Annotated in this window: 44 protein-coding genes and 1 rRNA gene (1 of these 45 cut by a window edge); 31 read left to right on the forward strand and 14 right to left on the reverse strand. The window is 64.3% G+C overall.

Annotated features, from left to right (window positions below; all coding sequences use genetic code 11):
* Together GJ695_RS20705 and GJ695_RS20710 are read left to right on the forward strand one after the other, a co-directional pair.
* Positions 1 to 1,201 carry the 3' portion of an L-cystine transporter gene (locus GJ695_RS20705; protein WP_154368057.1) on the forward strand. It extends 200 nt beyond the left edge of the window, so 1,201 of the gene's 1,401 nt are visible here — the last part of the coding sequence; the start codon falls outside the window, past its left edge; the stop codon is at positions 1,199 to 1,201.
* 64 nt (positions 1,202 to 1,265) lie between these two features.
* Entirely contained in the window at positions 1,266 to 1,478 is a 213-nt protein-coding gene (locus GJ695_RS20710) for a hypothetical protein (protein WP_154368059.1), read from the forward strand.
* Positions 1,479 to 1,530: 52 nt separating this feature from the next.
* On the opposite strand, the gene GJ695_RS20715 is transcribed toward GJ695_RS20710, so the two are convergent.
* From GJ695_RS20715 to GJ695_RS20730, 4 genes are all read right to left on the reverse strand, one after another.
* Positions 1,531 to 2,952: an OmpP1/FadL family transporter gene (locus GJ695_RS20715; RefSeq protein WP_154368061.1), complete on the reverse strand. Its 1,422-nt coding sequence runs from the start codon at positions 2,950 to 2,952 to the stop codon at positions 1,531 to 1,533.
* Positions 2,953 to 3,158: 206 nt separating this feature from the next.
* Positions 3,159 to 6,386 (reverse strand): efflux RND transporter permease subunit, encoded by a 3,228-nt coding sequence (locus tag GJ695_RS20720; RefSeq protein WP_154368063.1) that lies wholly within the window; start codon positions 6,384 to 6,386, stop codon positions 3,159 to 3,161.
* A gap of 12 nt (positions 6,387 to 6,398) precedes the next feature.
* A complete protein-coding gene (locus GJ695_RS20725; RefSeq protein WP_154368065.1) occupies positions 6,399 to 7,568 on the reverse strand; it encodes an efflux RND transporter periplasmic adaptor subunit in 1,170 nt (389 codons plus the stop codon).
* A gap of 210 nt (positions 7,569 to 7,778) precedes the next feature.
* Entirely contained in the window at positions 7,779 to 8,201 is a 423-nt protein-coding gene (locus GJ695_RS20730; RefSeq protein WP_154360612.1) for a divergent PAP2 family protein, read from the reverse strand.
* Between the two features lie 107 nt (positions 8,202 to 8,308).
* On the opposite strand from GJ695_RS20730, the gene GJ695_RS20735 reads away from it, so the two are divergent.
* From GJ695_RS20735 to GJ695_RS20745, 3 genes are all read left to right on the forward strand, one after another.
* Entirely contained in the window at positions 8,309 to 9,367 is a 1,059-nt protein-coding gene (locus GJ695_RS20735) for a DUF475 domain-containing protein (protein WP_154368067.1), read from the forward strand.
* Positions 9,368 to 9,401: 34 nt separating this feature from the next.
* Positions 9,402 to 9,773: a DUF8785 domain-containing protein gene (locus tag GJ695_RS20740; protein WP_154368069.1), complete on the forward strand. Its 372-nt coding sequence runs from the start codon at positions 9,402 to 9,404 to the stop codon at positions 9,771 to 9,773.
* 92 nt (positions 9,774 to 9,865) lie between these two features.
* Positions 9,866 to 10,819: a hypothetical protein gene (locus tag GJ695_RS20745; RefSeq protein ID WP_154368071.1), complete on the forward strand. Its 954-nt coding sequence runs from the start codon at positions 9,866 to 9,868 to the stop codon at positions 10,817 to 10,819.
* Positions 10,820 to 10,916: 97 nt separating this feature from the next.
* Here GJ695_RS20745 and GJ695_RS20750 read toward each other — a convergent pair whose 3' ends face one another.
* Positions 10,917 to 13,211 carry a coiled-coil domain-containing protein gene (locus GJ695_RS20750; RefSeq protein WP_154368073.1) on the reverse strand — a complete coding sequence of 765 codons (2,295 nt, stop codon included), beginning with the start codon at positions 13,209 to 13,211 and terminating at the stop codon, positions 10,917 to 10,919.
* A gap of 104 nt (positions 13,212 to 13,315) precedes the next feature.
* On the reverse strand, positions 13,316 to 14,314 hold the full coding sequence (locus GJ695_RS20755) for a serine/threonine protein kinase (protein WP_154368075.1): 999 nt from the start codon (positions 14,312 to 14,314) through the stop codon (positions 13,316 to 13,318).
* A 55-nt stretch (positions 14,315 to 14,369) separates the two neighbouring features.
* Here GJ695_RS20755 and GJ695_RS20760 point away from each other — a divergent pair, with 55 nt between their 5' ends.
* Together GJ695_RS20760 and GJ695_RS20765 are read left to right on the forward strand one after the other, a co-directional pair.
* On the forward strand, positions 14,370 to 15,065 hold the full coding sequence (locus tag GJ695_RS20760) for a UPF0149 family protein (protein ID WP_154368077.1): 696 nt from the start codon (positions 14,370 to 14,372) through the stop codon (positions 15,063 to 15,065).
* Positions 15,066 to 15,135: 70 nt separating this feature from the next.
* Positions 15,136 to 16,464: an Nramp family divalent metal transporter gene (locus tag GJ695_RS20765; protein ID WP_154368078.1), complete on the forward strand. Its 1,329-nt coding sequence runs from the start codon at positions 15,136 to 15,138 to the stop codon at positions 16,462 to 16,464.
* Positions 16,465 to 16,468: 4 nt separating this feature from the next.
* Here GJ695_RS20765 and GJ695_RS29680 read toward each other — a convergent pair whose 3' ends face one another.
* Positions 16,469 to 16,918 (reverse strand): CPBP family glutamic-type intramembrane protease, encoded by a 450-nt coding sequence (locus GJ695_RS29680; RefSeq protein WP_166455292.1) that lies wholly within the window; start codon positions 16,916 to 16,918, stop codon positions 16,469 to 16,471.
* 89 nt (positions 16,919 to 17,007) lie between these two features.
* Between GJ695_RS29680 and GJ695_RS20775 the strand changes: the two genes are divergently transcribed.
* A complete protein-coding gene (locus GJ695_RS20775; protein WP_166455291.1) occupies positions 17,008 to 17,430 on the forward strand; it encodes an STY0301 family protein in 423 nt (140 codons plus the stop codon).
* A gap of 6 nt (positions 17,431 to 17,436) precedes the next feature.
* On the opposite strand, the gene GJ695_RS20780 is transcribed toward GJ695_RS20775, so the two are convergent.
* Positions 17,437 to 18,378 carry an aldo/keto reductase gene (locus tag GJ695_RS20780; protein WP_154368083.1) on the reverse strand — a complete coding sequence of 314 codons (942 nt, stop codon included), beginning with the start codon at positions 18,376 to 18,378 and terminating at the stop codon, positions 17,437 to 17,439.
* A 61-nt stretch (positions 18,379 to 18,439) separates the two neighbouring features.
* On the opposite strand from GJ695_RS20780, the gene GJ695_RS20785 reads away from it, so the two are divergent.
* The gene (locus GJ695_RS20785) at positions 18,440 to 18,835 is read left to right on the forward strand and encodes a MerR family transcriptional regulator (protein WP_154368085.1); all 396 of its coding nucleotides are present in this window, start codon (positions 18,440 to 18,442) and stop codon (positions 18,833 to 18,835) included.
* Positions 18,836 to 18,847: 12 nt separating this feature from the next.
* A complete protein-coding gene (locus GJ695_RS20790; protein ID WP_154368086.1) occupies positions 18,848 to 19,765 on the forward strand; it encodes a cupin-like domain-containing protein in 918 nt (305 codons plus the stop codon).
* Here GJ695_RS20790 and GJ695_RS20795 read toward each other — a convergent pair.
* From GJ695_RS20795 to orn, 3 genes are all read right to left on the reverse strand, one after another.
* A complete protein-coding gene (locus GJ695_RS20795) occupies positions 19,754 to 19,999 on the reverse strand; it encodes a hypothetical protein (protein ID WP_154368088.1) in 246 nt (81 codons plus the stop codon). The two genes, GJ695_RS20790 and GJ695_RS20795, sit on opposite strands and share 12 nt — an antisense overlap.
* A 16-nt stretch (positions 20,000 to 20,015) precedes the next feature.
* Positions 20,016 to 20,882 carry an alpha/beta hydrolase gene (locus GJ695_RS20800; protein ID WP_154368090.1) on the reverse strand — a complete coding sequence of 289 codons (867 nt, stop codon included), beginning with the start codon at positions 20,880 to 20,882 and terminating at the stop codon, positions 20,016 to 20,018.
* Positions 20,883 to 20,969: 87 nt separating this feature from the next.
* Positions 20,970 to 21,563: an oligoribonuclease gene (gene orn / locus GJ695_RS20805; RefSeq protein ID WP_208023443.1), complete on the reverse strand. Its 594-nt coding sequence runs from the start codon at positions 21,561 to 21,563 to the stop codon at positions 20,970 to 20,972.
* 56 nt (positions 21,564 to 21,619) lie between these two features.
* Here orn and GJ695_RS20810 point away from each other — a divergent pair, with 56 nt between their 5' ends.
* The 17 genes from GJ695_RS20810 to GJ695_RS20885 all read left to right on the forward strand — a co-directional run bounded on the left by GJ695_RS20810 (position 21,620) and on the right by GJ695_RS20885 (position 41,204).
* Positions 21,620 to 22,888 (forward strand): M48 family metallopeptidase, encoded by a 1,269-nt coding sequence (locus tag GJ695_RS20810; RefSeq protein ID WP_154368092.1) that lies wholly within the window; start codon positions 21,620 to 21,622, stop codon positions 22,886 to 22,888.
* A complete protein-coding gene (locus GJ695_RS20815) occupies positions 22,885 to 23,232 on the forward strand; it encodes a 4a-hydroxytetrahydrobiopterin dehydratase (RefSeq protein ID WP_154368094.1) in 348 nt (115 codons plus the stop codon). Before GJ695_RS20810 ends, GJ695_RS20815 begins: the two co-directional genes overlap by 4 nt.
* A complete protein-coding gene (gene rsgA / locus GJ695_RS20820) occupies positions 23,229 to 24,140 on the forward strand; it encodes a ribosome small subunit-dependent GTPase A (protein ID WP_154368095.1) in 912 nt (303 codons plus the stop codon). Before GJ695_RS20815 ends, rsgA begins: the two co-directional genes overlap by 4 nt.
* 53 nt (positions 24,141 to 24,193) lie before the next feature.
* Positions 24,194 to 27,025, forward strand: coding sequence for an ATP-binding protein (locus GJ695_RS20825; protein ID WP_154368097.1), 2,832 nt, complete (start codon positions 24,194 to 24,196; stop codon positions 27,023 to 27,025).
* A 126-nt stretch (positions 27,026 to 27,151) separates the two neighbouring features.
* Positions 27,152 to 28,078 carry an ornithine carbamoyltransferase gene (gene argF, locus GJ695_RS20830; protein WP_154368099.1) on the forward strand — a complete coding sequence of 309 codons (927 nt, stop codon included), beginning with the start codon at positions 27,152 to 27,154 and terminating at the stop codon, positions 28,076 to 28,078.
* A gap of 25 nt (positions 28,079 to 28,103) precedes the next feature.
* The gene (locus tag GJ695_RS20835; RefSeq protein WP_154368101.1) at positions 28,104 to 29,336 is read left to right on the forward strand and encodes an argininosuccinate synthase; all 1,233 of its coding nucleotides are present in this window, start codon (positions 28,104 to 28,106) and stop codon (positions 29,334 to 29,336) included.
* Positions 29,337 to 29,429: 93 nt separating this feature from the next.
* Positions 29,430 to 31,244 (forward strand): methyl-accepting chemotaxis protein, encoded by a 1,815-nt coding sequence (locus tag GJ695_RS20840; protein ID WP_154368103.1) that lies wholly within the window; start codon positions 29,430 to 29,432, stop codon positions 31,242 to 31,244.
* Between the two features lie 68 nt (positions 31,245 to 31,312).
* Positions 31,313 to 33,130, forward strand: a complete 1,818-nt coding sequence (locus tag GJ695_RS20845) for a methyl-accepting chemotaxis protein (RefSeq protein WP_154368105.1) — start codon at positions 31,313 to 31,315, stop codon at positions 33,128 to 33,130.
* A 12-nt stretch (positions 33,131 to 33,142) separates the two neighbouring features.
* Positions 33,143 to 33,601 carry a chemotaxis protein CheW gene (locus tag GJ695_RS20850; protein WP_154368107.1) on the forward strand — a complete coding sequence of 153 codons (459 nt, stop codon included), beginning with the start codon at positions 33,143 to 33,145 and terminating at the stop codon, positions 33,599 to 33,601.
* Positions 33,598 to 34,596, forward strand: a complete 999-nt coding sequence (locus GJ695_RS20855; RefSeq protein ID WP_229261297.1) for a CheR family methyltransferase — start codon at positions 33,598 to 33,600, stop codon at positions 34,594 to 34,596. Before GJ695_RS20850 ends, GJ695_RS20855 begins: the two co-directional genes overlap by 4 nt.
* Positions 34,597 to 34,619: 23 nt before the next feature.
* Positions 34,620 to 34,781 carry a hypothetical protein gene (locus GJ695_RS30230; protein ID WP_229261298.1) on the forward strand — a complete coding sequence of 54 codons (162 nt, stop codon included), beginning with the start codon at positions 34,620 to 34,622 and terminating at the stop codon, positions 34,779 to 34,781.
* Between the two features lie 12 nt (positions 34,782 to 34,793).
* The gene (locus GJ695_RS20860) at positions 34,794 to 35,480 is read left to right on the forward strand and encodes a chemotaxis protein CheW (RefSeq protein ID WP_154368109.1); all 687 of its coding nucleotides are present in this window, start codon (positions 34,794 to 34,796) and stop codon (positions 35,478 to 35,480) included.
* Positions 35,477 to 37,786, forward strand: a complete 2,310-nt coding sequence (locus GJ695_RS20865) for a hybrid sensor histidine kinase/response regulator (RefSeq protein ID WP_154368112.1) — start codon at positions 35,477 to 35,479, stop codon at positions 37,784 to 37,786. Before GJ695_RS20860 ends, GJ695_RS20865 begins: the two co-directional genes overlap by 4 nt.
* Complete coding sequence (gene cheB / locus GJ695_RS20870) at positions 37,783 to 38,820, forward strand: chemotaxis-specific protein-glutamate methyltransferase CheB (RefSeq protein WP_154361472.1); 1,038 nt, start codon at positions 37,783 to 37,785, stop codon at positions 38,818 to 38,820. Before GJ695_RS20865 ends, cheB begins: the two co-directional genes overlap by 4 nt.
* Before the next feature lie 32 nt (positions 38,821 to 38,852).
* The gene (locus tag GJ695_RS20875; RefSeq protein ID WP_154368114.1) at positions 38,853 to 39,899 is read left to right on the forward strand and encodes a diguanylate cyclase; all 1,047 of its coding nucleotides are present in this window, start codon (positions 38,853 to 38,855) and stop codon (positions 39,897 to 39,899) included.
* A gap of 14 nt (positions 39,900 to 39,913) precedes the next feature.
* Positions 39,914 to 40,228, forward strand: a complete 315-nt coding sequence (gene ppnP / locus GJ695_RS20880) for a pyrimidine/purine nucleoside phosphorylase (RefSeq protein ID WP_154368116.1) — start codon at positions 39,914 to 39,916, stop codon at positions 40,226 to 40,228.
* A gap of 46 nt (positions 40,229 to 40,274) precedes the next feature.
* A complete protein-coding gene (locus tag GJ695_RS20885; protein WP_154368118.1) occupies positions 40,275 to 41,204 on the forward strand; it encodes a sensor domain-containing diguanylate cyclase in 930 nt (309 codons plus the stop codon).
* Positions 41,205 to 41,273: 69 nt separating this feature from the next.
* On the opposite strand, the gene murB is transcribed toward GJ695_RS20885, so the two are convergent.
* Complete coding sequence (murB, locus tag GJ695_RS20890; protein WP_154368120.1) at positions 41,274 to 42,299, reverse strand: UDP-N-acetylmuramate dehydrogenase; 1,026 nt, start codon at positions 42,297 to 42,299, stop codon at positions 41,274 to 41,276.
* A gap of 154 nt (positions 42,300 to 42,453) precedes the next feature.
* On the opposite strand from murB, the gene GJ695_RS20895 reads away from it, so the two are divergent.
* Positions 42,454 to 42,939 carry a YajQ family cyclic di-GMP-binding protein gene (locus GJ695_RS20895; RefSeq protein WP_154361477.1) on the forward strand — a complete coding sequence of 162 codons (486 nt, stop codon included), beginning with the start codon at positions 42,454 to 42,456 and terminating at the stop codon, positions 42,937 to 42,939.
* Positions 42,940 to 43,084: 145 nt separating this feature from the next.
* Entirely contained in the window at positions 43,085 to 44,341 is a 1,257-nt protein-coding gene (locus GJ695_RS20900; protein ID WP_154368123.1) for a nitronate monooxygenase, read from the forward strand.
* Positions 44,342 to 44,379: 38 nt separating this feature from the next.
* Here the strand turns inward: GJ695_RS20900 and GJ695_RS20905 are convergent, their stop codons facing one another.
* Positions 44,380 to 45,315 (reverse strand): DHH family phosphoesterase, encoded by a 936-nt coding sequence (locus tag GJ695_RS20905; RefSeq protein ID WP_154368125.1) that lies wholly within the window; start codon positions 45,313 to 45,315, stop codon positions 44,380 to 44,382.
* 152 nt (positions 45,316 to 45,467) lie between these two features.
* Between GJ695_RS20905 and GJ695_RS20910 the strand changes: the two genes are divergently transcribed.
* On the forward strand, positions 45,468 to 46,412 hold the full coding sequence (locus GJ695_RS20910) for a DUF2157 domain-containing protein (RefSeq protein WP_154368127.1): 945 nt from the start codon (positions 45,468 to 45,470) through the stop codon (positions 46,410 to 46,412).
* A complete protein-coding gene (locus GJ695_RS20915) occupies positions 46,409 to 47,962 on the forward strand; it encodes a GDYXXLXY domain-containing protein (RefSeq protein ID WP_154368129.1) in 1,554 nt (517 codons plus the stop codon). The genes GJ695_RS20910 and GJ695_RS20915 overlap by 4 nt, the downstream gene beginning before the upstream one ends.
* A 47-nt stretch (positions 47,963 to 48,009) precedes the next feature.
* On the opposite strand, the gene rrf is transcribed toward GJ695_RS20915, so the two are convergent.
* Positions 48,010 to 48,122 (reverse strand): 5S ribosomal RNA (gene rrf, locus GJ695_RS20920).
* Positions 48,123 to 48,129 lie beyond the last annotated feature (7 nt).

A 48,129-nucleotide genomic window follows, 5' to 3' on the forward strand; every position in this document is an offset into this window, starting at 1 on the left:
CGTCGGCTCCGGCTACGTCAAGCTGCTGCAGATGATCATCATGCCGCTGATTATGGTGTCGATCATTTCCGCCATCCTCAAGCTGAAGGGTATCAATTCGCTGGGCAAGATCAGCGCGCTGACCATCGGCACGCTGATGGTCACCACGCTGGTCGCGGCCGCCATCGGCATCGTGATGGCCAAGGTGTTCCACCTGACCGCCGTCGGCCTGACCGCGTCGGCCGCCGACATCGCGCGCGGCGTCTACCTGCAAGGCAAGGTTGAAACGGCACAAGCCATTTCGCTGCCGAGCATGCTGTTGAGTTTTATTCCGGCCAATCCCTTCCTCGACCTGACGGGCGGCCGCAAGACCTCCACCATCGCGGTGGTGATCTTCTCGGTGTTCATCGGCATCGCCGCCACCGGCATCCATGACAAGAAGCCGGAGATCTTCGCCTCGTTCGAACACTTCATCCAGGTGGCGCACGCCATCGTGATGCGCATCGTCACGCTGGTGCTGCGCCTGACGCCGTATGGCGTGTTCGCACTGATGGCGCAGGTGGTCTCGACCTCCAGCTACACCGACATCCTGCACCTGATCGACTTCGTGCTGGCCTCGTACAGCGCGCTGTTCCTGATGTTCCTGGTGCACCTGCTGATCGTTTCCGGCCTCGGCCTCAATCCGCTGCGCTGGACCAAAAAAATCCTGCCGGTGCTGACCTTCGCCTTCACCTCGCGCAGCAGCGCCGGCGCCATTCCGATGAGCGTGCAGACGCAGAGCCAGCGCCTCGGCACGCCGGAAGGCATCGCCAACTTCGCCGCCTCGTTCGGCGCCACCATCGGCCAGAACGGCTGCGCCGGCATCTACCCGGCCATGCTGGCGGTGATGATCGCGCCCACCGTCGGCATCGATCCGTTCACCCTCAGCTTCATCGCCCCGCTGCTGGCCATCATCACCGTCGGTTCGGTGGGCGTGGCCGGCGTCGGCGGCGGCGCCACCTTTGCCGCGCTGATCGTGCTGTCGTCGATGAACCTGCCGGTGGCGCTGGCCGGCCTGCTGATCTCGATCGAACCGCTGATCGACATGGGCCGCACCGCGCTCAACGTCAGCGGCTCGATCACCGCCGGCGCGATCGCCAGCCGCGTGCTGGGCGAGACCGACCTGGCGGTGTTCAACAGCGACGCCGAACCCGCCATCGACAGCGAGCGCAAAGCCGCCTGACCTGAACGGAACCGCCGGCGCGCCGGCGCGGTCTAATCAATTCCATTGAATTGAAAGGACCATCATGACCACACTCCCCCTCCGTATCGCCCTGGGCGCGGCCGCGCTGGCCGCGCTGCTCGGCGGCTGCAACAAGCGCCCCACCGACCAGCCGGTCACGCCGGAAGCCACCACGCCGGCGCCGGCCACCACCCCCGCCACGCCAACGCCGGCCGACACGCCGCCACCGGCCACGCCGCCCAACCAGGCCGACAATCCGCCGCCGGCCAAAAAATAGGCATGAAAAAAGGGCCCGAAGGCCCTTTCTTTGTCTGCTGCGTGCGGCTGAATCAGAACTTGTAGTTATACGACAGGCCGACCAGCGACAGGTGGGTCTGGTACACGCCGCGGGTGGTTTCGCCGTTGCCGGTGCAGCTGGTCGCCAGCGGGTTGCACTGGTTGGTGTAGTTGATGTTGGCGTCCTTGAAGTCCAGGAAGCTGTACGCGAAGTCGATCGACGAACGTGGGCTCAGCTTCCAGTTGGCGCCGACCGAATACTGCATGCGGTCGCTGTCCGGCAACGCCGGGTGGGTCAGCTCGGCGCTTTTCACCGGCGACTGGTCATGCGCGATACCGGCGCGCAGGGTCAGGTTTTCGCTGTAGGCGTAGTTGCCGCCCACCGACACGCGCACGGTGTTTTTCCACTGCTGGCGGATCACTTCGTTGCCTTCGCTGGTGCCCGGGAACTGGATGTCCAGGTCGCCCATGCGGTTGTTGCGGGTGAAGGTCACGTCCGCCATGCCGGCCCATTTCGAATCGAACTGGTGGAACACGTTGGCCGACAGGGTTTCCGGCGTGCGCAGGGCCACCAGTGCCGCCGAGTTGGCCTTGTGCGAGGCGGTTGCCAGCACCTGGTTGACGATCGGGTCGGTGGTCACTTTCGAGAAGTCCCACACGGTGCTGCCGCGCAGCTGGTGCGAGATCGACGAGCGGTACGCCAGGCCGAAACGGGTGTTCTCGTCCAGCGTGAACAGATAGCCCAGGTTGAAGCCCCAGCCCCAGTCCTTGCCGTCGTTGGAACCGTGGGCGTCGCCCGCGGTGCGCAGCAGCGCAGGATTGCCGCCCAGCGCGGCGATCTGCTTGATCAGGAGCGCGCCTTGCGCCGCACCGGCGCCCGACGACAGCGCGGCGATCGAGCCCGGCACATCGACGGCCTGGCCCAATTCCGCCTTCATGTACTCGGCGTCGATGCCGAAACCGAAGGAATGGTGTTCGTTCAGCTTCCACGCCACCGACGGATTCAGGTTAACCGCTTCCAGCTTGATGTTCGACAGCGCGTAACGGCCGGTCCAGGTGTTACCGTAGTCCAGTTTCGCGCCGTATGGCACGAACAGGCCGAAACCGACCGCCCACTGGTCGTTCAGCTTCTTGCTGAAGTACAGTGATGGCGCGGTGACCGAATTCGGCGCGTAGTCGTTGGCGGCGGTGCCGCCGGCTGGCGCGCCGGTGAAGTGGGTCGAACCGGTGTCGTTGAAGGTCGAGTGCGGCACCACCACGGTGGCGCCGGCGCTGATCTGGGTGCCGTCCAGGCGGCTCAGACCGGCCGGATTGTAGAAGATGGTCGATGCATCGGCAGCTTCGGCGCCATTGGCGTCAGCCGTACCCTGACCGGAAATACTTTGCGAACCGAAACGGTAACCGGACGCCTGGGCGCTCACGGACAGGGCGCTCAGGGCGGCAGCAATGATCAGGGGGAGGTATTTTTGTTGCATGGCAGTCTCGCTTTATGAATGGTTTTTTTGTCCCATAGCCAAATGGTACGGGAAGGCCAGCAGCTTACTACACAAATAAAACAACTCAAAAGGCAAGACGTTAGAGGGAAAGCACTAATTAAAGCCTTGAAACCGAGCACCTGCTCTGCATTCAGGCGAAAAGAAAGGGCCCGCAGACCCTTTCTTTTAACTAAACAATATTTATTTTAAGCAATCTTCCGCTCTTCCTCCACCGGTGGCGCCGGCGGCGTTTTGTTGCGGTTACGGAACACCACCCACAGGATGGCGCGGAACACGAAACGCACCAGCAGCAGGAACAATATCGCTTCGACCACGATCGAGAGCACCGCCGGCACCATGCCGAAGCGCGCCGCGCGTGCATGCAGCTTGGCGATCGCGCTGTCCTTCTTGATCTCGATGCTGTCGTAGAAGGTCGGCACCATCAGCAAGGTCAGCAGCGTGGAGGTGATGGTGCCGCCGATGATGGCGATCGCCATCGGCCGGTAGAACTCACCGCCCTCGCCCAGTCCCAGCGCCACTGGGAACATGCCGGCGATCAGCGCAAAGGTGGTCATCAGGATCGGACGCAGGCGCATGCGGCCGGCGTACATCAGCGAATCCTCGCGGCTGAAGCCCTCTTCCTGGCGTTTGCGCGCGGCGTCCAGCAGCAGAATCGCGTTCTTCGCCACCAGGCCCATCAGCATGATCACGCCGATCAGGCTCATCAGGTTAATGGTGCTGTTGGTGGCCAGCAGGCCCAGCACCACGCCGATCAGCGACAGCGGCAGCGACAGCATCACCGCGATCGGCGCCGTGAACGAACCGAACTGCATCACCAGGATCAGGTACATCAGGCCGACGCCGGCCACCAGCGCGATGCCCATGGCGCCGAACACTTCCTGCATGTCCTTGCCGGCGCCGCCCAGCGCCAGGCCGTAGCCCGGCGGGAAGTCGATGTCTTTCACCAGCTTCATGGCGTCGGTGGTCACTTCGCCGGGCGAGCGGCCTTCGACGTTGGCGGTGACGGTGATCACCCGCTTGCCGTCCTTGTGCTTGATGGTCGACGGGCCTTTGCCCATGGTCACTTCAGCGATCTGGTCCAGCGGCACCATCTGGTTGGTGCCGGTGACGGCGATCGGCAGGCGCTCGATGTTCTCGGCGCTGGTGCGGTCTTCCGGCGCCAGGCGCACGGCGACGTCACGCGATTCGCCGGTCGGGTCGACCCAGTCGCCCACTTCCAGGCCGGCGAAGGCCACGCGCAGCGCTTGCGCCGCGTCGCCGGCAGCGATGCCCATCGAGTTGGCCAGGCCACGGTTCAGCACGATTTGCAGCTCATCCTTCGGATCCATCTCCGACAGGCCGACGTCCACCGCGCCCGGCACGCGGCGCAGGCGGTCCATGAAGCCGTTGGTGATTTCCATCAGCTTGCGCGAATCGGTGCCGGTGAATTCGATCTGCACCGGCTTGCGGGCGCCATTGCTCAGGTCATCCAGCACGGTGTACTCGGCGCCGACCAGGCCGGCCAGCTTCTCGCGCAGTTCCTTGGCGACCTCGATGGCGCCGCGCTTGCGCTCGGTTTTCTTGCCGATGTCGACGTAGATGCGGCCGCCGCTGAGGTTGACGTAGCTATTGGTTTCCTTGGTTTCCTTGATGCCGCGGGCGATCACGGCGGCCTTTTCCAGTTTCAGGCGCGAGTATTCCAGCGACGACGACGACGGCGTGCGCACATCGATGGCGATGGTGCCCCAGTCGGAGGCCGGCACGAAGCTGGCGCCGCCGAACTGCACCTGCAGGTAGATCGCGCCGACAAAGGTGGCCAGGGCGATCACGCCCATCGAACGGCGGTGATGCAGCGCCCATTCGATGACGTGACCGTAGCGGTCGGCCTGATGGTCGAACCAGTGGTTGAACTTGGCGAAATACTTCTCGATGCCGCGGCGTGGCGCGTCATGGTGATCCGGCGGATCGCCCCAGAAGGCCGACAGCATCGGATCGAGCGTGAACGAAATCACCAGCGACACCGCCACCGAGCAGGTCACGGTCAGCGCGAACGGACGGAACCATTCGCCGGTGATGCCCGGCATGAAGGCCACCGGAATGAACACCGCCATGATCGAGAAGGTGGTGGCGGCCACCGCCATGCCGATCTCGGCCGTGCCTTTCAGCGCGGCGGTGCGGCGGTCGGCGCCCAGCTGCATGTGGCGCACGATGTTTTCCCGCACCACGATGGCGTCATCGATCAGCACGCCGATCGCCAGCGACAGGCCCAGCAAGGTCATGAAGTTCAGCGTGAAGCCGCACAGCCAGACGCCGATGAAGGCCGCCAGCACCGAGGTCGGCAGCGACAGCGCGGTGATCAGCGTCGAGCGCCACGAATTCAGGAAGGCGTACACCACGAAAATGGTCAGGCCGGCGCCGAACACCAGCGATTCGATCACGTTGTTCAGGCTGCTTTCGGCGTTTTCGCCGTCGTCCTCGGTCACTTCCAGCTTGGTGCCGGCTGGCATTTCCTTCTGCATTTCCTCCGACATCGCGCGGATTTTCTTGGCCACCGTCACGGTCGACGCATCGCGCGAGCGGGTGATGGAGATCCCCACGTTCGGTTTGCCGGAGCGCACGCTCAGGCTGTTGACTTCGGCAAAGCCGTCTTCAATCGTCGCCACCTGCGCCAGGCGCACCAGCTCGTCGCCGTTGCGCTTGACCACCACCTGCTGGAACTCTTCCGGACGCTCGATGCGGCCGACCAGGCGGATGCTCTTCTCGTCCAGGTCGCCGCGCACCTTGCCCACCGGCGCATTGGTGTTCTGGTTGCGCAGCGCGTTGACCACGTCGCCGACGGAGACGTTGTACTCGCGCAGCTTCTCGGCCTTCAGCAGCACGCTCAGCTCGCGCTTGAGCGAACCGTCGATGTTGACCGAGGCGACGCCGTCGATGCTGCGGAAGCGGTCGGCCAGCTTGTCCTCGGCCAGGCGCGAAATCACCGCGTGGCTCTGGCTGCTGGACGACAGCGCCAGCTGCATCACCGGCTGCGCCGACGGGTCGATCCGTTGCAGGATCGGCTCGCGCATCTCGGTCGGCAGCTTGTAGCGCACCGCCGCGATGGCGTTGCGGATCTCGTCCGATGCCTCGATCAGGTTCTTGGTGAAGGTGAACTTGATGAAGATGCTGGCCGAGCTTTCCTGCGCCGTGCTGTTGATCTCGGTCACGCCGGTGATCGAGTTGAGCGATTTTTCCAGGCGGTTGATGATCTCGCGTTCGACCGTCTCCGGCGAGGCGCCCGGATACGGGATGTTGACCACGATGAACGGGACTTCCACGTCCGGGTTCTGGTTGACGCGCAGCTTGTTCAGCGCCATCAAGCCCAGGCACATCATCGCGACGATCATGACGATCGTGGCGATGGGCTTCTTCACACTAAAATCCGATAAGAACATGGCTTTATCCTTTTATTTTTCCGACACTTTCGAGGTCGAGGCCGAGGCCACCGCTTTCGGCGTGCTCAGCTCGACCTTCTGGCCGTCCTTGAAGCCGGAGGTCGGCACGCGCACCACCATGTCGCCCGACTGCAGGCCGCTCAGCACTTCCCAGCGGCCGGTGCGTTCGTCGCGGGTGCCGATGGTCAGCGGCACCTTGGCCAGCGTGCCGCCCTTGATGCGCCACGCGAAATTGCTGTCGCCGGCCTGCACCACCGCCGTCGGCGGGATCATCAGCGAGGACGAGGTCTGCGACTCGACGCGGCCTTCGGCGTACAGGCCGGACACGCCCGGACGCACGGCGTCGGCAAAGTCGACCAGCACTTCGACCTGGCGGGTGATGGCGTTGGCGGCCGGGTCGACGCGCTTGACCTTGCCATTGAACTGCTTCTCGCCGTAGCCGTTGACGCGGAACAGCACCGGCTGGCCGACCTTGACCACGCCGATCTTGTCGGCCGAGACCATGCCTTCGAAGCGCATGCTGGACGGGTCGATCACCTTGATCAGTTCCTTGCCCACCTGCGCGGTGTCGCCGTTGGATACCTTGCGCTCGCTGACGATGCCGTCGAACGGCGCGCGCACCAGGGTGCGGGTCAGCTGCTGGCGCGCCGCGACCGAACGCGACCTGGCGGCCGCCAGATCGCTCTGGGCGTTGTTGCGGCGCACTTCGGCGTCTTCCATCGCGGTGGTGGACACCATGCCGGACGACAGCAGGGTTTTCTGGCGCTCGTACATGCGCTGGGTCTGGGCCAGCGTCTGTTCGGCGGCGCGGGTGGCTTCCTCGGCCGAGGTCAGGCTGTCGCGGATCGAGGTTTCGTCCAGGCGCAGCAGCACGTCGCCCTTCTTGACCGCCTCGCCGTTCTCCTTGAGTACCTGAAGTACGATGGCGCCGACTTCGGCGCGCAGGTCGGCGCGGCGTTCCGGCTGGATCGAGCCGGTGATGATCGGGCCGGAGGCCAGCGCGTCGGACTGGATCGTCAGCGTGTCTTCCGGCGACATCAGCAGGGTCACTTTCTTTTCATCTTTTGCTGCGGTAGCTGAGGCCGAAGCACTGGCTCCGGCTTTCTCCGGCTCCTTGGCTGATTTGCCGCATGCCACCAGGGACGAGGCAATAGCGATAGCTAGAAGGGTTTTGCGCAACATAAAGTTCTCCGAGAAAGTGGCACGTTGGTGCTTATTGGTGCTTTTAGAATATTAGCCAGACTACAGGGCGCAGAGTATCCTCGACGGACCTTGTCAGGTCAATCACAGTGCGACGGACGGTAGAATTTGTGGCTGAAACGCCAAATACGGGGATGAACGGTAAGCGCTCGGCGGACGCGGACGGTCCGCCGGACAGTAAAACGGACGGTCTTAACCGCGGCCGAAAATGGCGTTGACAATATGACCAATGGCGATGCCGGTGCACAGGCCGCCGGCGATTTCCACGATGGTATGGCCCATGCGCTCGCGCAGCCACTTGTGGCCGCCGTCTTCCTTGGCCAGACGGTTGATGGCCGCCGCCTGCTTGCCGACGTGCTGGCGCAGGCTGTTGGCGTCGATGATGACAATAAAGCACAGCGTGACCGCCACGCCGAACGCCGGATGGCCGATGCCCTCGCGCAGCGCGATCAGGGTCGCCATGCTGGACACCACGGCGCTATGGTTGCTCGGAAAACCGCCGTTGCCGACCAGGTTGAACGCCCATTTGCGCGCCTTGGCGCTATTAATCAGAAACTTGATCGGTCCGACCGTGACCCAGGTAATCAGCGGCGTGACGAGATAAGCGATGTCCATCGTTATGTCCTTAACATTTTTGTGCCGACATTATGGCAGATGGCAACACAGCGGAGGAAGCAAGTAATATAAAATCCAGCATTGCTCCCATTTCAATAAAGACAACCATGCAACACTTCCGGATTTCCATCGCCGTCACCGTCGTCCTCCTGATCCTGGCCGGCTGGTGGGGCTACAACCATGGCGGCGTCGGCGGCCTGACGCAGGCCTTGTGGATCGCCGCCGTGCTGGGCGTGATGGAAGTCTCATTGTCGTTCGACAACGCGGTGGTCAACGCCTCCGTGCTGCGCCACTGGAACGAATTCTGGCGCAAGCTGTTCCTGACGGTCGGCATCCTGGTGGCCGTGTTCGGCATGCGGCTGATCTTCCCGCTGCTGATCGTCTCCATGGCGACCGGCCTCGGCCTGCTGGAAGTGTGGCGCATGGCCACCACCACGCCCGAGCTGTATTCCCAGTATCTGACCGGCGCCCACGCCGAGGTGGCGGCCTTCGGCGGCGCCTTCCTGCTGCTGGTGTTCCTCAACTTCCTGTTCGACGACAAGAAGGAACTGCACTGGCTGGGCTGGATCGAGGAAAAGCTGGGCCAGCACGGCACCGAAAGCCTGGCCGTGCTGCTGACGCTGGCGGCGGTGTTCGCCTGCGTGTCGCTGGTCGGCGGCGCCGAACAATACAAGGTGCTGACGGCCGGCGTGGTCGGCGTCATCGTCTACCTGGCGGTCGGCTGGATCAGTTCGCTGCTGGAGGAAGACCCGCCGGAGGAGGACGACGACATCACCGAGGCCGGCGTGGCGCCGGTGGTGGCGGCCGTGGCCAAGGGCAGCTTCGGCGGCTTCCTGTACCTGGAAGTGCTGGACGCGTCGTTCAGCTTTGACGGCGTGATCGGCGCCTTCGCCATCACCACCGACGTGGTCATCATCATGCTGGGGCTGGCCATCGGCGCCATGTTCGTGCGCTCGCTGACCGTCTACCTGGTGCACAAGGGCACGCTGGACGAATACGTCTACCTGGAGCACGGCGCCCATTACGCCATCGGCATCCTGGCACTGATCATGCTGGCCAGTGTCAAATACCACATTCCGGAGTGGTTCACCGGCCTGTCCGGCGTGGCCTTCATTGCGGTCTCGCTGTGGTCGTCGGTGCGCTACAAGCGCCGCCACGCTGCGTGATACCATCCAACCCATCGCATAACCCAGGCTGACCATGATCACATCCAAACGCGTAATCCTGACCCTGTTCGGCCTGCTGGCCGCCGCCGTGCTGCTGCTCGCCGCCTACACCTGGGCCATGCTGCACATCTCCTACTCCGATGGCGAGCGCGCCGGCTACCTGCAAAAATTCTCCACGCGCGGCTGGGTATGCAAGACCTGGGAAGGCGAAATCCTGCTGACCTCGATGCCGGGCGCGATTCCCGAGAAGTTCGAATTCAGCGTGCGCGATCCGCAGGTGGCCAAGGACCTGAGCGCCGCCACCGGCAAGCGCGTCATCCTCAGCTACGCCCAGCACAAGGGCGTGCCGACCCAGTGCTTCGGCGAAACCGAGTATTACATCACCAAGGTGGCGGTGCAGCCATAACATAATGGCAAGACTGCATTTCACGGTATCGTAACACGGCGTTTTTTGATTTCCGGTAAACTCAACTTTTTGCCGGACACCAATTAAACTCTATGCAACGAATTTTGCTGGGCGCCGTGGCGCTCGCCGCCGCAGCCGCCGCACCGGCCCAGGAGCTGACCGGGTACGCCGGCGCGCTGCGCGTCAACGAAGCGCATGAAAACAGCTTCAGCGCGGGCGTCTCTTACGCCCATCCCGTCAGCGAGCACTTCGGTCTGAGCCTGCTCTACCTGAACGAAGGACACCCGATTGACCACCACCGCGACGGCGTCGCCGGCCAGGTCTGGGTGCGCACCGGTCCCAACCAGCCCGGCTGGAGTTTTGCCGCCGGCGCCGGCCAGTACTACTACTTCGACACCACCAACCTGCACAACGGCACTGGCGCCAAGTACACCAACGACCATGGCTGGGCTCCCATCTACAGCGTGCAGGCGACCTACCACTACCAGGACAGCCGCTGGTACAACCAGGTGCAGATCAACCGCATCTCGCCGAGCGGCAAGGACGCGACCACCTCGTTGCTGCTGGGCGTGGGCTACCAGTTCAACGGCGTCAAGGGCGACAAGCTGCATCTGGACGGGCCGACCACGGACGAAGCCATCACCCTCATGGCGGGCCAGGGCATCACCAACAGTCTCAGTTCGGAAACCTCGGTCATCGAGGCATTGGAATACCGGCGCGCGGTGGGCCGCTATGTGGACTGGACGGTGACCGCCATCAACGAAGGCAACACCGCGCAGAGCAAGCGCAACGGCGTCGCCACGCAGCTGTGGATGATTCGCTCGCTGAATCCGAAAGTGGAGATCGGCATGGGCGCCGGGCCGTACTTCAACGTCAAGGTGCCGGATGGGGAAGGCCAGCGCTCGCACAAGGCGGGCCTGGTCAGCATAGGCGCGCGCTACCATCTGGCCAAGCGCATTGTGGCCGAAGCCACGTGGAACCGCGTGGTCACCGACTACCACCGCGACGCCGACCTGTTCCTGATCGGCCTCGGCTACAGCTTCTAAACCCGGGGTCAGGTCCCTCATTTCTACACGGCCCCAACCGTAGCAAGCGCTATGGTTGGGGCCGTGTAGAAATGAGGGACCTGACCCCGGAGTTGTTTTAGCGGGCGCGCCAGACGGCTTGGCCGGCTTCGGCCTGGCGGGCCGCTTCCTTGCGGGCGCGGGCGTCGTCCAGGGTGGCGACGACGGTGGTGTTTTCTGCCAGCGCTTCTTCAGCCGTCACTTTCGCTTGCACCGCGGCCAGTACTTTCTGCGCGGCGGCCAGGCGACGGGTTTCCAGTTCCAGCAGTTTCTGTTTGGTGGCGGTCATCGCGGCGGTGGTGTCCGCCACTTTGCGTTGCATGGCGGCGTGCGCCTGCGCGGTTTCCAGCAGTTCTTTCTGGGCGGCGGCTTTTTCGGCCAGCGCTTGCGCGGCAGCCTGCTCGGCCTGCTCGCGCTGCTGCATCGCTTCCGCTTCGGCTTGCGCTTCGTCGGCGCGCAGACGGGCGCTGGCGGCGATATTTTTCTCGGCTTCCAGACGGCCGGCAATTGCTTGCGATGCGCGCACTTCCGATGCGGAGGCGATGCGCTGCTGCGTCAACTTCTGGTCGATCAGCGCCAGCGATTTGCGCTCGGTTTCGACGAACTCGCGTTCCGCTTGCAGCAGTTCTTCCGCCTTGACGGCTTTTTCCTGTTCGACGCGGGCGCGCTCGGCGTGCACCGCGCCCAGTTCCACCGCCAGGCTGGCTTGCGCGGCCAGCGCTTGCGCGGCGATGGCTTTTTGCTCGGCTTCGGCCGAGACCTGCGCCGCCATCACGCGCGCCGCTTCGGCTTCCTGATTGGCGGCGTCGGCCAGGCGCTGCTCGGCTTCCTGTTGCTGGCGGAACGCTTCGGTCTGCGCGCGCTCGGCGGCGACGCGCTGTTGCGCCGCCAGCGTGGCGCGCTGCTCCGCGTCCAGTTTCTCTTTCAGTGCGACGATGGCCTGCTGCTCGGTGGCGGCACGCTCCTGCTCGGCTTTCAGCAGCGCGGCGGCCTGTTCGGCACGCTGCGCGGCCAGTGCGTTGGCGGCGTTCTGCGCTTCGACCTGCTGCGCCAGCGTGGCGATTTCAGCCTGCTCGGCGGCGTTCTGGCTGGCGGCCAGTTCGGTGGCGGCGCGCGACAGGGCGGCGCGTTCCTTGGCCAGGTCGGCGGCGCGCTGCTGCTCCAGGCTGTCGGCGCGGGCGGCGTCGGCAGCGGCTTCATCGGCGGCCTGGCGCAGCTTGGCCTGGTCCAGCGCTTCGGATTCCGCTTCGACTTTGGCCAGCGTGACCATTTCGGCGTCTTCCTCGGCCTGCACGCGGGCCAGCGCCACGGCGCGCAACTGGTTGTCGACTTCGATCCGCGCTTCGGTGGCGATGATGATGCGGGCGTCAGCCTCGCGGCGCGCCTGCGCGCTGGCGGCGGCCACGGCTTCGATGCGCTCGCGGTGGATGGCGGCGTCGCGGATTTCTTTTTCGGTTTGCAGGCGCAGGCGCAGCGATTGCGCGGCGCTGTGTTCGGACTCGGCCTTGGCCTGGGCGATCTGCTCGCGTTCCTGTTCCAGGTGGGCCAGCGCGCGGGCTTCTTCCAGCGCGCGCACTTCGGCGGCCGAACGCTTGAACGCGGCTTCCAGCGCGACCTTGTCGGCGCGTTCGCGTTGCTTGGTCAGTTCCAGCGCTTCGGCTTCGGCTTCGGCCAGTTGTTGGGCGGCCTGGCGGGCGCCGGCGGCGTGACGTTCGCGTTCGCGCGCCAGGGTGGCGACACGGGCGTCGGCCGAGGCGATGCCGACCACTTGTTCTTTCGCGGCCTGCACGGCGGCGACGCGCTCGGCTGCTTGCAGGCGGGCTTGTTCGGTCTCGATCTGCAATTCTTCGGCGGCGCGCGAGGCCTGCTCGGCGGCGGCCGATTCGGCGGCGACCTGCTCGTGGGCGCGCTTGCGGCTTTGTTCTTCGGCCTTGGCGCGCTCCTCGGCGGCCTTGCGGATCTGGTTGTCGGTCTCGGCGCGGGCGCGCAGTTCGGCGGTCTCCTGCTTGACGGCGTCCAGGCGGGCCACGCTGGCCTGGGCGGCGGCGCGCAGCGATTCCAGGCGCTCCTTGTTGGCGGCGATCGCGTCTTCCGACGCCTGCGCGTTCTGCTGCGCGACGGCGGCGGCGGCGGCGTCCATGGCGGCGCGGTCTTCGGCCAGCGCGCGGGCGCGGGCTTCGGCGTGGGCACGGTTCTCGGCGGCGCAGGCGGCCTTGGCTTCCGCTTCCACCCGGGCGATGGCTTCCTGGATAGCCTTCATTTCCATCGCCGCGCGCGGCGGTTGCACCGGCGCTGCTTCTTCGGCCTCATGCAGGGTTGCCATCGGCAGCGGCAGCAGGGTGACGTCGTCTTGTTTGGCCAGTTGTGCTTGCATGAGAGTTCTCGCTAAGAGGATTTTCCGAGCTCTCATTATCATGTAGCCATGAAGCAAGCCTAACCGTAAGCAGAGGCGGAAAACCCCGCTATTTCTCCGGTTGCTCAGACCGGCAGCGGCGGCTCATCCATCAAGGCGACCTGTTCGCGCAGTTCCAGCACCCGGTCCTGCCAGTAGCGCTGGGTGTTGAACCACGGAAACGCCGCCGGGAAGGCCGGATCGTCCCAGCGCCGCGCCAGCCAGGCCGAATAATGGATCAGCCGCAAGGTGCGCAGCGCTTCCACCAGATGCATCTGGCGCGGATTGAATTCGCAGAAATCCTCGTAGCCGGCCAGGATGTCGCTCATCTGGCGCACCTGCTCCGCCCGCTCGCCGGATAGCATCATCCACAAATCCTGGATGGCCGGGCCCATGCGGGCATCGTCGAAATCGACGAAGTGCGGGCCGGCGTCGGTCCACAGCACGTTGCCGCCATGGCAATCGCCGTGCAGGCGCAGCTGCGGCAACTCGCCGGCGCGGTCGTAGCAGCGGCGCACGCCGTCCAGCGCCTGGCGGGCGATGGTGGCGTAGGCTTCCTTCAGGTCCGGCGGAATGAAGCCGTTGGTTTGCAGGAAGTCGCACGGCTCAACGCCGAAAGTGTCGATGTCCAATGGCGGCCGGTGCAGGAAGGGCTTGACGCCGCCCACCGCGTGAATCCGCGCGATGAAGCGCCCGGTCCATTCCAGCACGGCCGGGTCGCCCAGCTCGGGCGCGCGGCCGCCGTGGCGCGTGAAGACGGCAAAGCGGAAGCCCTGGAAGTGGCGCAGCGTGCTGCCTTGCAGCGCCAGCGCCGGCACCACCGGGATTTCCGCCGCCACCAGTTCTTCGGTGAATGCGTGTTCTTCGAGGATGGCCGCATCGCTCCAGCGGCCCGGACGGTAAAACTTCACCACCAGCGGCTTGTCGTCCTCGATGCCGACCTGGTAGACGCGGTTTTCATAGCTGTTCAGCGCCAGCAGGCGGCCATCGCCGCGCAGGCCGATGCTGTCGAGGGCGTCGAGCACGCAGTCCGGGCTCAGCGCGGAATACGGATGTTGGGCAGGTTCTTGAGTCATAAGCGCCATTGTACGGGGCGCGGCGTGTATACTGTCCGCTTCCCCCAAATAAAAAGAGCAAGTTATGCAACTCGACCAGCCACTGAGCGAAAAAGAATTCGACGAACTGGACAGCTTCCTGCTGTCCGAACGCAGCCCTGAAGATGCCATGACCATGGACATGCTGCACGGCTACCTGACCGCCATCGCCATCGGCCCGGAAACCATCATGCCGGCCGAATGGCTGAAAAAGGTGTGGGGCAAGGAAGAAACCGACGTGCCGCAGTTCAAGCACGAAAAGGAAGAACAACGCATCATCGAACTGATCATGCGCTTCATGAACGAAGTGCTGGTGACGTTTGAAGTGGCGCCGAAGGAGTTCGAACCGCTGTTCGTCGAGCACGAACATCTGGGCCAGACCCTGATCGACGCCGAAGCGTGGTGCTGGGGCTTCTGGGAAGGCATGGAGCTGCGTCCGGGTTCGTGGGATCCGATCTGGGATTCGGAAGTGGCCGACCTGATGCGTCCGGTGTACCTGCTGGGCGCCGACGAGATCGAGGAAGAGGAACTGCCGCTGGTGGAAGATCCGGTCAAGGCGCACAAGCTGGCGCAGGAACTGGAAGCCAATCTGCCGAACATCTACAAGTTCTGGCTGCCGCGCCGCAAGGCCGCGGTCGAAACCGTCAAGCGCGACGAGCCGAAAGTCGGCCGCAACGACGACTGCCCTTGCGGCAGCGGCAAGAAGTACAAGAAGTGCCACGGTGCCGACTCGGCCGAGTAAGCACCGCAAGACAGAGGGACTCGCGCCCTCTTTCTACAGTAAAATTTAGGCATCATTGTTCAGGATGCCTATGTTTTCCCTCCCCTTCAAGCTGCCCACCACGGCCACCGCGCCGTTCTGTCCTTCCGAAGTAGCCGGCACCGTCGCGGTGCCCGAGGGCGATCCGTTCTGGAAAAAAATCATCCGCTTCGCCGGGCCGGGCCTGCTGGTCTCGGTCGGCTATATGGATCCGGGCAACTGGGCCACGGCGATTCAGGGCGGCTCGCAGTTCGGCTATCAGCTGCTGTTCGTGGTGGTGCTGTCCAGCCTGGCGGCGATTGTGCTGCAATGCCTGAGCATGCGGCTGGGGATCGTCACCGGCAAGGATCTGGCGGTACATTGCCGCGAGCAGTATTCGCCGGCGGTCGGCAAGACCTTGTGGGGCTTTGCCGAGATTTCCATCATCGCCTGCGACCTGGCCGAAGTGCTGGGCTGCGCGCTGGCGTTCAAGCTGCTGCTGGGCGTCTCGCTGCCGGTCGGCGTGGCGCTGACCGCGCTCGACACGCTGATCATTCTCGGCCTGAAGGGCAAAGGCTTCCGCCAGGTCGAGGCCATCGTGCTGGGGCTGATCCTGACGGTGGCGATCTGCCTGTTCGCCGAACTGGTGTTCGTCAAGCCCGACTGGCATGCGGTAATGGCCGGCATGGTGCCCTCACTGAGCGCGCTGTCGTCGCGCGAGCCGCTGTACCTGGCCATCGGCATTCTTGGCGCCACCGTGATGCCGCACAATCTCTACCTGCATTCATCCGTGGTGCAGACGCGCGTGGTGGGCAAGAACGACAGCACCAAACAGCAGGCCATTGGCCTGTCACGCATCGATACCGTGGTGTCGCTGCTGCTGGCCTTGCTGATCAACGGTGCGATCCTGGTGCTGGCGGCCGCCGCCTTCTACCAGCCCGGGAACGACCGCGTGCTGGATATCGACGACGCCTACCGCCTGCTGGAACCGGTGGCCGGCACGGCGATGGCCGCCATCCTGTTCGGCCTGGCGCTGCTGGCATCCGGCCAGAGCTCGACCTTCACCGGCACCATCGCGGGCCAGGTGATCATGGAAGGCTTCCTCAAAATGAAGATCCCGTGCTGGCAGCGGCGCGCCATCACGCGCGGGCTGGCGCTGATACCGGCGATGATCGGCGTGATCGTGCTGGGCGAGCATTCGGTGGGCAAGCTGCTGGTGCTCAGTCAGGTGGTGCTGAGCATGCAGCTGCCATTCGCCATGTATCCGCTGGTGAGCCTGACGTCGCAGCGCCGCATCATGGGCAACTTCGTCAACGCCTGGTGGACCACGGCGCTGTCGTGGTTCCTGTTCGCCGTGATCTCCGCCGCCAACGCCTGGCTGGTGTGGCAGGCATTGGCCTGACACGCTACATGAGCAAGGCGGCGGAAATCAGTATGTTATGGACTGTGTGCGTGGTGAGCGTCGCGGTGAACGCCACCGATTTCGAGTGGCGCCTGAACTGGTAATAAATCAGCCCAAACGCCAGTCCTAAAAACAGCATCCTGGCCACACGCGCCGCGGATGGCAAATGCATCAGCGCGAAGACGAGCGTGCTGGCGCCAATCGCCAGCCACTTTTTCTGGCCAAACCGAAAAATAACCGCCTCCACCACCGCCATCTGGGACAGCAAGGTCTCCAGCGCCGGCCCGATGAAGATGGCGCCGACAATATAGACGGCCAACTCGCCGCCGCTGGGCGGCGGCTCAGATGCGACAAAAGGCTTCAAATAATCGAGCCCTGCATCGATGGCCGTCAGACCAAGGGCCGTGAGCACGCCGAACGCGCATCCGTACAATACCGCAGTGATTTTTGTCATCAAGATGGCGAGGCAACATGGATTTGTATCAATGCATTGGAGCACATTCGGCAATATAACAAAAGCTCCGTCGTCCAAAAGGAGCCGTCGTGCGACACCTCTGCCTGCTGGCCGCCAGCCTGTACCTGCCGATCGCCGGCGCGGCGCCGGTGATTTTTGATTGCCCTCGCGTGATCGACATCGAGCAGACCTCCCGCACTGTCGACCAGACTTGGCAACTGGTGGTCGACAGCGAACTGCCGCCGGCATCGCTGGCGACCATCGCGGTCTACACCCAGCATCCCAGCGACGGCGGAAACCTCGTCGCCGACCATATCGAAAAATTCGACCAGAGCCAGGTCACCACCTGGCGCCTGCCGCCCGACTCGGCGCCGTACTGGATGGCCTGCGTCTACACGCAATCACGCATCCTGCTGGCCAAGCCGATCCCGGCCGACGCCACGCAGTGCCGCCTGACCGAATCGCTGCGCACGCAACAGCCCAGCGGCGTGATCGCCTTCCTCTGCGAATGACGCCGGTCACATCGCGCCACCCTGCACGCTGGCGGCCAGCGCATTCATTGCGGCCATCTCGGCATCGGTCAGCCTGATGGCGGCCGCCGCCAGGTTTTCAGCAAGACGGCTGCGACGGCGCGTGCCGGGAATCGGCACCACGCGCACCTCCAGCCGGGCCGCCTGCGTAGAGAGCCAGGCCAGCGCCATCTGCGCCGCAGTAACGCTGCGCGCGGCGGCAAGACGCTCGACCTGCCCGGCCAGCCGCAAATTGGCGGCGCGATTCTCCGGCTGAAAGCGCGGAAAGTGATTGCGCGCGTCATCCGCTCCCAGCTCGCCGGCAAAGGCCTTGCCGGTCAACAGCCCTCGGCCCAGCGGCGCAAAAGGCACGATGACAGTGCCGCCCTCCCTCGCCGCATCCAGCACACCGTCTTCAATCCCCCGGCTGAAGACCGACCACTCCGACTGCAAGGCGCTGATCGGATGCACCGCCTGCGCCGCGCGCAACTCTTCGGCGCTCACCTCGCACAAGCCCAGCGACTTCACCTTGCCCGCCTTGACCAGATCCGCCATCGCGCCAACCGCATCCTCGACCGGCACATCCGGCTGGCGGCGGTGCATGTAATACAGATCGATAACCTCCACGCCGAGCCGCCGCAACGATCGCTCCACCGCCTCACGGATGTACGCAGGCCGGTTGTCCAGGCTCCAGTCATCCGGATTGCCAGCCGCGCGCGCGTAGCCGAACTTGGTGGCGATCACCACCCGCTCGCGGTGCGCGCGCACAAACGGCGCCAGAAACGTCTCGTTGGCGCCCAGGCCGTACATATCGGCCGTATCGAACATGCGCACGCCGCCGACCAGCGCCATCTCCAGCGTGGCGCGCGCTTCGGCCATATTGGTGTCGCCGTAAAACTCGCTCATGCCCATGCATCCCAGGCCCTGCACTCCCCAATCGATCTCACTCATGGACTTCTCCTTGAAAGTCCATGTTATAACTGCGGAGTTAAGTCCATAGTCAAGGGTTTCCATGCTGATCTCCGAATTTGCCCGCGCCGCCGGCATGTCGGTCGACACCGTCCGCTTCTACATCGACAAAGGCCTGCTCAAGCCCACGCGCAGCGCCAAGGGCGGCTCGCGGCCGTACCAGATGTTCAACCACACCGACCTGACCACCGCGCGCATGATCCGCCTGCAGCAATCGCTAGGCTACTCGCTGGCGGAAATCGCCGCGCTGAACAAGGAATACCGCAGCGGCGCCAGCTCCACGGCGCGCACCGCCGCCGTGCTGCGCAAGCAGATCGCCAGGCTGGACGACAAGAAGCAAAGCATCGACGCCGCCCTCGCCTTCCTGCGCGCCAAGCTACAATGGGTGGAGGATGGCAAGCCCAACGATGCGCCCCACCTTGAAGATTATTACTGCTAGAAGTTTGTGACCATGTTAAGAAAGCAAAAAACCCTGCCGCCGCGCGTGCTGGCGGAGGAAACGCCGGAACAGGCCGCCGCCAACAAGCTGGCGCGCGAACAGCGTGATGCGCAGGTGCGGGGCGTCAGCTCGGTGCAGGCCATGCGCGACGCCATTCGCGAGGCTTCGCGCCGCCTGCCGGCCATCACCGAAGTGCCGCGCGTCGCCAGGCTGACGCCCGCAGATTTCCGCGCCCGCGCCGCCGAGGGCCTGCCGTTCCTGATCGAAGGGATCGTCGGCCGCTGGCCATTGGCGAAGGAAGCGCAGGACATCCTGCGCGAACGCCACGGCCACATGGCGGTACGTGCCCGCGTCGGCGATTACATCAACACCGCGTTCGCAGCGGACCGCGCGATGCAGGACATGTCGATGCGCGAATACCTGGAACTGGCCGACCGCACCGAGGGCCTGCCGCCCTACCTCGGCAACCTGGAGCTGCGCGAGTTGAACAGCATGTGTCACTGGCCCACCTATTTCGACAAGATGGGACCGCCCCGCTTCTGGATCGGCCCGGCCGGCACGGTGACGCCGCTGCATTGCGACTATGACGACAATGTGTTCGCGCAGATCTGGGGCAGCAAGCGCATCTTTCTGTCGCCGGCCCACCATGATGCATTCCTGTATCCGAAGGAAGCCAACGCCATCCTGTTCGGCTCGCCGTTCGATCCGGAGGCGCCGGACTACGAACAGTTTCCGCTGGCGCGCCAGGCAAACATGATCGAGGTCATCGTCAAGCCGGGCGACATGCTGTATGTGCCGGCCGGCTGGTATCACCAGGTGCGTGCACTGACGTTCTCGCTGTCGTCCAACCGCTGGGCGCGGGCGGTGCCGCTGGCCTTGCAAGGCGACCCGTCCATTCTGCCCGGACGGTCGCCTGCATCACTTCTTTAGCGCGTCGATCAGTTCCCTGACGTCGGCCAGCAGCGCCTCGCTGCATCCCCGGCTGGAGGCGAAATGGCGGTTGCCCAGCGTGACCACCTGCGTGCGCGCATCGACCCACAAGTCCCCGCTTTCGCTCTGCACGGTCAGCGCGGCGTGCGCGGTGCCGGTATAACGCTGCTCACGGCAGATGCTGTGGATAACGATATCCCAGCCCAGGTATTCGGAAGTGAAGATCGCGTCCAAAGGCGTCCCCCGGCCACTATGGCTGCGGTTCGGTGACGAACTGCTCGACCTGGTCGAGCACCGGCGCCAGCCAGTGCATCGGCCCGGCGAGCGTGGCGACCAGCGTTGTGTGACGCACCTTGTCGTAATAGCGTTCCTGCACCGGCACCTGCTGCGCACGCAGCGCGGCCGCCAGCTTGCCGGTGTTGCGCGCCGGATCGACCAGGTCGTCCTTGCGCGCCGCGATCAGCAAGGCCGCCGGCGCCGCCGCGCTGACGTGGTTGATCGGCTGCGAGGCGGGCGGCGTATTCGGGAAGTGGAACACCGGCCTGGTGGTCGGATTTTCGATCGGCAGGAAATCATACGGACCGGCCAGCCCGATCCAGCCGCGCAGGTCGGCCGGCGACAGCCCCTGCGCCGCCAGCCAGCGGCCGTCGAGCGCGATCATGGCGGCGTTGTAGGCGCCGGCGCTGTGGCCCATCACGTACAGCCGGCCCGGATCGCCGCCGTAGTGGCGCGCCTCACGCTTGGCCCACGCCACCGCCTGCGCCGCGTCATTCAGGAAATCGGGATAGCTCACTTCGGGATACAGCCGGTAATCGGCAATCACGGCGACGATGCCGCGCGAGGCCAACGCGCGGCCGACAAAGGCATAATCGGCCCGCTCGCCAGCCACCCAGTTGCCGCCGTAGAAGAACACCACCACCGGCGCCTGCCCGTGGGCGTCGCGCGGCCGGTAGACATCCAGCTTGCGGCGCGGACCGTCGCCATAGGCCAGGTCCGCCGTGCGTTCGGCGCCGCCGGCCGGCGTCAGCGCGTTCAGCACCGTCAGCGGCGAACAGGCGGCCAGCGCCAGCAGCAAGAGTGGTAAGCCTACAGCCAGCAGGAGGGTTGGTCGTGTCATGCCACCCACTCTAGCCCGCCTGCGCGGCGCGCACCGTGCGCCACAGCACAGCCAAAAAAAACGCCGGCTGGGCCGGCGCGGGAGGCATTACAGCTTGATGAAGTGCTCGCGGTAGTATTTCAGCTCTTCGATCGACTCGACGATGTCGGCCAGCGCGGTGTGCATCTGGGCCTTCTTGAAGCCGCTGACCATTTCCGGTTTCCAGCGCTTGCCCAGCTCTTTCAGCGTCGACACGTCGATGTTCCGGTAGTGGAAGTACGCTTCCAGCTTCGGCATGTAGCGCACCATGAAGCGGCGGTCCTGGCCGATGGTGTTGCCGCACATTGGCGCTTTACCCTTCGGCACCCACAGCTTCATGAACTTGATCAGCTCTTCCTCGGCCTGCGCCTCGGTCACGGTCGACGCCTTGACGCGGTCGATCAGGCCCGAGCGGCCGTGCGTGCCCTTGTTCCAGTTGTCCATCTTGTCCAGCGTCTCGTCCGACTGGTGGATGGCGAACACCGGGCCTTCGGCCAGCACGTTCAGGTGCATGTCGGTGACCACGATCGCCACTTCGATGATGCGGTCGGTGTCCGGCTCCAGGCCGGTCATTTCCATATCGACCCACACCAGGTTGAATTCGTTCTGGCGCGGCGCGGCGGGAACTGCGGAACCTTCTGGCAAATCAGTAGCTTGTGACATAATTCTCTTCTCTTGGCTAAATTAATCCGAATCCGCCATTTTCTCACAGGCATAGAATGTATTCACTCGCGTTTTCGATTTTGTTCGTATCTTTCATCATTTTGACGCTGCTGGTCCGTTTTTGGCTGGCGTCGCGTCAACTCCGTCATGTGCTGGCGCACCGCAGTGCCGTGCCGGCGGAGTTTGCCGAAAAGATACCACTGGCCGCGCACCAGAAAGCCGCCGATTACACCATCGCGCGCACCCAGTACGGCCTGCTGACGCTGCTGGTGAACACGGCCGTGCTGGTCGGCTTCACGCTGCTGGGCGGCCTGCAATGGCTGTCGCTGCAGATCTTCCAGGTCACCGGTCCCGGCATGACCTACCAGCTGGCGCTGCTGGCGGCGTTCGCCGTCATCTCCGGCGTCATCGACCTGCCGTTCGATTATTACAAGCAGTTCAGCCTGGAGCAACGTTTCGGTTTTAACAAGATGAGCAAGGGCCTGTTCTTCGGCGACATGATCAAGGGCGCCCTGCTGGGCGCGGCCATCGGCCTGCCGCTGGCCTGGGTGGTGCTGACCTTGATGAACCAGACCGGCAACCTGTGGTGGCTGTACACCTGGGTGGTGTGGAGCGGCTTCCAGCTGCTGATGATGGTGCTGTTCCCGACCGTGATCGCGCCGCTGTTCAACAAATTCACGCCGCTGGAAGACCAGTCGCTGAAAGCCCGTATCGAAGGCCTGATGCAGCGCGTCGGCTTCGCCTCCAAGGGCCTGTTCGTGATGGACGGCTCCAAGCGCAGCGCCCACGGCAACGCCTACTTCTCCGGCTTTGGCGCCAACAAGCGCATCGTCTTCTTCGATACGCTGCTGGCGCGCCTGCAGCCACAGGAAATCGAGGCGGTGCTGGCGCACGAGCTGGGCCACTTCAAGCTCAAGCACATCATCAAGCGCATCGGCATGATGTTCGCCATTTCGCTGGGCTTCCTGGCCCTGCTCGGCTACCTGAAGACCCAGCCATGGTTCTACGACGGCCTGGGCGTCAATCCGCTGGTGCTGCCGGGCCAGGGCAACGACGCCATGGCGCTGCTGCTGTTCATGCTGGTGCTGCCGGTGTTCACCTTCCTGTTCAATCCGCTGACCTCGCTCGGCTCGCGCAAGCACGAATTCGAGGCGGACGCCTTCGCCGCCCGGCATACCGACGCGCGCGATCTGGTGTCGGCGCTGGTCAAGATGTACGAGGACAATGCCTCGACCCTGACGCCCGATCCGCTGCATTCGGCCTTTTACGATTCGCACCCGCCGGCCAGCGTGCGCATCCGCCAACTGACGCTGGCGGCCTCATGATCGCCACCCGCGCCGACCTGCTGGCCGCCCGCTGCCGTCCGCGCAAGGACGCGCTGGACGCCGGCGAGGCCGCGCGCCTGCTGGCGCTGTTGCCGGACTGGGCGGTCGACAACGGCCGCCTGGTGCGCAGTTTCACGTTCAAGAATTATCATCGCACCATGGCCTTCGTCAACGCCCTGGCATACGTAAGCCACAATGAAGACCACCACCCCGAAATGACCGTCACTTACAACACCTGCGTCGTCCGCTACGACACCCATTCCGCCCACGGCCTGACCGACAACGACTTCATCTGCGCCGCCAAGGCGGACGCGCTGTACCAGCAAGCGGCGGTGGCGGCATGAGCGGCGCGGCGGAACAGCGCAGCGCGGTCATCATCGCCGCCCACGGCCGCCACTACCTGGCGGAGTCGGACGGCGTCAAGCTGCAATGCGTCACGCGCGGCAAGAAGACCAATGTGGCGGTGGGCGACTTCGTGCGCATCACCATGACCTCGCCCGACCAGGGCGTGATCGACAAGATCGAGGAACGCAAGACGCTGCTGTACCGCTCGGACCAGTACAAGTCCAAGCTGCTGGCGGCCAACCTGACGCAGCTGTTCATCGTGGTCGCCACCGAGCCGGGCTTCACCGACGACCTGGTGTCGCGTTCGCTGGTGGCGGCCGAAGCGGCCGGCATCAAGGCCCACCTGATCCTCAACAAGACCGACGTGGCCGCCGCCCTGCCGCGCGCGCGCGAACGGGTGCAGCTGTACGCCAGCCTGGGCTATCCGGTGCATGAAGTGTCGGCCACGGCCGAGCCGGAACACGCGGTCGCCACCTTGCGGCCGCTGCTGGCGGGCCAGTCGTCGATTCTGATCGGCCAGTCGGGCATGGGCAAATCGTCGCTGATCAACCTGCTGGTGCCGGACGCCGACATCGCCGTGCGCGAAATCTCGGCCGCGCTCGACACCGGCAAGCACACCACCACCTTCACCCGGCTGTACACGCTGCCGGACCTGGGACCGGAATCGTCGATCATCGATTCGCCGGGCTTCCAGGAGTTCGGCCTCTACCATCTGACCGAGGGCATGCTGGAGCGCGCCTTTGTAGAATTCGAACCGTACCTGGGCCACTGCAAGTTCTACAACTGCCGCCACCTGATCGAGCCGCAATGCGCGATACTGGCCGCTGTGGAAGAAGGCAAGATCGCCAGGATGCGCCATACCCTGTACGGACAGCTCTTGCACGAATCGTCACAGACACTGTATTAAAAGCAAGGCATTTGTGCCTATAATGCCTAAGAGCAAGTCTCCTGGGGAATGTGATGGACATGTTTGCGCTGGACGACGCGTTAGCCGAGTGGGAGGCCGCCCTGCCCTCCCTGCGCGGCGCTGCGCGTTTGCCCTTGCTGCTGCCGCTGGCCTGGCATCTGCGCCAGCGCGACACCGGCCGCGCGCTGCAAATGGCGGACGAGGCCGAAGCGCTGCTGCCGGCCGCCGCCCTCTCGCCTGACGAAACCGGCGTCATCGCGGCGCGCCTGCACCTGGTGCGGGCGGAAGCCTCCTGGCTGTCCGGCCAGCTGCAGGCCGCCGACGCGCTGGCGCTGCAGGCGGGCGAACGCTGCGCCGCCCTCCACCACCATCCCGGCCGCGCCGACGCCCACTGGCTGCGCGCCTGGATCGCCATCGACAGCGGCGACCACGCGCGCGCCGAACAGGAACTGGAACAGATGGCGGCGGCCGCGCGCGACGCCGGCGACCGCCGCCGCTGCGCCATCGCCGACGCCGTCAACGCCCGCTGGGCCGTGCTGCGCGACCTGAGCAGCGCACAACAGCGCTGGGCGCAGCGCTTCACGGCCGAGGAAGAGGAACTGCCCGGCGTCGCCAGCTGGATCTACGATTACTACGGCCTGGCCGCCAGCCAGGCCAGCGATTTCGGCGCCGCCGCCGGCCACTACCTGCACTGCTACGAAGCGGCGCTGGAAACCGGCCAGATGCGCATGGCGATCACCGCTGCCATCAACATCGGCCTCGACTTCACCACCCTCAACGACCACCACGCGGCGCTGGAGTGGATGGAAACGGCGCTCGACCTGGCGCGCCCCACCGGCTGGCCGCGCAGCATCGGCGCCTGCCTGACGCACACCGCCGACACCATGCGCCGCCTGGGCCGGCTGGACGCCACCGCCGAACTGCTGCGGGAGGCGGTGCGCATCCTGGCGCCGCTGTCCGGCGCGCGCAGCTACGCCACCGCGCTGCAATACCTGGGCGACCTGTCGCTGGACCAGGGCGAATACCCGGCCGCGCTGGACGCCTTCCGCAAGCTCGAAGCGCGCGGCGACGCGCTCGGGCACGCCGACTTCCAGAGCATCGCCCGGCGCGGCCAGGCGCACGCGCTGTGCTTCCTCGACCGGCCGCAGGAAGCCATGGCCGCCGCCGGGCGCGCGGCCGAACTGGCGCAGGCGCAGGCCGACCGCTACAACCACGTCGCCGCGCTGCGCGTGATCTCGCTGATCCACCTGCGCCACCAGTTGCCGGCGCCGGCCGGCATGACCGAGCCGAACGCCACGCTGCACTTCCTGCACCAGGCGCTGGCGGCGGCCGGCCATATCAACGGCTACACGCTGCCGGCCGACCTGCACGACGCGCTGGCGCGCGAGTACGCCCACATCGGCGACTACCGCAAGGCCTATGAGGCGGCGCAGGAGGCGGCCAGCGCGCGCGAGAAAACCCACAGCCAGGACGCCACCAACCGCGCCATCGCCATGCAGGTGCAGCACCAGACCGAGAACACGCGCGCCGAAGGCTTCCACCACCGCGAGCTAGCGGCGTCCGAAGCGCGCCGCATCGACCTGCTGCAACAGACCCAGGCCACGCTGGAGCGCCTGTCGGCGATCGGCCAGGAGATCACCACCCACCTCGACGCCGGCGCCGTGTTCCAGGCGCTGGACCGCCACGTGCAGGCGCTGCTGCCGGCCAATTCGCTGGCGATCTATATGTGCGACCCGGGCTGCGACACCATCAGCCGCGTGTTCGGCATCGAGAACGGCCAGCCGCTGGCCAGCAACACCATCGAGATCGACAACCCGCGCGCCAACGCCGCCCGCAGCCTGCGCGAGCGCACCGAAATCTACGTCGCCGACGCCGGCCCGGACGACATTTTCCTCGCTCCCGGCACGCAGCTGATGGCCAGCGCGCTGTACGTGCCGTTGCTGGTGGGGGAACGCATTCTCGGCGTGATGACGGTGCAGAGCACCCGCGCCAACGCCTACGGCGAACGCGAACGCCTGATCTTCCGCACGCTGTGCGCCTACGGCGCCATCGCCCTGGACAACGCCGAAGCCTACCGCCAGCTGAAGGATGCGCAGACGCAGCTGGTGTCGCAGGAGAAGCTGGCGGCGCTGGGCGCGCTGATGGCCGGCGTGGCGCACGAGCTGAATACGCCGATCGGCAACAGCCTGCTGATCGCCAGCACGCTGTTGCAAAAAACCGAGGAGCTGGAACAGCAGATGAACGGCTCCGGCCTGAAACGCTCGTCGCTGGCCACCTACCTGGAAGACGCGCGCAAGGCGCACGAACTGGTGATGCGCGGCCTGACCAGCGCCGCCAACCTGGTCAACAGCTTCAAGCAGGTGGCGGTGGACCGCACCACCGAGCAACGGCGCGAATTCAACCTGTGGCAGGTGTCGCAGGAAGTGATCGCCACCATGATGAACCGCATCCGCGCCGCCAACCACCGCATCGAGCTGGAAATGCCGGACACGATTGTGCTCGACAGCTATCCCGGCCCCTACGGCCAGGTGATCGCCAACTTCATCAACAACGCCCTGCTGCACGCGTTTGCGCGCGAAGGCAGCGGCAGCATGTGGCTGCGCGCCCACGCGCCGGTGGACGGCCGGGTGCAGGTGACGTTCCGCGACAACGGCAGCGGCATCGCGCCGGAACACATGTCGCGCATCTTCGATCCCTTCTTCACCACCAAGCTGGGACAGGGCGGCAGCGGCCTGGGACTGTCGATCAGCTACAACATTGTCACATCGCTCATGGGCGGCCTGATCACCGTCCACAGCTCGCGCGAAGGCACCACCTTCACCCTCGATCTCCCGCTGACGGCGCCGGAGAACAAGCTGCCCTCCACCACCCACATCTATCATTGAGCGCCATTCCCGCTAAGTGCCTGTATAGACAGGATAATCTGCGGTAATTAGCCCTACTCGCCGAATTGCCTTTATAATTGTTCGGCTAAGCCATAGCCATCTGTTAGTTGTCAGCTAGTTGTCATTATGCCTACCCAAAAACCGATCAAGCATTACCTGCAGTTTTCCGACCTCACGCTGGAAGAGTATGAGTACGTCATCGAACGCGCGCACCTCATCAAGCGCAAGTTCAAGAACTACGAGATCTACCACCCGCTGATCGACCGCACGCTGGTCATGGTCTTCGAAAAGAATTCGACCCGCACCCGCCTCTCGTTCGAGGCCGGCATGCACCAGCTGGGTGGCGCCGCCATCTACCTGAACACGCGCGACTCCCAGCTGGGCCGCGGCGAGCCGGTGGAAGACGCCGGCCAGGTCATGAGCCGCATGTGCGACATCATCATGGTGCGCACCTTCGGCCAGGACATCATCGAGCGTTTCGCCGCCCATTCGCGCGTGCCGGTGATTAATGGCCTGACCAACGAACACCACCCGTGCCAGGTGTTTGCCGACATCTTCACCTACTACGAGCATCGCGGCTCGATCACCGGCAAGACGGTGGCCTGGGTCGGTGACGCCAACAACATGCTGTACTCGTGGCTGCAGGCGGCCGAAGTCTTCGGCTTCCATGTCAACGTGTCGACGCCGAAGGGCTACGACATGGACATGTCGCTGGTCTCGACCGACCGCTTCACCTTCTTCGACAATCCGTCCGACGCCTGCGAAGGCGCGCACCTGGTCAACACCGACGTCTGGACCAGCATGGGCTACGAAGAGGAAAACGCCGCCCGCCTGAAAGCCTTCGACGGCTGGATCGTCGACAGCGCCAAGATGGCGCGCGCCGCACCGGATGCGCTGTTCATGCACTGCCTGCCCGCCCACCGCGGCGAGGAAGTTTCGGCCGACGTCATCGACGGCCCGCAGTCGGTGGTCTGGGACGAGGCGGAAAACCGCCTGCACATCCAGAAGGCATTGATCGAGTACCTGCTGCTCGGTCGCATCGATACACAATAAATTCAACACACACTTTGGAACTAGCATGAGCGACATTAAAAAAGTAGTCCTCGCCTACTCGGGCGGCCTCGATACCTCCGTCATTCTGAAATGGCTGCAGGATAACTACCAATGCGAAATCGTCACCTTCACCGCCGACCTGGGCCAGGGTGAAGAGCTGGAGCCGGCGCGCGCCAAGGCGCTCAAGTTCGGCATCAAGCCGGAGAACATCTACATCGACGACGTGCGTGAAGAATTCGTGCGCGACTTCGTGTTCCCGATGTTCCGCGCCAACACCGTGTACGAAGGCGAATACCTGCTGGGCACCTCGATCGCGCGTCCGCTGATCGCCAAGCGCCTGATCGAGATCGCCAACGAGACCGGCGCCGACGCCATCTCGCACGGCGCCACCGGCAAGGGCAACGACCAGGTGCGCTTCGAGCTGGGCGCCTACGCGCTGAAGCCGGGCGTCAAAGTGATCGCGCCATGGCGCGAATGGGACCTGCTGTCGCGCGAAAAGCTGCTGAAGTACGCGGAAGACGCCGGCATCGCCATCGACATGAAACACAAGAACGGCGGCGCGCCGTACTCGATGGACGCCAACCTGCTGCACATCTCCTTCGAAGGCCGCCACCTGGAAAACCCGAGCGCCGAAGCCGAGGAATCGATGTGGCGCTGGACCGTCAGCCCTGAACAGGCGCCGAACGAAGCCGAGTACCTGGACATCGAATACGAAAAAGGCGACATCGTCGCCCTGAACGGCGTGCGCATGTCGCCGGCCACCGTGCTGACCGAACTGAATCGCCTGGGCGGCAAGCATGGCATCGGCCGTCTGGATCTGGTGGAAAACCGCTACGTCGGCATGAAGTCGCGCGGCTGCTACGAAACCCCGGGCGGCGCGATCATGCTGAAGGCGCACCGCGCCATCGAATCGATCACGCTGGACCGCGAAGTGGCGCACCTGAAGGACGACCTGATGCCGCGCTACGCCTCGATGATCTACAACGGCTACTGGTGGGCGCCGGAGCGCGTCGCGCTGCAAACCCTGATCGACCACACGCAAGCCACGGTGAACGGCTGGGTGCGCGTCAAGCTGTACAAGGGCAATGTGATCGTGGTGTCGCGCGATTCGAAGACCGACTCCCTGTTTGATATGAACATCGCCACCTTCGACGAAGACGGCGGCGCCTACAACCAGGCCGACGCCGGCGGCTTCATCAAGCTGAACGCGCTGCGCATGCGCATCGCCGCCAACGCACGCCTGAAGCGCGGTCAATAAGACCTGCTTTCACCGCGTGATAGAAATGGCCGCTCGCTGAGCGGCCATTTTTTTGATACATTGGCTCAACGTCCTGATTGGGAGTGGTGCCACATGTTCAAGAACCTGAGTATCAAGAAAAAACTCGCGACAGGATTCGGCGCCATCGTCGCCATCATCGTCATCCTGCTGACGATGGCCTACACCAATTTCACCAAGCTCTCCACCGCCAGCACCTGGGACCTGCACACCATGCAGGTACTGCTCGAAGCCGGGCAGATTGAAACCTCGCTGGTCCAGATCCAGACCTCGACCCGCGGCTTCATGCTGACCGGCGAAGAAAGCACCACCGCGCCGATCAGCGGCGAGGAAGACGCCGTGCACCGGCATCTGGACGAGATCACGCGCCTGACCGCCGACAACCCCAGCCAGCAGGAACGCCTGCGGCGGCTCGGCCCCATGATGCAAAACTGGATCGACAAGGTGATCCACCCGCTGCTGGAAAAACGCCGCGCGCTGAACAAGCAGGTCGGCGTGTCGCAGCAGGTGGCGACATCGGCCGACGTGCTGAATGGCGCCAGGACCATCGCCGACGTGCGCCAGCTGCTGCGCGAGATCAGCGACGAAGAAAAGCGGCTGCTGGCGCTGCGCACCAAGAACTCCGCCGATCTGTCGGAATCGATGATGCTGCTGCTGATCCTGGGCGGCAGCGTGTGCACGGTGCTGGCCCTGATCATCGGCGCGCTGCTGCTGCAGGCGCTCGGCGGCCCAATCGGCCGGCTGGCGGCGGTGGTCGACCGCATCGCCCACGGCGACCAGGGCGCGCGCGTGGAAGTGGAATCGCGCGATGAACTGGGCCAGGTGTCGATCGCCTTCAACCAGATGGCGCAATCGATCCAGGACAGCCTGGAGAAGGAACAGGCGGCCACCAACCTGCTCAAGTCCAAGGTCGATTCGCTGCTGGGCGTGGTGTCCAAGGCCGCGCAGGGCGACATGACCGGCAAGATCGAGGTGACCGGCAGCGACGCCATCGGCCAGCTGGCCGATGGGCTGGACCGCATGTTCGACAACCTGCGTGGGCTGATCAACGACGTGCAGAAGGCCGGCATCCAGGTCACCACCTCGGCCACCGAAATCGCCGCCTCGGCCAAGCAGCAGGAAGCGACCGGCGTCGAACAGGCGCAGACCAGCGTCGAAATCCTCAGCACCACCAAGGAGATCTCGGCCAACATCACGGAGCTGGTGCGCACCATGGAGGAAGCCACCTCGGTGGCCGACTACACCACCCACGCCACCGCCGACGCCCAGAACAACCTGAAACGCATGGACGGCACCATGCAGACCATGGTCACCGCCACCGACTCGATCAACGCCAAACTGGCGGCGTTGTCCGAAAAAGCTAGCAACATCAACAGCGTTCTGATTACAATCACCAAAGTGGCCGACCAGACCAACATCTTGTCGCTGAATGCCGCCATCGAGGCCGAAAAGGCCGGCGAGGCGGGACGCGGTTTCTCCGTCGTCGCCACGGAAATCCGCAGGCTGGCAGACCAAACCTCCGTCTCCACCTGGGACATCGAACAGATGCTCAAGGAAATGCAGTCCGCCGTCTCCGCCAGCGTGATGGGCATGGACAAATTCTCCGAAGAGATCCGCCGCAGCGTCGGCGAAGTGCGCCAGGTGACCAATCAACTGTCCGGCGTGATGGACCAGGTTCAAAAACTGGCGCCGCAGTTCGACCAGGTATTACAGGGCATGCAGTCCCAAGCCATCGGCGCTGCCCAGATCAACGAAACCATGATGCAGTTGAACGAGGCCACCCAGCAAACCGTGGAATCGCTTAAATCGACCAGCGAAGCGGTCCACCAGTTGCAGTATGCGGCCGGCGGATTGCAGACCAGCGTCGCCACCTTCTCGGTGGCGGCCTGATTTCACAAATACGGCCGGTGTGGGACAATGCCGCTAGCAATCTGGTACCCGCCTGCCCTGGAGAAAAAATGTTTAAAGACTTGAGCATCAAGAAGAAGCTATACCTCAGTTTCAGCGCCATCCTGGCCATCATTCTGGTGTTGCTGTCCATCGCCTACAGCCGCTTCAGCAGCCTGTCGGAAGCCAATGCGTGGGACCGGCACACGATGGACGTGATCCAGGCCATCGACGTGCTGCGCAACGACCTGCTGCAAGTCCAGGTGGAGGCGCGCGGCTACTACCTGACCGGTTCCGAACAGCGTCTGGAGCGCACCCGCAAGGAGATGAACGACCTGCCGGAATCCATCGCCGAACTGCAGAAGCTCACCGCCGACAACCCGGTCCAAGTCAACCGCTTCAGGAAGCTGGAAGAAATGATCAAGGTCTGGAGCGGTGAAGTCATCACCTCCCAGTTGAAGATGCGCCAGGAAATGGGCGACAAGCCCGGCGCCGCCGACGCCATGGGCCGCACGCCGCAACTGGCCAGCGCCACCAGCTCCGGCATCGCCGCGATCTACAAATTCATGGACGACGCGGCGGCCGAAGAGAAGCGCCTGCTGGTCGAGCGCTCGCGCGCTTCCGAGCAGTTGCAGGAATCGATGCGCATGATCCTCACCGGCGGCGGCGTGGTGTGCGTGGTGCTGTCGCTGGGCGTCGCCTGGCTGCTGGTGCGCGCCCTGCTGTCGCCATTGAACAACCTGACGCAGGCCGTCAACCGCATCGCCGCCGGCGACCAGTCGGCACGCGCCGAAGTGCTGTCGGCCGATGAACTGGGCGAAGTGTCGACGGAATTCAACCGCATGGCGCAATCGATCCAGGACAGCCAGGCCAACGAGCTGGCCGCCACCAACCTGCTCAAGTCCAAGGTCGACTCGCTGCTGGGCGTGGTGAGCAAGGCCGCCTCCGGCGACCTGACCGGCAAAATCGAGGTGCATGGCGACGACGCCATCGGCAAGCTGGCCAATGGCTTGGACCGCATGTTCGAAAACCTGCGCGCGCTGCTGAACAACGTGCAGAAGGCCGGCATCCAGGTCACCACCTCGGCCACCGAAATCGCCGCCTCGGCCAAGCAGCAGGAAGCCACCGGCATCGAGCAGGCGCAGACCAGCGTCGAGATCCTCAGCACCACCAAGGAAATCTCCGCCAACACCTCGCAGCTGCTGAAGACCATGGAGGAAGCCACCTCGGTGGCCGACTACACCACCAGCGCCACCGCCGACGCCCAGAACAACCTGCGCCGCATGGACGGCACCATGCAGCACATGGTGGCGGCCACCGACTCGATCAACGCCAAGCTGGCGGCGCTGTCGGAGAAAGCCTCCAACATCAACAGCGTGCTGATCACCATCACCAAGGTGGCCGACCAGACCAACATCCTGTCGCTGAACGCCGCCATCGAGGCCGAAAAGGCCGGCGAAGCGGGCCGCGGCTTCTCCGTGGTGGCGACCGAAATCCGCCGCCTGGCCGACCAGACTTCGGTATCCACCTGGGACATCGAGCAGATGCTGAAGGAGATGCAGTCGGCGGTATCGGCCAGCGTCATGGGCATGGACAAATTCTCCGAAGAGATCCGCCGCAGCGTGGGCGAAGTGCGCCAGGTCACCGACCAGTTGTCCGGCGTGATGGACCAGGTGCAGAAACTGGCGCCGCAGTTCGACGTGGTGCTGCAAGGGATGCAGTCGCAGGCGGTCGGTGCGGAGCAGATCACCGCCACCATGATGCAGCTGAACGACGCCACCCAGCAGACGGTGGAATCGCTGAAGGCCACCAGCGAAGCGGTGCACCAGTTGCAGTACGCGGCGGGCGACCTGCAGACCAGCGTCGCCAACTTCGCGGTCGCGGTGTAAGCGGAGTACCGGATGAAACTCCTCGTCTTCCACATCGGCGCCGACCGTTACGGCCTGCGCCTGCGCGATGTGGTGCGCGTGCTGCCGCTGCTGGAACTCAAACAGCTGCCGCTGGCGCCGGACGCCGTGGCCGGCCTGATGGACCTGCACGGCGCCTCGGTGCCGGTGATCGACTTGTGCCGCGCCAGCGGCCTGCCCAGCGGTGAAGACCATTTCGACACCCGCATCATCGTCGCCGACTACGTGACGCCGGAAGGCGCGCACCACCAGCTCGGCCTGCGTGCCGAGCGCGTGCTGGGCGTGCAGGACGTGCGCGACGACCAGCTGGTCGACAGCGGCGTGCGCGCCGCCCCTTTCCTCGGCCAGGTGGCCAGCGACAGCCAGGGCATGCTGCAACTGGTGGAACTGGAACAGCTGCTGCCGGCCGAGCTGCGCGCGCTGCTGTTCCAATCGGCGGACAGCGCGCCATGACCACGCCCGCACAAGCTTTGCTGCGCGCCGCCACCGGCCTGAATCTGTCCAAGTCGGTGGTCGACCGCGCCATCAAGAACCGCATGGAGCAAACCGCCGTCGCCGACGCCGACGCCTACCTCCAGCAGATGACGCCGGAGGAAATGACGGCGCTGGTGGAGCTGGTGGTGGTGCCCGAGTCCTGGTTCTACCGCGATCCGCAAGCCTTTCAGGCGATGACCGATTTCGTGCGCACGCGCCTGGCCGCAGACAGCGGACGGCTGCTGCGCATCCTGTCGATTCCGTGCGCCGGCGGCGAAGAGCCCTACACCATGGCGATGGTGCTGACCGACGCCGGCATCCCGCCGCAGAACTTCATCATCGACGCCTTCGACATCAGCCCCACCTGCGTGGCGCGCGCCAAGAGCGGCATCTATGGCCGCAACGCCTTCCGCGCGCAGGACCTGGCGTTCCGCGACGTGCACTTCACCAGCGCCGGCGATGGCGACTATCGCGTCAACGATGCGATCCGCAAGCAGGTGCGCTTCAAGCAGGGCAACCTGCTGGAGTTCGACCTGAGCACGCGCACCGGTTACTACGACGTGGTGTTCTGCCGCAATCTGCTGATCTACTTCGACAAGCCGACCACCAAGGCCGCCATCGCCAAGCTGCGCGCGCTGCTGGCCGACGACGGCCAGCTGTTTGCCGGCTACGCCGAAGTGCCGTCTTTCTGCCAGCACGGCTTCACGCCGCTGTCGTACAACCAGGCCTTCGGGCTGCTGAAGGACAGTGCGGTGCAGAAGCCCAAGCCGGTGCACGCGCCGCGCGTCGCCATCAAACCGCCGCCACCGCGCGCCGCGCGCAGCATCGCTTCGCCGCCGTCGCCGTCAACCTGCTGGCCGAGGCGCGCCGGCTGGCCGACCTGGGCGACGTCAAGGCCGCCGAGAAGAAATGCCGCGATCATCTGGCCCAGCATCCGGAGTCGGCGGAAGCGTATTTCATCCTCGGCCTGCTGAATGAACTGACCAACAAGCCCAAGATGGCGGAAGACTACTGGAAGCGCTGCATCTACCTGCAACCCGACCACTACGAAGCCCTGTGCCACCTGGCCCTGCTGGCCGAAGCCAACGACGACGCCAGCGGCGCCGCCGCGCTCAAGGCCCGCGCCGCCCGCATCTACAAACGCCAGCAAGCATCCTGAAGGCGCTAATCCATGAGCACACTCACCTCCCCCACCGCCGTTGCCGGCATCCAGGACTGCTGGAACGTCATCGGCGTGAACGGCGACCAGAGCTGCGAAAAGCTTCAGCAGTACGTCCATTGCCGCAACTGCGACGTCTACGCCAGCGCCGCCCAGCAGAACCTGCAGCGCGTTGTCGGCGACGATTACAAGAAGGACTGGGCCGCCCACTTCCGCCAGGCCGCCAGCAAGGACCAGCAGCTGGACACGTCCTGCCTGGTGTTCCGTATCGGCCTTGAATGGCTGTCGCTGCCGACCCGCATGTTCGTGGCGGTGGCGCCGATCGCCAAGCCGCACCGGTTGCCGCACCGCAGTTCGCTGGGCCTGGGCGGCATCGTCAACGTCGGCGGCACGCTGTATCCGTGCATGTCGCTGGCCGACCTGCTGGGTATCGACGACAGCGAAGGCGAAGCGGCCACCAACCGCCACACCTTCGCGCGGCTGCTGCTGACGCAATGGGAAGACCAGGCCTACGCGCTGCCGGTGGCCGACCTGCACGGCATCCTGCGCTACGCCAGCAGCACGGTGCAGGCGCCGGCCGCCACCATCAACAAAGGCCTGTCGCGCTTTTTGTCCGGCGTGATATCCCATGACGACATGCGCATCGGCGTGCTCGATGAAGCGCTGATCGGCTACCAACTTGCGAGAACCCTGCGATGAGCGTGGATAACAACGGAGACCTGAGCCAGTTCTCCATGCTGGACCTGTTCCGCATGGAGGCCGACAGCCAGACCCAGATCCTGACCGACGGCCTGCTGGCCATGGAGCGCCTGAAGGACGACGCCAGCGCGGTCGAATCGATGATGCGCGCGGCGCACTCGATCAAGGGCGCCGCCGCCATTGTCGGCCTGGAAGTGGTGGTGCAGCTGGCGCACGGCATGGAGGACGCCTTCATCGGCGCGCAGAACGGCAAGCTGGCATTGACGCCCAACCGCGTCGACGTGCTGCTGGCCGGCGTCGACCTGATCCTGCAACTGTCGCGCCTCCAGGATGCGGAAGTGGATGCGTGGCTGGGCGCCAACGGTGAGCAGATCAAGCGCACCATGGACTCGATCAACACCATCGCCTTCCTGCCGGAGCCGATCGACTTCTCGCCGCCGGCCGTCGTTCCCGCGCAGGCGGGAACCCATAGCGCGCCGGACAACACACAAAGCATGGATTCCCGCCTGCGCGGGAATGACGCGCCAATGTCGGCGCCGGCAGCCGACGACGCCCACGAGCGCCGCACCGTGGCGCCGATGAAGAACGCGCAGAACTTCGACAAGCTGCTGTCGCTGGCCAGCGAATCACGCATCAACGCGCACCAGATGCATCCGTTCATCCAGAACATGCAGCGCTTCAAGCGCAACCAGAGCAGCCTGTTCTCGCTGATCGAACAGCTGCACGAGGCCATCTCCAACAGCAGCGACGCCAGCCTCAAGGAAAAATCGCTGCTGGCGCTGCAAAAGACCCATCCGCTCAAGCAGTTCGTACTGGAGCACATCGCCGACATCGAAGCTTATGAGCGCCGCCTGCTGGCCGTCTCGCAAGGCATGGTGGACGAAGTGCTGACCATGCGCATGCGCCCCTTCCGCGACGGCGTGCAGCACTTCCCGCGCATGGTGCGCGACCTGTCGCGCAACCTGGGCAAGGACGTGCAGCTGGAGATCATCGGCGAAGACACGCTGGTCGACCGCGACATCCTGGCCAAGATCGAAAGCCCGCTGAACCACATGCTGCGCAACGCCATCGACCACGGCATGGACCCGGCGGCCGAGCGCATCGCCGTCGGCAAGCCCGGCGCCGGCACCATCACGCTGGAAGCCAAGCACCGCGCCGGTATGTTGAGCATCGAGATCAGCGACGACGGCAAGGGCGTCGACCTGGAGAAGATCCGCGCCCGCGTCATCGAACGCAAGATGGCGCCGGCGCAGATGGCGGCGTCGATGTCGCCGGCGGAGCTGATGGAGTTCCTGTTCCTGCCCGCCTTCAGCCTGAAGGAAAACATCACCGAGATTTCCGGGCGCGGCGTCGGCCTGGACATCGTTCACGAAACCATCCGCTCGCAGAACGGCACCGTGCGCATCGAATCGGAACTGGGCGTCGGCTTCCGCACCTACATCACGCTGCCGCTGACGCAGTCGATCGTGCGCGCGCTGGTGGTGGACGTCAAGGGCGAGGCCTACGCCGTGCCGATCGTGCAGGTGGAACGCGTGCTGAAGGTGGCGCAGACGGCCATCCACACGCTGGAAAGCAAGCAGTTCTTCGACTTCGGCGGCGAGCATCTGGGCCTGGTTTCGGCCTCGCAGGTGCTGGAGCTGGGCGACACCGACGCCAGCGGCGCCGAACTGTCGGTGGTGGTGATTGGCGCCGGCGCGCGCCGCTACGCGCTGGTGGTCGACGCCATCCGCGGCGAGCAAAGCCTGGCGGTGCAGGCGATCGATCCGATCTTCGGCAAGATGCGCGACATCTCGTCGGCCGCCCTGCTCGACAACGGCGAGCCGGTGCTGATCCTCGACGTGCCGGACCTGCTGCTGTCGATCGACAAACTGCTGCACGAGGGCGGGCTGCACCAGCTGGCCAAGTCCGACGCGGCCGAGCGCCGCAAGACCAAGCGCATCCTGGTGGTGGACGATTCGCTCACCGTGCGCGAAATGGAGCGCAAGCTGCTGCAAAGCCGCGGCTTCCTGGTCGATATCGCCATCGACGGCATCGACGGCTGGAACGTGGTGCGCAGCGGCGAGTACGACCTGGTGATCACCGACGTCGACATGCCGCGCATGGATGGTATCGAACTGGTAACATTAATTAAGAAAGATTTACACCTGCATAAACTGCCTGTCATGATAGTGTCTTATAAAGATCGGCCGGAAGACCGCGCACGCGGCCTGTCGGCCGGCGCCGACTACTATCTGACCAAGGGCAGCTTCCACGACGAGACGCTGCTCGACGCCGTCAGCGACCTGATTGGAGACGCCCGCAGATGAAAATAGCCATCGCCAACGATGTCGCCATGGCAGCCGAAGCGCTGCGGCGCGTGGTCGCCAGCACCGCCGAACACCAGGTGCTGTGGATCGCCCGCACCGGCGCCGAGGCGGTGCGCATGTGCGCCGAGAGCCGTCCGGACCTGATCCTGATGGACCTGAACATGCCGGAACTCGATGGCGTGGAAGCCACGCGCCAGATCATGGAGCACAGCCCGTGCGCCATCCTGGTGGTGACCGGCCGGCCGCAGGACAACGTCAACCAGGTGTTCCGCGCGCTGGGCGCCGGCGCGCTGGACGTGACGGCCACGCCGGTGCTGCAAGGCCAGCCGGGCGGCGATGCCGAGCTGCTGGCCAAGATCCGCACCATGGACAAGCTGATACGCCACAGCGGCGGCAACCAGGCCATGCTGCCGCGCACGGCGGCGGCCAACGGCAACGGCGGCGACGCCGCCAGCGCCGAAAAGGTCACCGCGCTGGTGGCGATCGGCGCCTCGACCGGCGGTCCGGTGGCGGTGTCCAAGCTGCTGGCCGGCTGGAAGGCGCCGCGCGGCTGCGCCATCGTGGTGGTGCAGCACATCGACCAGCATTTCGCCGACAACTTCGCGCGCTGGCTCGGCGAACAGCTGGAAATGCCGGTGCGCTCCGCCGAGGAAGGCGACGAACTAGTGGCCGGCACCATCCTCATCGCCAAGAGCAACGACCACCTGACGCTGGATCAAAACCTGCGCTTGCGTTACGATGCCCACCCGAAGGATTACGCCTACCGTCCGTCGGTGGACGTGTTCTTCCACTGCGTGGCCCAACACTGGAAAGGCGAGGCGATTGGTGTACTATTGACCGGCATGGGCCGCGATGGCGCCGAAGGCCTGCTGGCGATGCGCCGCGCCGGCCAGACCACCATCGCCCAGGACCAGGCCAGCAGCGCGGTGTACGGCATGCCGCGCGCGGCGGCGGAACTGGATGCGGCGCAGATGATTTTACCGCTGGCGAAGATCGGACCGGTCTTGCGCGGCACACTCGGTGGTCGCACGTAGTTAATACAGTTAACAAACTTAAGAGAATCCCGATGTCCGAAGCACAAGTAATCGCAACAGATCAAGAACCGGTCCTGACTACCTTCAAAGTGCGCGTGCTGTTGGTCGACGACCAGCTGATCATCGTTGAAGCCGTGCGGCGCATGCTGAGCGACCAGCCGGATATCGAATTCCATTACGTGACCGACGCCACCAAGTCGCTGGAGACGGCGCTGCAGCTGCAGCCGACCGTGATCCTGCAGGACCTGGTGATGCCGTCCATCGACGGCTTCGGCCAGATCGCCCAGTACCGCGCCGAAGAAGGCCTGCGCCACGTGCCGGTGATCGTGCTGTCGGCGAAGGAAGATCCGAAACTGAAGGCGCACAGCTTTGGCACCGGCGCCAACGACTACATGGTCAAGCTGCCGGACAAGCTGGAACTGCTGGCGCGCGTGCGCTACCACTCCGGCGCCCATATCAGCCGCCTGCAACGCGACCAGGCCTTCCGCTTTCTGCGCGAGAGCCAGAAGCAGCTGGCCGACGCCAACATCGAACTGCAAAAGCTGGCCGCCCTCGACGGCCTGACCGGCATCGCCAACCGCCGCCGCTTCGACGAGACCATGCGCATCGAATGGCAGCGCGGCCAGCGCGACAAGAAGCCGCTGACGCTGCTGATGTGCGACGTCGACTTCTTCAAACTGTATAACGACAGCTTCGGCCACCTGGCGGGCGATTTGTGCCTGAAGAAGGTGGCGGCTGTCTTGACTGAACACCTGAAGCGACCGGCCGACCTGGCCGCGCGCTACGGCGGCGAGGAGTTTGCGATTATCCTGCCGGAGACACCACTGACTGGGGCGCTGATCGTGGCCGAGTCGTGCCGCCGCCACCTGGAGCAGCTCGCGATCGAGAATCCGCAGGCGACCACCGAGATGTCGTGCGTGACCATGTCGGTCGGCGTGGCCAGCGTGGTGCCGTCGGCTTCGACAACCGTCGAGGACCTGGTCCAGCAAGCCGACCGGGCCCTGTACGCCGCCAAGCACGGCGGCCGCAACCGCGTGGTAAGCGCGGAAGACCTGCCCGGTCTTACACCATCGAACTAAGGAAAGACCGCAGCATGAGTGCTCAAATCGATCAAGTCAGCGTCGTCAAGAAATCCAACATCTACTTCGACGGCAAGTGCGTGTCGCACACCGTCATCCTGGCCGACGGCAGCAAGAAGACCGTCGGCGTCATCTTCCCATCCAGCCTGACCTTCAACACCGGCGCGCCGGAAATCATGGAAATCGTCGGCGGCGTGTGCAAGGTGCGACTGGCCGGCGCCAGCGACTGGAACACCTACGGCGCGGGCCAGGAATTCAACGTGGCAGGCAACACCAGCTTCGATATCGAGACGGTGGAAACCCTCGATTACGTTTGCCACTTCGGCTAAACAGCGACTACACTAAAGCAGACCAAGGTCTGCTTTTTTTACGCCCATGATACCGAATCAAAAGCTACTCGCGATTATCGACGCCCAGGTGCAGCTGGTCGCACTGGGCAATGACCTGAGCGCGGTGATGGACGCCGCGTCGTCCAGGGCGGTCGAACTGACCGGGGCCGATGGCGCCGTGGTGGAACTGCTGGAGGACGACGCCATCGTCTACCGCTCCGCCAGCGGCATCGCCGAAGCGCAGCTGGGATTGCGCATGCCGGTGGCGAACAGCCTGTCCGGCCGCGTGCTGACCAGCCGCAGCGCTGCGCTGTGCAGCGACAGCGAAACCGACGAGCGCGTCAACCGCGACGCCTGCCGCAAGGTCGGCCTGCGCGCGATGGTGATAGTGCCGCTGATCGCCGGCGGCGAAGCGGTCGCCGTCATGAAGCTGGTGTGGAAGGCGCCGCGCGAATTCAACGAGAACGAAGCGGAGATCGCGCAGCTGCTGGCCAATATGACGGCCATGCTGATGCAACGCGCCACGCAGGAAGGTCCGAATGTGCTGAAGCAGCGTTTGACGCTGGATGAAGCCAGCGGCACCGCCAACCGTTCCTTCTTCTACGAGCAGCTGCAGGCCAAGGTGGCGGCGGCGCAAACGGGGCATGGGCATCTGGGCGTGGCGGTGGTGCGCATCAACGGCATCGCGGCGCTGCCGGAAGCGCTGGCCGACATCTCGCGCCGCATCGAGCGCGAGTGCCGTCCGGGCGATCTGGTGGCGCGCATCGGCCACGATGAATTCGGCGTGATCTTGAACATGGCGTCGCGCCGTTCGATCGTCACCAGCCAGCTGCATCGTATCAGCCTGTCGGTGACGGGCGAATCGCTGCCCGGCATCAGCGACGCCGCGCTGCGCCAGGCCTGCCACACCGGCAGCTCGCTGTATCCCGAAGACGCCCACACCGCGATTGAACTGGTGCAGGCCGCGCGACCTTAAAACCGGGGTCAGTGCCGACATTCGGACATTTCGCTCGCGAAATGTCCGAATGTCGGCACTGACCCCGGTTTAAATGAACACAGGTTCAGGCTCCAGCAGCACGCCATAGCGCGCCTGCACGTCCGCCTGGATCGCCCTGGCCAGCGCCACCACATCGGCGCCGGTGGCGCCGCCGTTATTCACCAGCACCAGCGCCTGTTTCGGATACACGCCGGCGGCGCCGAGGTTGCGCCCTTTCCAGCCACATTGATCGATCAGCCAGCCGGCGGCCAGCTTCTCGCTGCCATCCGGCTGCGCATGATGCACCAGCGTCGGAAACTGCGCCAGCAGCGCCGCGCATTGCGCGCCCGTTACCACCGGATTCTTGAAGAAGCTGCCGGCGTTGCCGATCACCGCAGGATCGGGCAGCTTGCGGCGGCGAATGGCGATCACCGTGTCGGCCACCTGCTGCGGCGTCGGCGCAGCGATGCCCTGCTCCGCCAGCGCCTGCGCCAGCTCCGCGTAGCGCAGGTTGGGCTGCCACTGCTTGGGCAGCGCAAAGGTCACGTCGAGAATGATCAGGTGACGGCCTTCCTGCTTGAACACACTGTCGCGGTAAGCGAAGCGGCACGCCGCCGCATCCATCGCGCGCGTCTCGCCGCTGCGCGGATCGAACACCGTCACGCTGTGGAATACGTCCTTGATTTCCAGCCCGTAGGCGCCAATATTCTGGATGGGCGCCGCGCCCGCCGTGCCGGGAATCAGCGACAGGTTTTCCAGTCCACCGTAACCTTGCGCCAGCGTCCACTGCACGAACGCATGCCAGTTTTCGCCAGCCGCCGCACGCACCAAATAATGTTGTTTCGTCTCGCCGGCAAGCGCGCGGCCCTGCAAGGCGATGTGCAGCACCAGGCCGTTGAAGTCGCCCGTCAGCAGCACATTGCTGCCGCCGCCCAGCACCAGCTTCGGCACCGCAGCCCAATTGGCGTCAGCATAAACGCCGAGCAATTGCTCTCTTTCAGTCACGCGCACATACGCCTGCGCGCTGGCGGCGATGCCGAAAGTGTTGAGGGACTGAAGCGGAAATTGATGTGAGACAGAAAATGATGCGGACATGGGGAAATAACGAATAAATTTGATCGATTATAGAGCGAAACAAGCAAAAAACCAGCGCCGATATGGCAGCGAACGGCAGGTTGTCCGTTAAAATGTCAGTCTTTGATGCAGCCGGATCGATGCGTGCTGCATGCCACACGAAAAGGAAATAGTTATGCCGTCGTTTGATGTAGTTTTGGAAGCCGATATGATCGAAGTGAAGAATGCCGTCGAGCAAGCTCAAAAGGAGATCGCCACGCGCTTCGACTTCAAGGGTACCGGCGCCGCCGTCGAACAGAAGGACCGCGAGCTGACCATGACCGCCGATGCGGAATTCCAGTTGCAGCAGGTGCGCGATGTGCTGGTCAACAAGCTGGGCAAGCGCAAGGTCGACGTGCGCTTCCTGGAAGACGGCGAGATCAAGAAGATCGGCGGCGACAAGGTGCGCCAGGTGCTGAAGGTAAAAAACGGCATCGAGTCCGACGACGCCAAGAAAATCGTGCGCGTCATCAAGGACAGCAAGATGAAGGTGCAGGCCAGCATCCAGGGCGAATCGGTGCGCATCACCGGCGCCAAGCGCGACGACCTGCAGGCCGCCATGGCGCTGCTGCGCAAGGACGTCACCGAGCTGCCGCTGGAATTCAACAACTTCCGCGACTGATACTCGTCCACCGCCTGCGCGCGGCACGCCCGGCGTTGCCGCGCCCGTCACAAAGCTGTAGTACACATGGAGTAGAATAAGTCGGAGCTCCGACCATGCGTACTGCCGCGCGACCGCAATTAAACTCGGTAGTCTAAGGATAGCAATGAAACGTGTTGATGATTTCCGCCTGCGATTTGGCAATGAAGAGTATGTGCCCATCATGATCGGCGGAATGGGTGTCGATATCTCGACCTCGGAACTGGCACTGGAAGCGGCCCGCCTCGGCGGTATCGGCCACATCTCGGATGCGATGGTGGAAGACGTGTCGGACCGCAAGTTCGACACCAGCTTCGTCAAGGACAAAACCAAGCTCTACAAGCACAACATCAACAACATGGACAAGTCCATGGTGCAGTTCGACCTGCAGCGCCTGGCTGAAGCGCAGCGCCTGCACATCGGCGCCACCATGAAGGCGAAACAGGGCCCGGGCCTGATCTTCGTCAACTGCATGGAAAAGCTGACCATGAACGGTCCGCGCGAAACCCTGCGCACCCGTCTGAACGCGGCGCTCGACGCCGGCATTGACGGCATCACGCTGTCGGCCGGCCTGCACTTCGGTTCGTTCGCGCTGATGGCCGATCACCCGCGCTTCCGCGAAGCCAAGCTGGGCATCATCGTGTCGTCGGTGCGCGCGCTGCAGATCTTCCTGCGCAAGAACGCCAAGCTGAACCGTTTGCCGGATTACGTCATCGTCGAAGGCCCGCTGGCCGGCGGTCACCTGGGCTTCGGTCCGGAAGACTGGAAAGACTACGACCTGATGACCATCATGCTGGAATTGCTGGCTTACTTCAAGGAAGAGAAGCTGGACATTCCACTGATCGCGGCCGGCGGCATCTTCACCGGTTCCGATGCGGTCAGGTTCCTGGAAGCCGGCGCGGCGGGCGTGCAAGTGGCCACCCGCTTCACCGTCACCAAGGAATGCGGCCTGCCGGACAAGGTCAAGCAGGAATATTTCAAGGCGTCGGAAGAGGACATCGTCGTCAACGGCATCTCGCCGACCGGCTACCCGATGCGCATGCTGAAGAGCACGCCGGCGATCGGCTCGGGCATCCGTCCGGGCTGCGAGTCCTACGGCTACTTGCTGGACGCGACCGGCAACTGCGCCTACATCAATTCGTACAACCGCGAAGTGGCGGCGCATCCGAACGACAAGAACATCGTCGTGATGGACAAGACCTGCCTGTGCACCCACATGCGCAACTTCAACTGCTGGACCTGCGGCCACTACACCTACAAGCTGAAGGACACCTCGTTCAAGAAGCCTGACGGCGAGTACCAGATGCTGACTGCGGAGCACGTGTTCAAGGACTACCAGTTCAGCACGGACGACCAGATCGCCCTGCCTGAAAAAGAGTTCTGATGATGAAAAACGGCGCCGCAGGCGCCGTTTCTTTTTGATCAGCCGTCCTTGTTGATCCGGTGGATCAAGGCTTCCAGCACTTCTTCCGATCGCTCATTGTCCACCTGGCAGGTGCCGGCGTTCTCGTGGCCGCCGCCGCCGTATTCCAGCATCAGCGCGCCGATGTTGGTCTTCGAGCTGCGGTTCAGGATCGATTTGCCGGTGGCGAACACGGTGTTCTGATTCTTCAGACCCCACAGCACGTGGATCGAGATATTCGTGTCCGGGAACAGCGCGTAAATGATGAAGCGGTTGCCGGCGAAGATCACTTCCTCGTTGCGCAGGTCCAGCACCACCAGGTTTTTGTGGATGGTGGCGCAGCGGCGGATCTGCTCCTTGCATTTCGCCGAGTGCTCAAAGTACAGCTCCTTGCGTTCCTTCACATCCGGCATGTCCATGATCTGTTCGATCGTATGGTCCTTGCAGTAATTGATCAGGTCCATCATCAGGTTGTAGTTCGAGATGCGGAACTCGCGGAAGCGGCCCAGGCCGGTGCGCGCATCCATCAGGAAGTTCAGCAGATCCCAGCCTTCCGGATTCAGCACTTCCTGCTCGTTGAAGCGCGCGGCGTCGCCCTTGTCGACCGCCGCCATCATATCGTTCCACGACGCCGGGAAGGCCTTCAGGCCGCCATAGTAGTCGTATACCACGCGCGCTGCCGATGGCGCCTCCGGATGGATCACGTGGTTCTGGCGCTCGCCGGTGTTGCGGATGGTTTCCGACAAATGGTGGTCGAACGCGATATGCACGCCCTGCACGAACGGCAGGTTGGTCGTGATGTCGTTGTCGCTGATCGCGATCTTACCGTCCTGCATGTCCTTCGGGTGCACGAACAGGATCTCGTCAATCAAGTCCAGGTGCTTCAGCAGCACCGCACATACCAAACCATCAAAATCGCTACGGGTTACCAAGCGATACTTTTTTGCTTCTGCCATGGAGCTACCTCAGGTGGGTTGGACACCGGTAAATGATACAACTCAATCGCATCGCTGCCCACAAATAGTGACCATACGTTGCATTAAGTCACGATGATTCATACAAAAACAATGTTACTCTATATGCAATACATAGACCCATTGAGGCCCCCATGAATCTCCGTCTTGCCATCCTGGCCCTGACTGACAAGTACCAGCTATCGGCTCAACAGCATGCAGAGCTGAAACAGCTTGCCGGCCTGGGTGCGCCACCGCCCCTGCTCGCGCGCCAGCTGCAGGCCGGCATGGCCGTGCTGGGCGCCGCCTTGGGCGGACTCGGCATTCTGTTCTGGCTGGCCGCCAACTGGCAGTCGCTCTCGGGTGCGGGACGCTTCGGGCTGTTGCAAGCCGTGCTGATCGCCGCCCTGCTTGGCGCCTGGCTGCGTCCGGCGGCGCGGGTGCCGCTGTCGCTGCTCGGCTTCATGACCTGCGGCGGCCTGTTCGCCCACTTCGGCCAGACCTACCAGACCGGCGCCGATCCATGGCAACTGTTCGCGCTATGGGCGGCGCTGACCTTGCCGCTATGCCTGAACATCCGTCACGCCGCCTTGTGGACAGTGTGGGCCGCAGTGGCCTTGACCGCTGCCTGGCTGGCGTGCGCCGTCGTGCCCGGGCGCGGCGTGTTCCACAACAGCCTGGGGTCGTGGATACCCGCGATCACCCTGGCGGCGGCATTCCGCTTCGCCCCGATCGGCGCCGGACTGTGGCCTATGCGCCTGAGCATGATCTACGCAACCGCGGGCCTGTGCTGGGTCGCCCTCTACAGCCTGTTTGAAAACCGGCTTGGCGCCGCCTATCTGTTGACGCTGGCCTGTGTCGCCGCGCTGGGCTACCTGTTCAGCCTGCGCAGGATGTTTGATGTGTTCGTGCTGAGTGCGCTGGGCTTCGGCGCCAATGTGCTGCTGGTCAGCGGCCTGGCGCGCGCGATCCTGGATGATCGTCAAATGGCGACCTCGGCAATCCTGCTGACCGGCTGCATTGCGGCCGGCCTGCTGGCCGCGACCGTCAAACTGATCGTGCACCTGACGCGCACGCATACCGGGGAGCACATAGCATGAGCCGGCAACGCTTGAACGACCTGGTGCTGGCCGCCGCCGCGCGCGGCATCCTGCAACCCGACGCCACAGCCCAGCCCATGACGCGTCCATGGCCCATTGTATTGATGACAGGGCTGGGCGCCTGGCTGGCGGTCATCCCGTTCGTGGCCGTGTTGTTCCTGACGCTTGGCGACCAGTTGGAAAAAGGCGCACTTGGCTATGTGGTCGGCGCCGTCATCCTTGGCATGGCCTTGATGGTGCTGCGCAGCGGCAGCCGGTCGGAATTTATCGAGCAGCTGGGCTTTCCCGCGCTGCTGGTGGCCGGCGTTCTGCTGGCTATCGGCTTGTACCGCGACCTGCCGCCGGGCTCGGCCAGTGCCGTACTCACGCTGGTGATCATCGGCGCGGCGTGGGCCGCGCCGCAAATCTGGCTGCGTACCCTGCTGGGTGCGCTGGCTGCCGCGGCCTTTGTCGCCATGGCTGCCGGCTACCGCACCTTCGAACACGCGCAACTGCCCAACGGCCTGCACTGTGCATTGCTGGTGTGGCTGGTGGCCGTGAGCTGGTCGGACAGCCACCCCGTCTCGGGCCTCAATGCGCGCGGCGCCATCGCGCTGGACGCGATCGCATCTGGCTGGGCGGCCATGCTGTTGCTGGGATTGGCGTATAGCTCCGGAAAAACTTTCATGATCGGCGCACTGCTGGAACCTTTGCCGGGCGACAGCCTTGGCTTGACCCGCGACCCGCTGTCGCGCACGTTTTCGATCGTGCTGGCCGGCAGCGGCGCGGCATGGCTGGCCCATCGTTGGCCGGCGTGCCGCGCGCCACACATATTGCTTGCGGTCGCGCTGCTGCTCGTGCTGTCGTGGGTGATGCCACTGCTGGGCGGCGCGCTGCTGATCCTGGCGATTTGCACCACCAGCGCACGTCCGCTGCTGGCGGTGGCTGCCGCCGTATCGGCAGCATGGATCATCGGCGGCTTCTATTACCAGCTCAACATGCCGCTGGCCAGCAAAGCGCTCATCATGGCTGCGGTCGGCGCCGCTTTCGGCCTGATCGGATGGCTGAACTGGCCGCGCCGCGCAAGCGCGCCAGCACAAACGCCCGCGCGGCCGCCCAGGCTGATGGCACTGTCGCTGCTGGCGATACTGGTCGTGATCAACGGCGGCATCTGGCAAAAAGAAAACCTGATTCGCCATGGCCGCCCGGTATTTATCGAGTTGGCGCCGGTTGATCCACGTTCGCTGATGCAGGGTGATTACATGCGCCTGAACTTCCGCCTGCCGCACCTGGGCGACGCGGACCGGCGCACCAAAGTCGTCGCGAAAATCGACAGCCGGGGCGTTGCCGTCATCCAGCAGGCGGCCTCGGGCGCGCCGCTGGCGCCGGATGAAATCCTGATTGAATTGGTGAACACCGGCAGCGGGCTGCGGCCGGTCAGCGATGCCTGGTATTTCAAGGAAGGCGAAGGAAAGCGCTGGCAGCAAGCCAGATACGGCGAGTTCCGCATCGATGGCAACGGCCGCACACTGCTGGTCAATCTGCGCGGCGCCAACCTGGAAGCGCTGTAAACGCAAAAAGGCCCGCTCAATGAGCGGGCCTTCCTGACTTATAACTAGCTTGACGATAACCTACTTTCACACTGGTTGCAGCACTATCATCGGCGTAGAGTCGTTTCACGGTCCTGTTCGGGATGGGAAGGGGTGGGACCGACTTACTATGGTCATCAAGCTTTGAC

The sequence above is a fragment of the Duganella alba genome, from assembly GCF_009674495.1.
GTDB classification, from domain to species: domain Bacteria; phylum Pseudomonadota; class Gammaproteobacteria; order Burkholderiales; family Burkholderiaceae_D; genus Rugamonas; species Rugamonas alba.

Bases quoted from the DNA above. Each gene is read 5' to 3' on its own strand.
- GJ695_RS20710 (WP_154368059.1), top strand. From the start codon at position 1,266: ATGACCACACTCCCCCTCCGTATCGCCCTGGGCGCGGCCGCGCTGGCC.
- GJ695_RS20715 (WP_154368061.1), bottom strand. From the start codon at position 2,952: ATGCAACAAAAATACCTCCCCCTGATCATTGCTGCCGCCCTGAGCGCC.
- GJ695_RS20720 (WP_154368063.1), bottom strand. From the start codon at position 6,386: ATGTTCTTATCGGATTTTAGTGTGAAGAAGCCCATCGCCACGATCGTC.
- GJ695_RS20725 (WP_154368065.1), bottom strand. From the start codon at position 7,568: ATGTTGCGCAAAACCCTTCTAGCTATCGCTATTGCCTCGTCCCTGGTG.
- GJ695_RS20730 (WP_154360612.1), bottom strand. From the start codon at position 8,201: ATGGACATCGCTTATCTCGTCACGCCGCTGATTACCTGGGTCACGGTC.
- GJ695_RS20735 (WP_154368067.1), top strand. From the start codon at position 8,309: ATGCAACACTTCCGGATTTCCATCGCCGTCACCGTCGTCCTCCTGATC.
- GJ695_RS20740 (WP_154368069.1), top strand. From the start codon at position 9,402: ATGATCACATCCAAACGCGTAATCCTGACCCTGTTCGGCCTGCTGGCC.
- GJ695_RS20745 (WP_154368071.1), top strand. From the start codon at position 9,866: ATGCAACGAATTTTGCTGGGCGCCGTGGCGCTCGCCGCCGCAGCCGCC.
- GJ695_RS20750 (WP_154368073.1), bottom strand. From the start codon at position 13,211: ATGCAAGCACAACTGGCCAAACAAGACGACGTCACCCTGCTGCCGCTG.
- GJ695_RS20755 (WP_154368075.1), bottom strand. From the start codon at position 14,314: ATGGCGCTTATGACTCAAGAACCTGCCCAACATCCGTATTCCGCGCTG.
- GJ695_RS20760 (WP_154368077.1), top strand. From the start codon at position 14,370: ATGCAACTCGACCAGCCACTGAGCGAAAAAGAATTCGACGAACTGGAC.
- GJ695_RS20765 (WP_154368078.1), top strand. From the start codon at position 15,136: ATGTTTTCCCTCCCCTTCAAGCTGCCCACCACGGCCACCGCGCCGTTC.
- GJ695_RS29680 (WP_166455292.1), bottom strand. From the start codon at position 16,918: ATGACAAAAATCACTGCGGTATTGTACGGATGCGCGTTCGGCGTGCTC.
- GJ695_RS20780 (WP_154368083.1), bottom strand. From the start codon at position 18,378: ATGAGTGAGATCGATTGGGGAGTGCAGGGCCTGGGATGCATGGGCATG.
- GJ695_RS20785 (WP_154368085.1), top strand. From the start codon at position 18,440: ATGCTGATCTCCGAATTTGCCCGCGCCGCCGGCATGTCGGTCGACACC.
- GJ695_RS20790 (WP_154368086.1), top strand. From the start codon at position 18,848: ATGTTAAGAAAGCAAAAAACCCTGCCGCCGCGCGTGCTGGCGGAGGAA.
- GJ695_RS20800 (WP_154368090.1), bottom strand. From the start codon at position 20,882: ATGACACGACCAACCCTCCTGCTGGCTGTAGGCTTACCACTCTTGCTG.
- orn (WP_208023443.1), bottom strand. From the start codon at position 21,563: ATGTCACAAGCTACTGATTTGCCAGAAGGTTCCGCAGTTCCCGCCGCG.
- GJ695_RS20810 (WP_154368092.1), top strand. From the start codon at position 21,620: ATGTATTCACTCGCGTTTTCGATTTTGTTCGTATCTTTCATCATTTTG.
- GJ695_RS20815 (WP_154368094.1), top strand. From the start codon at position 22,885: ATGATCGCCACCCGCGCCGACCTGCTGGCCGCCCGCTGCCGTCCGCGC.
- rsgA (WP_154368095.1), top strand. From the start codon at position 23,229: ATGAGCGGCGCGGCGGAACAGCGCAGCGCGGTCATCATCGCCGCCCAC.
- GJ695_RS20825 (WP_154368097.1), top strand. From the start codon at position 24,194: ATGGACATGTTTGCGCTGGACGACGCGTTAGCCGAGTGGGAGGCCGCC.
- argF (WP_154368099.1), top strand. From the start codon at position 27,152: ATGCCTACCCAAAAACCGATCAAGCATTACCTGCAGTTTTCCGACCTC.
- GJ695_RS20835 (WP_154368101.1), top strand. From the start codon at position 28,104: ATGAGCGACATTAAAAAAGTAGTCCTCGCCTACTCGGGCGGCCTCGAT.
- GJ695_RS20840 (WP_154368103.1), top strand. From the start codon at position 29,430: ATGTTCAAGAACCTGAGTATCAAGAAAAAACTCGCGACAGGATTCGGC.
- GJ695_RS20845 (WP_154368105.1), top strand. From the start codon at position 31,313: ATGTTTAAAGACTTGAGCATCAAGAAGAAGCTATACCTCAGTTTCAGC.
- GJ695_RS20850 (WP_154368107.1), top strand. From the start codon at position 33,143: ATGAAACTCCTCGTCTTCCACATCGGCGCCGACCGTTACGGCCTGCGC.
- GJ695_RS20855 (WP_229261297.1), top strand. From the start codon at position 33,598: ATGACCACGCCCGCACAAGCTTTGCTGCGCGCCGCCACCGGCCTGAAT.
- GJ695_RS30230 (WP_229261298.1), top strand. From the start codon at position 34,620: ATGGCGGAAGACTACTGGAAGCGCTGCATCTACCTGCAACCCGACCAC.
- GJ695_RS20860 (WP_154368109.1), top strand. From the start codon at position 34,794: ATGAGCACACTCACCTCCCCCACCGCCGTTGCCGGCATCCAGGACTGC.
- GJ695_RS20865 (WP_154368112.1), top strand. From the start codon at position 35,477: ATGAGCGTGGATAACAACGGAGACCTGAGCCAGTTCTCCATGCTGGAC.
- cheB (WP_154361472.1), top strand. From the start codon at position 37,783: ATGAAAATAGCCATCGCCAACGATGTCGCCATGGCAGCCGAAGCGCTG.
- GJ695_RS20875 (WP_154368114.1), top strand. From the start codon at position 38,853: ATGTCCGAAGCACAAGTAATCGCAACAGATCAAGAACCGGTCCTGACT.
- ppnP (WP_154368116.1), top strand. From the start codon at position 39,914: ATGAGTGCTCAAATCGATCAAGTCAGCGTCGTCAAGAAATCCAACATC.
- GJ695_RS20885 (WP_154368118.1), top strand. From the start codon at position 40,275: ATGATACCGAATCAAAAGCTACTCGCGATTATCGACGCCCAGGTGCAG.
- murB (WP_154368120.1), bottom strand. From the start codon at position 42,299: ATGTCCGCATCATTTTCTGTCTCACATCAATTTCCGCTTCAGTCCCTC.
- GJ695_RS20895 (WP_154361477.1), top strand. From the start codon at position 42,454: ATGCCGTCGTTTGATGTAGTTTTGGAAGCCGATATGATCGAAGTGAAG.
- GJ695_RS20900 (WP_154368123.1), top strand. From the start codon at position 43,085: ATGAAACGTGTTGATGATTTCCGCCTGCGATTTGGCAATGAAGAGTAT.
- GJ695_RS20905 (WP_154368125.1), bottom strand. From the start codon at position 45,315: ATGGCAGAAGCAAAAAAGTATCGCTTGGTAACCCGTAGCGATTTTGAT.
- GJ695_RS20910 (WP_154368127.1), top strand. From the start codon at position 45,468: ATGAATCTCCGTCTTGCCATCCTGGCCCTGACTGACAAGTACCAGCTA.
- GJ695_RS20915 (WP_154368129.1), top strand. From the start codon at position 46,409: ATGAGCCGGCAACGCTTGAACGACCTGGTGCTGGCCGCCGCCGCGCGC.